General features: G+C 75.6%; 51 protein-coding genes (2 of these 51 running past the window's edge). 28 read left to right on the top strand and 23 right to left on the bottom strand.

The annotated features are described in order from the left end of the window. Together AB0G14_RS12470 and dxs are read left to right on the top strand one after the other, a co-directional pair. Positions 1 to 866 carry the 3' portion of an anhydro-N-acetylmuramic acid kinase gene (locus AB0G14_RS12470; protein WP_357696562.1) on the top strand. Its footprint begins 304 nt before the window's first position, so 866 of the gene's 1,170 nt are visible here — the last part of the coding sequence; its start codon lies beyond the left edge, outside the window; its stop codon occupies positions 864 to 866. Between the two features lie 146 nt (positions 867 to 1,012). Continuing rightward, entirely contained in the window at positions 1,013 to 2,962 is a 1,950-nt protein-coding gene (gene dxs / locus AB0G14_RS12465) for a 1-deoxy-D-xylulose-5-phosphate synthase (RefSeq protein ID WP_357696560.1), read from the top strand. Between the two features lie 91 nt (positions 2,963 to 3,053). On the opposite strand, the gene AB0G14_RS12460 is transcribed toward dxs, so the two are convergent. Further along, entirely contained in the window at positions 3,054 to 4,247 is a 1,194-nt protein-coding gene (locus AB0G14_RS12460) for a hypothetical protein (protein WP_357696558.1), read from the bottom strand. 198 nt (positions 4,248 to 4,445) lie between these two features. Between AB0G14_RS12460 and AB0G14_RS12455 the strand changes: the two genes are divergently transcribed. After that, the gene (locus tag AB0G14_RS12455) at positions 4,446 to 6,482 is read left to right on the top strand and encodes a hypothetical protein (protein WP_357696556.1); all 2,037 of its coding nucleotides are present in this window, start codon (positions 4,446 to 4,448) and stop codon (positions 6,480 to 6,482) included. Beyond that, the gene (locus AB0G14_RS12450; RefSeq protein ID WP_357696554.1) at positions 6,482 to 8,272 is read left to right on the top strand and encodes a hypothetical protein; all 1,791 of its coding nucleotides are present in this window, start codon (positions 6,482 to 6,484) and stop codon (positions 8,270 to 8,272) included. The genes AB0G14_RS12455 and AB0G14_RS12450 overlap by 1 nt, the downstream gene beginning before the upstream one ends. Positions 8,273 to 8,276: 4 nt before the next feature. On the opposite strand, the gene AB0G14_RS12445 is transcribed toward AB0G14_RS12450, so the two are convergent. Next, positions 8,277 to 10,118, bottom strand: a complete 1,842-nt coding sequence (locus AB0G14_RS12445; RefSeq protein WP_357696584.1) for a hypothetical protein — start codon at positions 10,116 to 10,118, stop codon at positions 8,277 to 8,279. Between the two features lie 114 nt (positions 10,119 to 10,232). Between AB0G14_RS12445 and AB0G14_RS12440 the strand changes: the two genes are divergently transcribed. Next, a complete protein-coding gene (locus AB0G14_RS12440) occupies positions 10,233 to 11,519 on the top strand; it encodes a PQQ-binding-like beta-propeller repeat protein (RefSeq protein WP_357696552.1) in 1,287 nt (428 codons plus the stop codon). 19 nt (positions 11,520 to 11,538) lie between these two features. Continuing rightward, on the top strand, positions 11,539 to 12,822 hold the full coding sequence (locus AB0G14_RS12435; RefSeq protein WP_357696550.1) for a PQQ-binding-like beta-propeller repeat protein: 1,284 nt from the start codon (positions 11,539 to 11,541) through the stop codon (positions 12,820 to 12,822). 70 nt (positions 12,823 to 12,892) lie between these two features. On the opposite strand, the gene AB0G14_RS12430 is transcribed toward AB0G14_RS12435, so the two are convergent. After that, complete coding sequence (locus AB0G14_RS12430) at positions 12,893 to 14,221, bottom strand: peptidase C39 family protein (RefSeq protein WP_357696548.1); 1,329 nt, start codon at positions 14,219 to 14,221, stop codon at positions 12,893 to 12,895. A gap of 149 nt (positions 14,222 to 14,370) precedes the next feature. On the opposite strand from AB0G14_RS12430, the gene AB0G14_RS12425 reads away from it, so the two are divergent. From AB0G14_RS12425 to AB0G14_RS12410, 4 genes are all read left to right on the top strand, one after another. Further along, on the top strand, positions 14,371 to 15,039 hold the full coding sequence (locus AB0G14_RS12425) for a response regulator transcription factor (RefSeq protein ID WP_357696546.1): 669 nt from the start codon (positions 14,371 to 14,373) through the stop codon (positions 15,037 to 15,039). A 233-nt stretch (positions 15,040 to 15,272) separates the two neighbouring features. Beyond that, a complete protein-coding gene (locus tag AB0G14_RS12420) occupies positions 15,273 to 16,454 on the top strand; it encodes a HAMP domain-containing sensor histidine kinase (RefSeq protein ID WP_357696544.1) in 1,182 nt (393 codons plus the stop codon). Between the two features lie 167 nt (positions 16,455 to 16,621). Beyond that, complete coding sequence (locus tag AB0G14_RS12415) at positions 16,622 to 17,032, top strand: VOC family protein (RefSeq protein ID WP_357696542.1); 411 nt, start codon at positions 16,622 to 16,624, stop codon at positions 17,030 to 17,032. Further along, positions 17,029 to 17,415, top strand: coding sequence for a VOC family protein (locus tag AB0G14_RS12410; protein ID WP_357696540.1), 387 nt, complete (start codon positions 17,029 to 17,031; stop codon positions 17,413 to 17,415). Before AB0G14_RS12415 ends, AB0G14_RS12410 begins: the two co-directional genes overlap by 4 nt. 63 nt (positions 17,416 to 17,478) lie before the next feature. Here the strand turns inward: AB0G14_RS12410 and AB0G14_RS12405 are convergent, their stop codons facing one another. From AB0G14_RS12405 to AB0G14_RS12390, 4 genes are all read right to left on the bottom strand, one after another. Beyond that, positions 17,479 to 18,447: a hypothetical protein gene (locus AB0G14_RS12405; protein ID WP_357696538.1), complete on the bottom strand. Its 969-nt coding sequence runs from the start codon at positions 18,445 to 18,447 to the stop codon at positions 17,479 to 17,481. 162 nt (positions 18,448 to 18,609) lie between these two features. Further along, entirely contained in the window at positions 18,610 to 20,676 is a 2,067-nt protein-coding gene (locus tag AB0G14_RS12400; RefSeq protein WP_357696536.1) for a 3-hydroxyacyl-CoA dehydrogenase NAD-binding domain-containing protein, read from the bottom strand. Beyond that, complete coding sequence (locus AB0G14_RS12395; RefSeq protein ID WP_357696534.1) at positions 20,673 to 21,869, bottom strand: thiolase family protein; 1,197 nt, start codon at positions 21,867 to 21,869, stop codon at positions 20,673 to 20,675. The genes AB0G14_RS12400 and AB0G14_RS12395 overlap by 4 nt, the downstream gene beginning before the upstream one ends. Positions 21,870 to 22,135: 266 nt before the next feature. Continuing rightward, positions 22,136 to 23,464 carry an HRDC domain-containing protein gene (locus AB0G14_RS12390; protein WP_357696532.1) on the bottom strand — a complete coding sequence of 443 codons (1,329 nt, stop codon included), beginning with the start codon at positions 23,462 to 23,464 and terminating at the stop codon, positions 22,136 to 22,138. Between the two features lie 207 nt (positions 23,465 to 23,671). On the opposite strand from AB0G14_RS12390, the gene AB0G14_RS12385 reads away from it, so the two are divergent. Both AB0G14_RS12385 and AB0G14_RS12380 read left to right on the top strand, forming a co-directional pair. Then, a complete protein-coding gene (locus AB0G14_RS12385) occupies positions 23,672 to 24,892 on the top strand; it encodes a trypsin-like peptidase domain-containing protein (protein WP_357696530.1) in 1,221 nt (406 codons plus the stop codon). 79 nt (positions 24,893 to 24,971) lie between these two features. Then, positions 24,972 to 25,880 (top strand): hypothetical protein, encoded by a 909-nt coding sequence (locus AB0G14_RS12380; protein WP_357696528.1) that lies wholly within the window; start codon positions 24,972 to 24,974, stop codon positions 25,878 to 25,880. A 17-nt stretch (positions 25,881 to 25,897) separates the two neighbouring features. Here AB0G14_RS12380 and AB0G14_RS12375 read toward each other — a convergent pair whose 3' ends face one another. Continuing rightward, positions 25,898 to 26,470, bottom strand: a complete 573-nt coding sequence (locus AB0G14_RS12375) for a DUF3000 domain-containing protein (RefSeq protein ID WP_357696526.1) — start codon at positions 26,468 to 26,470, stop codon at positions 25,898 to 25,900. A gap of 187 nt (positions 26,471 to 26,657) precedes the next feature. On the opposite strand from AB0G14_RS12375, the gene hemE reads away from it, so the two are divergent. The 3 genes from hemE to hemQ are packed head-to-tail and all read left to right on the top strand — an operon-like array spanning position 26,658 to position 29,877. Continuing rightward, positions 26,658 to 27,764, top strand: a complete 1,107-nt coding sequence (gene hemE / locus AB0G14_RS12370; RefSeq protein ID WP_357696524.1) for a uroporphyrinogen decarboxylase — start codon at positions 26,658 to 26,660, stop codon at positions 27,762 to 27,764. 5 nt (positions 27,765 to 27,769) lie between these two features. Then, positions 27,770 to 29,179, top strand: a complete 1,410-nt coding sequence (hemG, locus tag AB0G14_RS12365) for a protoporphyrinogen oxidase (RefSeq protein WP_357696522.1) — start codon at positions 27,770 to 27,772, stop codon at positions 29,177 to 29,179. Then, on the top strand, positions 29,176 to 29,877 hold the full coding sequence (gene hemQ, locus AB0G14_RS12360; protein WP_357696520.1) for a hydrogen peroxide-dependent heme synthase: 702 nt from the start codon (positions 29,176 to 29,178) through the stop codon (positions 29,875 to 29,877). The genes hemG and hemQ overlap by 4 nt, the downstream gene beginning before the upstream one ends. Positions 29,878 to 30,021: 144 nt before the next feature. Here the strand turns inward: hemQ and AB0G14_RS12355 are convergent, their stop codons facing one another. Both AB0G14_RS12355 and AB0G14_RS12350 read right to left on the bottom strand, forming a co-directional pair. After that, complete coding sequence (locus AB0G14_RS12355; RefSeq protein ID WP_357696518.1) at positions 30,022 to 30,483, bottom strand: GNAT family N-acetyltransferase; 462 nt, start codon at positions 30,481 to 30,483, stop codon at positions 30,022 to 30,024. Positions 30,484 to 30,503: 20 nt separating this feature from the next. Further along, positions 30,504 to 31,004, bottom strand: coding sequence for a MarR family transcriptional regulator (locus AB0G14_RS12350; RefSeq protein ID WP_357696516.1), 501 nt, complete (start codon positions 31,002 to 31,004; stop codon positions 30,504 to 30,506). An 89-nt stretch (positions 31,005 to 31,093) separates the two neighbouring features. Between AB0G14_RS12350 and AB0G14_RS12345 the strand changes: the two genes are divergently transcribed. Continuing rightward, positions 31,094 to 31,996, top strand: coding sequence for an EamA family transporter (locus AB0G14_RS12345; RefSeq protein WP_357696514.1), 903 nt, complete (start codon positions 31,094 to 31,096; stop codon positions 31,994 to 31,996). Between the two features lie 8 nt (positions 31,997 to 32,004). On the opposite strand, the gene AB0G14_RS12340 is transcribed toward AB0G14_RS12345, so the two are convergent. After that, on the bottom strand, positions 32,005 to 32,265 hold the full coding sequence (locus AB0G14_RS12340) for a Prokaryotic metallothionein (RefSeq protein WP_357696512.1): 261 nt from the start codon (positions 32,263 to 32,265) through the stop codon (positions 32,005 to 32,007). 158 nt (positions 32,266 to 32,423) lie between these two features. Here AB0G14_RS12340 and AB0G14_RS12335 point away from each other — a divergent pair, with 158 nt between their 5' ends. The 3 genes from AB0G14_RS12335 (at position 32,424) to AB0G14_RS12325 (ending at position 34,195) form a co-directional block, all read left to right on the top strand. Next, complete coding sequence (locus AB0G14_RS12335) at positions 32,424 to 32,699, top strand: isoamylase early set domain-containing protein (RefSeq protein ID WP_357453885.1); 276 nt, start codon at positions 32,424 to 32,426, stop codon at positions 32,697 to 32,699. A 117-nt stretch (positions 32,700 to 32,816) separates the two neighbouring features. Continuing rightward, a complete protein-coding gene (locus tag AB0G14_RS12330) occupies positions 32,817 to 33,557 on the top strand; it encodes a lytic polysaccharide monooxygenase (protein ID WP_357696510.1) in 741 nt (246 codons plus the stop codon). 65 nt (positions 33,558 to 33,622) lie between these two features. Further along, positions 33,623 to 34,195, top strand: a complete 573-nt coding sequence (locus tag AB0G14_RS12325; protein WP_357696508.1) for a DUF305 domain-containing protein — start codon at positions 33,623 to 33,625, stop codon at positions 34,193 to 34,195. Positions 34,196 to 34,252: 57 nt separating this feature from the next. Here the strand turns inward: AB0G14_RS12325 and msrB are convergent, their stop codons facing one another. After that, entirely contained in the window at positions 34,253 to 34,666 is a 414-nt protein-coding gene (gene msrB, locus AB0G14_RS12320; protein ID WP_357696506.1) for a peptide-methionine (R)-S-oxide reductase MsrB, read from the bottom strand. 47 nt (positions 34,667 to 34,713) lie between these two features. On the opposite strand from msrB, the gene ligD reads away from it, so the two are divergent. Beyond that, positions 34,714 to 35,739 (top strand): non-homologous end-joining DNA ligase, encoded by a 1,026-nt coding sequence (gene ligD, locus AB0G14_RS12315; protein ID WP_357696504.1) that lies wholly within the window; start codon positions 34,714 to 34,716, stop codon positions 35,737 to 35,739. Between the two features lie 46 nt (positions 35,740 to 35,785). Here ligD and AB0G14_RS12310 read toward each other — a convergent pair whose 3' ends face one another. Then, positions 35,786 to 36,079, bottom strand: a complete 294-nt coding sequence (locus tag AB0G14_RS12310) for a hypothetical protein (protein ID WP_357696502.1) — start codon at positions 36,077 to 36,079, stop codon at positions 35,786 to 35,788. Positions 36,080 to 36,239: 160 nt separating this feature from the next. Here AB0G14_RS12310 and AB0G14_RS12305 point away from each other — a divergent pair, with 160 nt between their 5' ends. The 4 genes from AB0G14_RS12305 to AB0G14_RS12290 all read left to right on the top strand — a co-directional run bounded on the left by AB0G14_RS12305 (position 36,240) and on the right by AB0G14_RS12290 (position 44,093). Continuing rightward, on the top strand, positions 36,240 to 39,434 hold the full coding sequence (locus AB0G14_RS12305) for an FtsX-like permease family protein (protein ID WP_357696500.1): 3,195 nt from the start codon (positions 36,240 to 36,242) through the stop codon (positions 39,432 to 39,434). 4 nt (positions 39,435 to 39,438) lie between these two features. Then, on the top strand, positions 39,439 to 42,180 hold the full coding sequence (locus tag AB0G14_RS12300) for an FtsX-like permease family protein (RefSeq protein ID WP_357696498.1): 2,742 nt from the start codon (positions 39,439 to 39,441) through the stop codon (positions 42,178 to 42,180). 1 nt (position 42,181) lies between these two features. Continuing rightward, on the top strand, positions 42,182 to 43,180 hold the full coding sequence (locus AB0G14_RS12295; RefSeq protein ID WP_357696496.1) for an ABC transporter ATP-binding protein: 999 nt from the start codon (positions 42,182 to 42,184) through the stop codon (positions 43,178 to 43,180). 70 nt (positions 43,181 to 43,250) lie between these two features. After that, positions 43,251 to 44,093, top strand: coding sequence for an ABC transporter ATP-binding protein (locus tag AB0G14_RS12290; protein WP_357696494.1), 843 nt, complete (start codon positions 43,251 to 43,253; stop codon positions 44,091 to 44,093). Between the two features lie 91 nt (positions 44,094 to 44,184). Here the strand turns inward: AB0G14_RS12290 and AB0G14_RS12285 are convergent, their stop codons facing one another. Together AB0G14_RS12285 and AB0G14_RS12280 are read right to left on the bottom strand one after the other, a co-directional pair. Further along, positions 44,185 to 44,721 (bottom strand): hypothetical protein, encoded by a 537-nt coding sequence (locus AB0G14_RS12285; protein ID WP_357696492.1) that lies wholly within the window; start codon positions 44,719 to 44,721, stop codon positions 44,185 to 44,187. Positions 44,722 to 44,930: 209 nt separating this feature from the next. Next, positions 44,931 to 45,383 carry a GNAT family N-acetyltransferase gene (locus AB0G14_RS12280; RefSeq protein WP_357696490.1) on the bottom strand — a complete coding sequence of 151 codons (453 nt, stop codon included), beginning with the start codon at positions 45,381 to 45,383 and terminating at the stop codon, positions 44,931 to 44,933. A gap of 73 nt (positions 45,384 to 45,456) precedes the next feature. Between AB0G14_RS12280 and AB0G14_RS12275 the strand changes: the two genes are divergently transcribed. Continuing rightward, entirely contained in the window at positions 45,457 to 45,969 is a 513-nt protein-coding gene (locus AB0G14_RS12275; RefSeq protein WP_357696488.1) for a potassium channel family protein, read from the top strand. On the opposite strand, the gene AB0G14_RS12270 is transcribed toward AB0G14_RS12275, so the two are convergent. Together AB0G14_RS12270 and AB0G14_RS12265 are read right to left on the bottom strand one after the other, a co-directional pair. Further along, positions 45,896 to 47,458 carry an alpha/beta hydrolase gene (locus AB0G14_RS12270; protein WP_357696582.1) on the bottom strand — a complete coding sequence of 521 codons (1,563 nt, stop codon included), beginning with the start codon at positions 47,456 to 47,458 and terminating at the stop codon, positions 45,896 to 45,898. The two genes, AB0G14_RS12275 and AB0G14_RS12270, sit on opposite strands and share 74 nt — an antisense overlap. Before the next feature lie 54 nt (positions 47,459 to 47,512). Continuing rightward, positions 47,513 to 48,625, bottom strand: a complete 1,113-nt coding sequence (locus tag AB0G14_RS12265; RefSeq protein ID WP_357696485.1) for an ATP-dependent DNA ligase — start codon at positions 48,623 to 48,625, stop codon at positions 47,513 to 47,515. Between the two features lie 136 nt (positions 48,626 to 48,761). On the opposite strand from AB0G14_RS12265, the gene AB0G14_RS12260 reads away from it, so the two are divergent. Then, positions 48,762 to 48,974: a hypothetical protein gene (locus tag AB0G14_RS12260; RefSeq protein ID WP_357453842.1), complete on the top strand. Its 213-nt coding sequence runs from the start codon at positions 48,762 to 48,764 to the stop codon at positions 48,972 to 48,974. A 141-nt stretch (positions 48,975 to 49,115) separates the two neighbouring features. Beyond that, a complete protein-coding gene (locus AB0G14_RS12255) occupies positions 49,116 to 49,538 on the top strand; it encodes an SRPBCC family protein (RefSeq protein ID WP_357696483.1) in 423 nt (140 codons plus the stop codon). Here the strand turns inward: AB0G14_RS12255 and AB0G14_RS12250 are convergent. Then, positions 49,513 to 50,004 (bottom strand): GNAT family N-acetyltransferase, encoded by a 492-nt coding sequence (locus tag AB0G14_RS12250; RefSeq protein ID WP_357696481.1) that lies wholly within the window; start codon positions 50,002 to 50,004, stop codon positions 49,513 to 49,515. The two genes, AB0G14_RS12255 and AB0G14_RS12250, sit on opposite strands and share 26 nt — an antisense overlap. Positions 50,005 to 50,081: 77 nt before the next feature. On the opposite strand from AB0G14_RS12250, the gene AB0G14_RS12245 reads away from it, so the two are divergent. Next, complete coding sequence (locus AB0G14_RS12245; RefSeq protein WP_357696479.1) at positions 50,082 to 50,585, top strand: DUF1990 domain-containing protein; 504 nt, start codon at positions 50,082 to 50,084, stop codon at positions 50,583 to 50,585. An 80-nt stretch (positions 50,586 to 50,665) separates the two neighbouring features. On the opposite strand, the gene AB0G14_RS12240 is transcribed toward AB0G14_RS12245, so the two are convergent. From AB0G14_RS12240 to AB0G14_RS12220, 5 genes are all read right to left on the bottom strand, one after another. After that, positions 50,666 to 51,586: a DNA-3-methyladenine glycosylase 2 family protein gene (locus AB0G14_RS12240; protein ID WP_357696477.1), complete on the bottom strand. Its 921-nt coding sequence runs from the start codon at positions 51,584 to 51,586 to the stop codon at positions 50,666 to 50,668. Between the two features lie 108 nt (positions 51,587 to 51,694). After that, entirely contained in the window at positions 51,695 to 52,552 is an 858-nt protein-coding gene (locus tag AB0G14_RS12235; RefSeq protein WP_357696475.1) for a fused MFS/spermidine synthase, read from the bottom strand. Continuing rightward, complete coding sequence (locus tag AB0G14_RS12230) at positions 52,552 to 53,511, bottom strand: hypothetical protein (RefSeq protein ID WP_357696473.1); 960 nt, start codon at positions 53,509 to 53,511, stop codon at positions 52,552 to 52,554. The genes AB0G14_RS12235 and AB0G14_RS12230 overlap by 1 nt, the downstream gene beginning before the upstream one ends. A 49-nt stretch (positions 53,512 to 53,560) precedes the next feature. Beyond that, entirely contained in the window at positions 53,561 to 56,035 is a 2,475-nt protein-coding gene (locus AB0G14_RS12225; protein WP_357696471.1) for an SMC family ATPase, read from the bottom strand. Then, a protein-coding gene (locus AB0G14_RS12220; RefSeq protein ID WP_350711643.1) for an exonuclease SbcCD subunit D crosses the window boundary here: on the bottom strand, positions 56,035 to 56,088 show its end. The gene runs 1,095 nt beyond the window's last position; 54 of the gene's 1,149 nt are visible here — the last part of the coding sequence; the start codon falls outside the window, past its right edge; it ends in the stop codon at positions 56,035 to 56,037. Before AB0G14_RS12220 ends, AB0G14_RS12225 begins: the two co-directional genes overlap by 1 nt.

Raw genomic sequence — 56,088 nt, 5'->3', positions numbered from 1 at the left:
GGGTCGACGGCGGGCGGGCCCGGGGCACCCTGCAACTGGGCACGGTGGCGCGGGTGGCCGCCCGGGTCGGCGTACCCGTGCTGAGTGACCTGCGCTCGGCGGACGTCGCCGCCGGCGGGCAGGGTGCGCCCCTGGTCCCGGCGTTCGACGCGCTGCTGCTCGACCCGGCCGACGGCGCGGCCCCGCGCGCCGCGCTCAACCTGGGCGGCATCGCCAACCTCACCGTGGTCGCGCCGGGCGCGCCGGTGCTCGGGTACGACGTCGGGCCCGCCAACGCGCTGCTCGACGCGGCGGCCCGGCGCCTCCTGGGCCGGCCCTGCGACCTCGACGGCGCCCGGGCGGCGGCCGGCCGGGTGCACCCCGGCCTGCTCGACGCGCTGCTCGCCGAGCCGTACTACGCGGCACCGCCGCCCAAGTCGACCGGCAAGGAGCTGTTCCACGCCAGCTACCTGGACGCGCGGCTGGCCGCTCTCGGCGAGTCGGTGCCCGCCGACGACGTGCTGGCCACCCTGACCGAGCTGACCGCCCGGGTGGTGGCCGCCGAGTGCGACCGGCACGGCGTCACGGAGGTGGTGGCGGCCGGCGGCGGGGTGCGCAATTCCACCCTGACCGCCCGGCTGGCCGCGCTCGGGGCCGGCCGGTGGCGGCTGCGCACCACCGACGAGTTGGGCGTCCCGGTGCAGGCCAAGGAGGCGTACGCCTTCGCGCTGCTGGGCTGGCTCTCCTGGCACGGGCTGCCCGGCGCGCTGCCCTCGGTGACCGGCGCCACCCGGGCAGCCGTGCTTGGCTCCTGGACCCCGTCCGGGCCGGCGGGCCGGCACGCGCCGGCCGCCGCCGCGCCCCGCCGGCTGCGGATCCGCCCCTGACGACGGCGGGCGAACCGGGGGCGTCGCCCGGCCGGGTGGAGCGGGCCGGGCGAATCCGCGGCTGACCGGGCGCTCAGCACCCCGGCCGGGCGGCGATGATCCCGGCCAGGCTGCGGACTGTGCGGCGGCCGATAGACTCTTCCGTCATGAGTGTTGAAGAGGGCACGGTTCACCACGCCGGGCTGCTGGCCACCGTCCGGGGTCCGCAGGACGTCAAGCGGATGTCCGCCGAGGAACTGGACATCCTCGCCGCCGAGATCCGTGACTTCCTGATCGCCAAGGTCTCCCGCACCGGCGGGCACGTCGGCCCCAACCTGGGCGTGGTCGAGCTGACGCTGGCCATGCACCGCGTCTTCGACTCGCCGCGCGACCGGCTCCTGTTCGACACCGGCCACCAGGCGTACGTGCACAAGATCCTCACCGGGCGGCAGGTCGGCTTCGACAAGCTGCGCCAGCGCGGCGGCCTCTCCGGCTACCCGAGCCAGGCCGAGAGCGAGCACGACCTGGTCGAGAACTCGCACGCCTCCACCGCCCTGTCCTACGCCGACGGGCTGGCCAAGGCGTACGCCCTGCGGGGCGAGCAGCGCAGCGTCGTCGCGGTGGTCGGCGACGGCGCGCTCACCGGCGGCATGTGCTGGGAGGCGCTGAACAACATCGCGACCGCCGGCAACCCGCTCGTCATCGTGGTCAACGACAACGGTCGGTCGTACGCGCCGACCATCGGCGGGCTCGCCGACCACCTCTCCTCGCTGCGGCTCAACCCCGGCTACGAGAAGGTCCTCGACACCGTCAAGGACGCGCTCGGCTCGACGCCGCTGGTCGGCAGGCCGATGTACGAGGTGCTGCACGCGGTCAAGAAGGGCATCAAGGACGCGGTCGCCCCGCAGGCGATGTTCGAGGACCTCGGCATCAAGTACGTCGGCCCGGTCGACGGGCACGACGTGACCGCGGTCGAGTCGGCGCTGCGCGCGGCGAAGCACTTCGGCGGCCCGGTGATCGTGCACGCCGTCACCCGCAAGGGCTACGGCTACCGCCCGGCCGAGGAGGACGAGGCGGACTGCCTGCACGGCCCGGGTGCTTTCGACGCCGAGACCGGCAAGTCGCTCGCCGGGCCCTCGGTGAAGTGGACCCACGTCTTCGCCGACGAGCTGGTCGCGATCGCCGACGAGCGGCCCGACGTGGTGGGCATCACGGCGGCGATGGCCGAGCCGACCGGCATCGCCAAGCTGGCCCGCAAGCACCCGAACCGGGTGTACGACGTGGGCATCGCCGAGCAGCACGCGGCCACCTCGGCCGCCGGCCTGGCGCTCGGCGGGCTGCACCCGGTGGTGGCGGTCTACGCGACCTTCCTCAACCGCGCCTTCGACCAGGTGCTGCTGGACGTGGCGATGCACAAGCTGCCGGTGACCTTCGTGCTGGACCGGGCCGGGATCACCGGCCCCGACGGGCCGAGCCACTACGGCATGTGGGACATGTCCGTCTTCGGGGTCGTGCCGGGCCTGCGGATCGCCGCGCCGCGCGACGCCGCCACCCTGCGCGAGGAACTGCGCGAGGCGGTGGCCGTCGACGACGGCCCGACCATCGTCCGGTTCCCGACCGGCACCGTCGCCGCCGACCTGCCGGCCGTGCGCCGGGTCGGCACCGTCGACGTGCTGGCCGAGTCGGCGCGTACGGACGTGCTGCTGGTCGCGGTCGGCTCCTTCGGGCACCTCGGCATGGAGGTGGCCGCCCGCGTCGCCGAGCAGGGCTACGGCGTCACCGTGGTCGACCCGCGCTGGGTCCGGCCGGTCCCGGCCGAACTGGTCGAGCTGGCCGCCGGGCACCGCCTCGTGGTCACCGTCGAGGACGGCGTGCGGGTCGGCGGCGTCGGCGACGCCCTCGCCCAGGCGATGCGGGACGCCGACGTCCGGGTGCCGCTGCGCGACCTCGGCGTGCCGGCGGACTGGCACCCGCACGGCACCCGCGCGCAGATCCTCGCCGACCTCGGCCTGACCGCCCAGGACGTGGCCCGCGACGTCACCGGCTGGATCTCCCGGCTGGACGTCGAGCCGGTCGAGCCGGTCATCACCACCGACGGCGCGACCGCGCAGAACTGACGCACCGAACGCAGGCGGCGGGCGGCCCTCCCGGGCCACCCGCCGCCGTCGGTCGTCACCCCCCGCGCCAGCAGGGCAGGGGCAGGGTGGGTCAGCGCCCGCCGAGGGAGCGGTAGTGGGTCTTCTCGGTGGCGGCCAGGCTGAACGTCTCCGAGCGGGCCGGCATCGGCACGACGACCAGGCCGGGCCGGTCCACCAGGCGCGGGGTCTCCGGCGGCGTCGACAGGGAGCTGTCCCGGGTGGCCCGCCAGCTCAGCACCGCCAGCGGCTGCCCCGGCACCGGCAGCACGTACGCCTGCAGCGGGCTGGACCGGTCGGCGGGGGAGACCACCGGCGGGCCCCCGTCGGACGGGCGGTAGACCACGGCGGTCATCGTCCCGTCCGCGGTCTCCCAGCTGAGCTGCTCCAGCTCCGCCGGCTCGCCGCCGCCGAGGGCGACCTCGCCCAGGGTACGGACCGCCAGCTTGGACATCGGCCAGGACGACGGCGTGGAGCGCGGCGCGTCCCGGTCGCCGATGCGGCGGGGGACGCTGCCGAACGGGCCCTCCTCGCCGGCGAGCACGCAGGTGTCGAGGCCCTTGAGGGCCCGCTTGCCGGAGCCGCTCTCGTCCCGCACGAGCGGATAGCGCGGGTCGGTGGTGCCGGTGCCCAGGTCGAGCATCCGGTCGGCGGACCGGCCCCGGGGCAGCGACTCGGTCGCCTTCAGCGTGGCGGTCACCCCGACGGCCCGGCAGGCCGGCACGTCCACCGGCTCGGTGAGCCCGTCGACGTTGCGCAGCGCGCGGCCGTCCGGCCCGAGCAGCCGTTCGACCCGGCTCGACATCAGGTAGCGCCGGCCGGCGACGGTGTGCACGGGAAGCACGTCGGAGTAGACGAGGTAGCCGGGGTCGGTGTACTCGGCGGCGCGGGTGACCGCGTACCGGCCACCGTCGGCGGTGACCTGGAGCAGCCAGGACGCGCTCTCGCCGGGCACGTCGGCGGCCACCAGCACCAGCGGCGCGCCGTCCACCTCGCCGGACCAGAGGATCCCGGACGTGGGCAGGTGCACCCGGTCCTCGGCCGGCGACCGCCAGTCGCGGACCGCCCCGGTCACCGCCGCGGTCACGGTGGCGTCGCCCGCGAGCGCCCCGCGTGGCGGCCACACCGCCAGGTCGCCGTCGCGGCTGTCGTACCCGACCCGCAGGTCGCCCGGCTGCCGGTCGGCGACCGGACCGCAGGCTGTCGCGGTGAGCAGCAGGGTCAGCAGTGCGGTGGCCGTGATGCCGCGCCGGCGGACTGGAGCCACCTGTACGCCCCCTCGATCGCCTCAGCCGTGGTCTACGGAAAGCGCCATAGTACGAGATGTCCGATCACCCGGACGCGGCACCTCGTCCGCCGACCGGCCGCAGATCACGCGCAGGTCAGACAGCCGGCCGACACGCGCCACAGAGGACGCTGACGTGGTTTCAGGGCGAATGTCCCGCTCGGGTAGACTCCGCCGACTGTGACGCCTGCCGAGACCCGCGCCGAATCCTCGCCGGAATCCGACGCCGCCGCGGCCTCCGCGTCCGACCCCGCCGCCCGGCCCGACGGCGGCGACGCCGGTGACCGTACGTCGAACGGCGGCGCACCCGTCCCCGCCACCCGGGCCCCGGCCGAGGCCACCGGGCCGTCGGGCGCCGCTGCCGAGGTCGGCGCCGCCGCCGGAACGCCGTCGAAGCCCGTCGCCCGCACCTCGCCGGCGGCGGACGGCGGGGCCGGGGCGCCGGCGGCGGACGGCGGGGCGGCCCCCGCCCGGCCGCGGCGCTGGGCCCGACGCCGGCAGGACCTCGTGGTCTTCGGCCTGTTCCTGCTCGCCGCGGTCTGGGTGACCAGTCAGATCTGGGTGGACCCGGCCGGCCGGGTGGCGTCGCTCTACAGCAGCGACCCGGCCCAGGTGCAGTTCTTCCTCGCCCACTCGGTACGCGTGGTGCTGCACGGCGAGTTCCCGTTCTTCACCGAGCAGTTCAACTATCCCGACGGGGTCAACCTGATGGCCAACACGGCCATCCTCGCGCTGGGCATCCCGATGGTGCCGGTGACCCTGCTCTTCGGCCCGGCCGTGACGTTCGTGGTGCTGGTCACCCTCGCCCTCGCCGGCACCGCCTCGGCCTGGTACTTCGTGCTCTCCCGGCACGTCGTGCGCAGCCCGCTGGCGGCAGCGGTCGGCGGCTGGTTCTGCGGGTTCTCGCCGGCGATGCTGTCGCACGCCAACTGGCACCCCAACATCATCTCCCAGTTCCTGCTGCCGTTCATCGTCTGGCGGGTGCTGGTCATCACCCGGTCCCGGCGGCCGTGGCGCGACGGTCTGCTGCTCGCCCTGCTGGTCACCGTCCAGGCGTTCATCAACGAGGAGATCCTGCTCTTCACGGCGATGGCCTGCGGCGTGTTCCTGCTCGCCGTGCTCGCCCAGCGTCCGGCGCTCTGGTCGGCGGCGTGGCGGCCCCTGGCGAAGGCCCTGGCGACCTGCACCGTCGTCGCCGGGGCGCTGCTGGCGTACCCGCTCTACGTCCAGTTCGCGGGGCCGATGGCGTACCACGGGCTGAGTGACGCGGTCCGCGACTACGGCAACGACATCGCCGCCTTCTTCGCCCCCGGCTCGCCGACGCTCGGCGGCAACGAGCGCGCGAACATCAACCTCGCCCCGAACTACTCGGAGGAGAACGCCTTCTTCGGCTGGAGCCTCTCCCTGATCGCCGTCGGCATCGTGGCCTGGCTGCGGCGGGAGCTGCTGGTCCGGGCGCTCGCCGTGACCGGGGTCTTCTTCGCCGTGCTCTCCCTCGGCGAGCGGGTGTCCTGGTGGGACCGCGAGCTGGTCACCGGGCCGTGGGAGTGGCTGGTCCGGCTGCCGCTGCTCGACGCGGTGGTGCCGACCCGGTTCGGCCTCATCACCGGCGTGGTGATCGGCATCCTGCTGGCGCTGGCCGTCGAGCGCTCCCGGACGCTGCCGGTCGAGCCGCGGACGCTGCGTACGCTCACGGTCGCCGGGCTCGTCCTCGCGCTGCTGCCGATCGCGCCGATGCCGCTGAAGGTCAGCTCGCGCCCGCCCGTGCCGGACTTCATCACCGCCGACCGGTGGCGCGGCTACGTCGGGCCGGACCAGACCCTGGTGCCGATCCCGGTGCCGAACATGGGCCACACCCACGGGATGCGCTGGGCCGCGTCCACCAACCTCGATTTCAAGATCCCCGGCGGCTACTTCCTGGCCCCGCGCAACGGCAACACCGGCGACCCCGGCCGCTTCGGTGGCCGGCCCAGCGGCGTGGGGCAGTTGCTGGAGGAGGTCGCGTCGACCGGCCGTACGCCCGAACTGGACGACCGGCAGCGCCGCCGGTCGCTCGACGAGCTGCGGCACTGGCGGGCGGCCATCCTGGTGCTCCCGGTCGACCAGCACCACGCCGAGCCGCTGCGGCGCACCGTCGAGCAGCTGGTCGGCCCCGGCCGCCGGGAGCTGGACGTCTGGGTGTGGGACGTCCGGGCGCTGACCGACCAGCCGGCCTGATGGCCGTCCCGACGGCGACCGGCACCGTCGACGCGGCACCAGCCCGGCGCCCGCGCCGGCTGCCGGCCCGCGCCGCCGACGCGCTGGTCGTCGCCGGCTACCTCGCCCTGGCGGTGCTGCTGACCGTCGGCCAGTGGGGGCGGCCGGGGCGGCTGTTCCACCAGGCGGGGGACCAGATCCTCTTCGAGTGGATGCTGGCCCGCGCGGCCCGGGCCGTGACGGGCCTGGAGAACCCGCTGTACAGCTCGGCGCTGAACGCGCCGGACGGCGTGAACCTGATGGCCAACACCTCGGTGCTCGGCCTGGGCGTGCCGCTGACCCCGGTCACCCTGCTGTTCGGCACGCAGGCGGCGTTCCTGGTGGCGGTGGTCGGCTGCCTCGCCGGCACCGCGACCGCCTGGTACGTGCTGCTGCGCCGCCGGCTGGTCGACTCCCGGGTGGCCGCGGCCGTCGGCGGCCTGTTCTGCGGCTTCGCCCCGGGCATGGTCGCGCAGGCCGGGGCGCACCTGCACATGGCCGCGCAGTTCCTGGTGCCGGCGATCCTGGCGCTGGTGTTCCACCCCGACCCGCGCCGGGCGGTGCGGCACGGGGCGCTGCTGGGGCTGCTGGTGGCGTACCAGGTCTTCCTCGGCGAGGAGGTGCTGGTCTTCCTGGTGCTGGCGGCCGGGACGTTCGCGCTCGCGTACGCGGCGGCCGACCGGTCGGCCGCCCGCCGGCAGGCGCCCGCGCTGCTCGTGCGGCTGGGGATCGGCGTGGCGGTCTCGCTGCCGCTGCTGGCGTACCCGCTGTGGTTCCAGTTCTTCGGCCCGGGCCACTACCGGGGGATGCCCTTCCACGCGTACGGCTACCAGCTCGACGCCGCGTCGTTCACCGCCTCCGCCCGGCAGACCGTGTTCGGCGACGACCACCTGCCGGGCCTGCTCGCGCCGAACCCGACCGAGGAGAACTCCTTCTTCGGGCCGGGGCTGCTGGTGCTCGCCGTGGTGATCGTGATCTGGCTGTGGCGCCGGCCGTCGGTCCGCGCGCTGGCCGTCTGCGGGATGCTGTTCGCGCTGCTCTCCCTCGGCGCGCAGGTGCGCCTGGACGGCACGGCCACCGGCATCCCCGGCCCGTACCGGCTGGTCGCGGAGCTGCCGCTGCTCGACCTCGCGGTGCCGGCGCGCTTCCCGCTGGTCTGCATCCCGGTGCTGGGCATCCTGCTCGCCCTCTCCCTGGACCGCCTCCGCGCCGCCGCAGGGACCGAACCACGGGCGGGCGGGGTGCCGGTGCGGCTGCTCTGGGGCGGGGCGGTGGCCGCCGCGCTGCTGCCGCTGTTCCCCACCCCGATCCGGACCGTGCCGGCCTGGCCGGTGCCGGCCTTCGTGGCCGAGGGCGGCTGGCGCGCGTACGTCCCGCCGGGTCGGACCGTGGTGCCGGTGCCGCCGGTGACCGGCGCCGGGGTCAGCCCGGCGATGCTCTGGTCGGCCCGCACCGGGCTGGCCTTCCCGTCGCCGGGCGGCTACTTCATCGGCCCCCGGGCCGCCGACGACCCGGCCGCCCGCTGGGGCGCGCCGGATCGTCCCACGGCCGTGCTGCTGCGCCGGGCGGCGGAGACCGGCGAGGTGCCGGCGGTCACCGACGCCGACCGCCGGCGCGCGGTGGAGGACCTGCGCCACTGGCGCGCCGCCGTGGTGGTCCAGGGTGGACTGCGCCACGGCGACCCGGTCCGGCGTACGGTCGAGGCGCTGCTCGGCCCCGGCCGCGAGGTCGCGGGCGCCTACGTCTGGGACGTGCGCCCGCTGGTGGGGTGACGGGTCAGCCGACCAGGGGACGGACGTCCCAGAGCCAGACGTCGTCGACGCGCTGCGGCGGGCCGATCAGCGCGGTCATCAGCTCCCGGAGGACCGCCTCGCGCGGGTGCGCGCCGAGGACGACCACGGACGCCTTCCAGAAGCGCAGGTCCTCGACCGCCTGGCGCCGGTTCTCGTCGGTGAGCGGGGGCACCTCGCCGGAGTCCATCGTGGTGTAGACCAGGGTGCTGGTCGGCCGGTTCGGCGCGCCGAAGACGCCCTCGCCCAGCTCGTTCGGCCCGATGAAGTAGCCGCCGGGGATGGGGAACGCGTGCTGCGTCAGGGCGCTCCAGCGCAGCGTGGGCAGGCCGTGCACGTTGCTCGGGATCGGCACGGGCACCAGGGTCCGGCCCGCCGGCACGTACGGGCGCCAGCCGCCGGCGGTGATGAAGTGCGGCGGGGGCTCGACGGGCTGCGCCGGCAGCGGGCGGGGGACGAGCGGCAGGACGGCGAGCGCGACGGCCGCGTACCCGACCGGCCGGAGCCAACGGCGGCGCGGCCCGGAGGCACCGGCGGTGTCGTCGCCGGAGCGCGGGGCCGGGACCGGCGAACGGCCGGCGCCGGCCACCGCGTCCCAGGCCAGGGCGAGCAGCACGCCGACGGCCGCCCCCACCACCAGGGCCAGCCGGGTCGGCATCATCATCTCGACCAGCGGCAGGTCGTCGGGAATGTAGGACCACGGGCCGTCCGTCTCGGTCTCCACCCCGTTCAGGCGCACCTTCGGGCCGATCGAGGCCACGGTGAAGACCACCACCAGCACCGCCACGATCCGGGCCGCGAGCGAGCGGCGGACCAGCAGCACCAGCGCCACCAGCGACAGCAGCACCAGCGGCCAGCCGAACCAGGTGTTCTGCTCGGTCAGCCCGATGGTCTGCTCCACCGCCTCGTCCCCGGCGACGGTGTCCCGGGCGAAGGTGACGAAGGCCGCCAGGTCCTCGCCCCAGTTGTGGAACACCCCGCCCTGCAGGCCCCGGTAGGACTGCGGGCCGTTGAACTGGAACCAGATCGGGTAGGCGGTCAGCAGCAGGGCCAACCCGCCGCCCACGCCGAGCGCGGCGGCGAAGGTGCCGGCCACCGCCCGCGTCCGCGCCGGCCGCATGACCGCGTACGCGACCACGGCGACCAGGCAGGCCAGCGCGGTCAGCAGCAGCATCTCCTCGTTGATGAAGATCTGGTACGCCACCAGCAGGCCGAGCACGACACCGTTGCGCCGCCACCGGCCGCGCTCGCCCAGTCGGAACACCCGCAGCACGATCAGCGGCAGCAGGAAGTTCGAGACGAAGTTGGGCTGACCGTTGGCGTGGTGCACGATGCCGGGCGCGAAGCCGAGGAACGCGCCGCCGACGAAGGCCGCCGCCCGGGAGCGCACCAGGTGCCGCGACAGCACCCAGTACGACGTGCCGGCCGTCGCGGCCAGCGCGGCGCCCAGGTAGAGCGCGTACATGACCTGTGGGCCGAGGAGCATGGTCAGCGGCGCCAGCGGCAGCGTCACCCCGAGCAGCGAGGTGTTCGCCATCATGTTCACCCCGTCCGGGGCGTTCTGGCGGGCGGTGAACAGCGGGTTCTCCAGGTGCCGCATCGAGTACGCGCCGTGCGAGAAGAGCCACTCGAACCAACTGTGGTCGGTGGGCAGGTGCGACGACACCCGGTTCTGCACGTCCACCCAGTAGTTCAGGCACACGAGAACGCCGAGCAGGACATAGGCTCCGATGGCCAGTACGTCGGCGCGGGCCGGCCGCCGTCGGGGCCGCCGCGACGGCTCGGCCGCGACGGGCGCGGAGACGGAGTTCAGCGAGGGGTCTACCACCGGCACAGCCACGACGCGCCATCGTACAGGCGCGGATGCGTCGCTTTTGCCGGGCCGGTGCCTCCCCGGCCGGTTTGCCGGTCCGTGGCGGGGGTGTGACGGGGAGGACAGCGCGTGACGGTCATCGACCTCGGCGAGCGGCGGGACGTCCCGCCGCCGGTCGACCCCGGGCCGGGTCGCACCGTCCGCCGCTGGGTGCCCGCCCTCGTCGCCCTGCTCTGCCTGGCCGTGCTGACCGCCGCCGCGCCACGGCCCGCGCCGCCGCCCGGCGCCGTCATCCCGGCCCGTCCGGACGCCGACGTCGCCGTCGCGGGCGACCTGCTGCTGGTGGTCGACCGGACCGGGCCCGACGCGGCGAGCGGCCCGGGCCCGGCGCCCCGGGTGGCCGCTTACCAACTGCCCTCGGGCCGTCCACTGTGGCAGCTGCCGCTGACCGGGCCGGTGAGCCCCGTCCCCGTCGTGCGCGTCGGCGACGTGGTGGTGCTCGTCATGCCCGAGGAGCCGGCGGGGCCGCAGGTCGTCGGGCTCGCCGCCGCCGACGGCGCGGTGCGCTGGCGCGTCGACGGGCAGCTGTACGGCGCCACGCCGGCCGGAAACCTGCTCGTGTGGGGGGTCGCCGGCGCCGGGCCGGGCACGCCCGCGCTGCGGTCGGTCGAGGCCGCCACCGGTACGGTCCGCTGGGCGCTGCGGCTGTCCCCGGAGGCCCTGCACTGGTCGGCCCGGGACGGCCGGGTGACGCTGCTGACGGTGCTCGACGGCAGGCGGCTGGAGCTGCGCGACCCGGACTCGGGCGCCCTCCGGCACGCGGCGGCCCTGCCCGCCACGGCCGAGCCGCCCGAGGTGCTCGGGGTCACCGACGACCTGGTCCTGGTGTCCGAGGGGCCCGGTGTGCTCTCCGCCTACGACACCGCCGCCCTGCGCCGGCGGTGGAGCGTGCCGCGCGGCCCGTCCGCCCGGGCGTACGCCTTCGGGTGCGGCGTGGTGATCTGTGTCGAGGACGGCGGGCGCGGCATGCGGCTGCTCGACCCCGCCACCGGCAGCGCCCGCTGGCGCGCCGACGACTGGCCGCTGCTGACTCCCCTGGGTGATCGGCTGCTGGCTGCTGGCTATCCGCGCGGCGGTGTGGCGGAACACGTGCTGCTCGACGCGGCGACCGGTCGCCCGGTGCGGGAGCTGGGCCGCTGGCAGTTGGGTGACCTGGCGCCCTGGAAGGACCGCGCGATCCTGCACCGCCGGCAGCGGGACGGGCGCGTCCTGATCGCCCGGCTCGACGGGCGGGGGGACGGCGTCCGGGTGCTGGCGGCCCTGCACGGCGTGGTCGGGGCGTGCGGCGCGTACGGGTCGTTCGTCCTCTGCCGCCGGGAGGGCGGCGCGTACGGGGTCTGGGAGCTGCCCGGATGACCGGCGGGAAGGGGCGGGCATGACGCTGATCGACCTCGGCGAGCTGCGCGACGAGCCGGACGGCGAGACCCGGCTGCCCCGCCCGCCCCTGGCCGTCGGCCGGCCGCTGCGGATCACGCTGGTGCTCGCGCTGCTCGTGGCCACCCTGGCGGGCGCCGCGCCGGCACCGGAGCGGTTCTCGTTCGTCGTGCCGGCCCGCCTCGGGTCCGAGGCGTTCCTCGACGGCGGCTGGCTCTACGTGGTCGAGCGGGCCGAGGACGAGCCCGGGGGGACCGTCGACGTGCGCGCCTACGCCCTGCCCGCGCGGACCCCCGCCGACGGCCGGGCGCCGGCTCCCCTGTGGCGCGCCCGCGTCCCGGCAGCGGGGCGGTTCTGGCAGGTGCAGTCCGTGCCCGGGGTGGTGCTCTTCTCGGTCACCAGGGAGCAGACCCTCGGCGAGACGGTCGCCCTGGATCCCGCCACCGGCCGGGAACGCTGGCGGCAACCCGGCCACCCCTGGCCGGACCTGGCCGGAACGCTGCTGGTGCAGACCGCCGACTCCGTCCGGTCGGTGGACCCGGTCTCCGGACGGGCGCTCTGGTCGGTGCGGACGCCGCCGGAGGGGGCGCACTTCGGCGTCCGCGACGGGCTGATCGCGCGGATCGTGCTACTCATGGCCGACGGGAGGGCGGAGGTGCGCGACCCCCGCTCGGGCGACCTGCTGCACGCGGCGGACCTGCGCCCCGACCGGCAGCCCGCGTTCGGTCAGACGGTCGTCACCGACGACCTGTTGCTGGTCGTCCAGCCGCAGGCCGGCGTGGTGACCGCGTACGGGCTGGACGGGCTGCGGCCGCGGTGGGAGACGCGCGTGCCGCTGGTCGAGCACGTCATCGACTGCGGCGAGCTGCTCTGCGCCGCCGGGCAGACCGGGGAGCTCCGCGCGCTCGACCCGGCCACCGGCGCGGTCCGCTGGACCGCCGAGGGGCGGATGGGGGTGCTGTCCGGGCGCGAGGGGCGGCTCCTGGCACTCGCGCCGGGGTCGACCGGGGAGCGGTTCAGCGTGCTCGACGCGGCGACCGGTCGGCAGGTCGCCGACCTGGGCACGTGGCAGCTGATGCCGTGGCAGGACGCCGACCGGCTCCTCGCCGTGCGGCCGGCCGCATTCGGCGGCGGACTGGTGGTCGGCGAGCTGGACGTCGTGGCCGGCCGGTCCCGGGTGGTCGACGTGCTCAGGGACGCCTCCGGGGACTGCCGGGGCGGCACGGGCACGGTGCTGTGCCGGCTGCGCACCGGCGAGTACGGCGTCTGGCGGTTCCGCGGCTGAGCCTCGGCGCGCCGCGTGGCCGTCCGGCCCGCGTCGCCGGGTCACCCGTCGGGCTGGCCCGGGTGCCGGGTCACCAGTTGGGCTGGACAGGTGCCGGGGGCAGCGGCACGCCGGGCGGCCGGAGCACGTACGCCACCCCGCCGCTGCCGGCCTGCCAGGCGGCCTCGAACCGGTCCCGGTCGACGGTCCGGCGCACCCCGTCGTCGTCCGGGGCGTACGGGTCGTTGAGCACGGGCGCGCCGGTGTCGGTGAAGCCCACCAGCACCAACAGGTGCCCGGCGGTGTCGTAGTCCAGACCCGGCACCTGGCCGGCGGTGAACGCGGCAGAGACGATCAGCGGGATGCCGGCCGCCACGAACGCCTCCGCCTCGGCCAGCGAGCGCAGCCGGGTGACGAACGCGTCCACCCCGTGCAGCCCGGCGTACGCGGTGTTGAACGGCCAGTTGCCGGCCCCGGCGTAGGCGTGGTCGTAGCAGTGCCGGGCGGCGTGCACCACCACCGGGCGGGGGCCGGCCGGGGTCACCCAGGCGTACCGGTCCGGGGCGGGGGCGGCGTCCCAGAAGGCGAGCACCATCGACGTGCAGGTGGGGCTGCACCAGGAGTCCCCGCCGCCGCCCCACTGCGGGTGCGCGCCGGCGTGCAGCCGCTGCGAGTATCGCGGCACGTCCAGCACGCTGCCCCAGGCGGCCGGCGTTCGTGCGGCGACCTCGGCCGGGGCGGCCGGGGCGACTCCGGCGGGCCGGGCGTCCGCGTCGGGCGGGGCCGCCACGGACGGTGGACCCTCGGCCGCCGGCCGGGTCGGCGCGGCTGCGGCGCGCGGTGCGGGGGTGACCGCCCCGACCGCGGCTTCGGCGCGCGGTGCGGAGGCGACGGCCCCGACCGTGCGCAGCACCGGCATGCCGCCGGCGTCGGCGTCCGCCGGCCGGAGCAGGGTCACCCGGGCCTGCCAGCCGGTGACCGTCGCGCCCGTGACCAGCAGGGTGTCCGTGTCCACCCGGGCGTCGGCGTCGCGCTGGCCGGGCACGGAGGTGCGGCGGAACGCCTCGTCGTCGGCGGCCCAGTCGGCGAGGACGTACCAGCCGGTGGCCGGGGCGTCGTCGTGCCAGCCGCGCAGCTCCACCCGCAGCCAGCAGCCGCCCGGGGTCTGCCCGGTCCACGAGGGCACCACGTCGCGGACGGCGAAGCCGGCCGGCACGGGCGGCGAGGTCCAGCTGCCCGCGGCGTACCGGCGGGTGCGGCCGTCGGCGTCGGTGTGGCCGAGCCGGTCGACCGGGTCGGCCAGTTCGAGCCCCCAGGGGACGGCGCGCAGCCCGGCCAGGACGCCCCGGTCCGCGTCGTCCGGCAGACGGAAGCCCCGGTAAACGACGTCCCGCCCGGCCGCCGGCGCCGCGTCGGTCATGCGTCTCCCCGTCCGTCGCGAAGGTTGATGCCGAAAGCATCGCGTACGACGAAGGTTTTCTGCAACGGTGGCCGGCCCGGACGGCGGGTGCGGCCCGGGTTGGCGGCCCGCACTAGGTTGTCGGGTGGTCAGGGCGCGAGGAGGCCGGGATGCGGGTACTGGTGGTCGAGGACGAGCGCAACCTCGCCGACGCGATCGTGCGGGGGCTGCGTAAGCGGGGCATGGCGGTGGACGTCGCCTACGACGGTGACAGCGGCCACGAGATGGCGTTCGTCACCCGTTACGACGTGGTGGTGCTGGACCGGGACCTGCCCGGCGTGCACGGCGACCAGATCTGCGCGGACCTGGCGGCCTCCGGCGCGCTCACCCGCGTGTTGATGCTGACCGCCAGCGGCACCGTCGCCGACCGCGTCGAGGGGTTGCAGCTCGGCGCCGACGACTACCTGCCCAAGCCGTTCGCCTTCGACGAGTTGGTCGCCCGGGTGCAGGCGCTCGGCCGGCGGGCCACCCCGGCCGCGCCGCCGGTGCTGGAACTCGCCGATCTGGTGCTCGACCCGGCCCGCCGGGTCGCGACCCGGGGCGGGCAGCCGGTCGACCTGACCAACAAGGAGTTCGGCGTGCTCTGCGAGCTGCTCAAGGCGCGCGGCGCGGTGGTCTCCAGCGAGGAGCTGCTGGAGCGGGTCTGGGACGCCAACACCGACCCGTTCACCACCATCGTCCGGGTCACCGTGATGACGCTGCGCAAGAAGCTGGGCGACCCCCCGCTGATCGAGACGGTGGTCGGCGCCGGCTACCGCACGGCGGAGGGGGCCCGGTGAGCGCGAGGAGTGAGCCGGTTCTGCGAGCCCCGCAGTCGCGAACGGAGGTGGCCCGGTGAGCGCGAGGAGTGAGCCGGTTCTGCGAGCCCCGCAGTCGCGAACGAAGGTGGCACGGTGAGCGCGAGGAGTGAGCCGGGTTTGCGAGCCCCGCAGTCGCGATCGGAGGTGGCCCGGTGAGCGCGAGGAGTGAGCCGGTTCTGCGGGCCCCGCAGTCCAAACCGAAGGACCCGGCCGTGCGGAGGCGTCTGCGGCCCACCCTGCGGCTGCGGCTGACCCTGCTCAACGGCGTGCTGCTGGTCGGCGCCGGGGCGATCCTGGTGCTGCTGGCCTGGCTGCTGGTCCGCGACGCGCTGCGCCCGACCGACGAGTTGCTCCCCGGCACGACCGTGGTGCTGGCCGACGGGCAGTCGCTGGACGCCGCGCAGTGGCAGCGGCAACTGGTCGACGCCGCCAGCACGGAGCTGCTGGTCAAGGGCCTGGTGGCGCTGCTGGCGATCAGCGTCGTCGGGGTGGCCGGGGCGTACGCGGTGGCCGGGCGGGCGCTGCGCCCGCTGCACCAGGTCACCGCCACCGCCCGGCGGCTCGGCGAGACCACCCTGGACCAGCGGATCGGCTACTCCGGCGCCGACGACGAGGTGGCCGAGCTGGCGAAGACGTTCGACGCGATGCTGGACCGGATCGCCGCCGCGTTCGAGGCGCAGAAGCGCTTCGTCGCCAACGCCTCGCACGAGCTGCGCACCCCCCTCGCCGTGATGCGTACCGAGATCGACGTGACGCTCAGCGACGACGAGGCGGACACCGCCGAGTACCGCCGGATGGCCACCGTCGTGCGGGACGCCTCCGAGCGGGCCAACAGTCTGGTCGACGCCCTGCTGGTGCTGGCCCGCAGCGAGGCCCAGGCGGGCCGCCGGCTCGGCCGCCGCACCGAGAGCGACCTCGCCGCCGGCACCGCCAACGCCCTGTCGGCCGTACGACGGGAGGTGGAGCGGATCGGGTTGCGGGTGCAGACGTCGCTGGAGTCCGCGCCGGTGGTCGGCGATCCCGGGCTGCTGGACCGGTTGGCCGGCAACCTGATCGAGAACGCGGTGCGGTACAACCACCTGCACGGCCGGCTCTGGGTGCGTACGGGCTCGGACGGGTGCCGGTCCTGGCTGGTGGTGGGCAACACCGGCTTCGAGGTGGACCAGGCCGACGTGCCGGGCCTGTTCGAGCCGTTCCGGCGCGGCGGCCGGGAGCGCACCGGCGCGCGCGGCTCGGGCCTCGGGCTCTCCATCGTCCGGGCGGTCTGCGACGCGCACGGCGGCACGGTCAGGGTGATCGCCCAGCCCGGCGGCGGGCTGGAGGTCACGGTGACCCTGCCGGCGGCGGAGGCCGCCCCGGCGGTGACCGCCGAGGAACCGGCCGCCGGGCGGTGACGCGGCACCGGGGGTTGCGAGGCGGGCCGGCCCGATGAAAGGATCATGGTGTCAGCCCGACATCCGGAGGGGGGTGCGTCGAATGTTCACCGTCATGATCTCCGCGCCCCGTCTCGCCGGCTGACCCTCACGCACGCGGGGCGCCTCCATCCGTAGCGGAGGAACCCGTGTATCCACGGATCCACAACGTCAGTTTCGATTGTCACGACACCTACGCCCTGTCCGGCTTCTGGTCGGCGGTGCTCGGCTACGCCCGGCACGCCGACGACGCACCGGGCGACCCGGAGGCGGTCCTGCTGCCGCCGGGCGGTGACACCACCCCGAGCGTGTTCTTCCAGCAGGTGCCCGAGGCCAAGACGGTCAAGAACCGGGTGCACGTCTGCCTGCAACCGGCCGGTCGGACCCGCGACCAGGAGGTCGAGCGGGTGCTCGGGCTCGGCGCGGTCCTGGTGGACGACCAGCGGCGCGCCGACGGTACGGGCTGGGTGGTGCTCGCCGACCCGGAGGGCAACGAGTTCTGCGTCCTGCGCGGCGCGGCGGAGCGGGCGGGTGCGTCGACAGAGGAGGAACACCAGTGAGCGCGACCATCCACAACATCGGCATCGACTGCCGCGACACGTACGCCCTGGCCGGCTTCTGGGCGCAGGTCTTCGACTGCCCCAGGCAGCCGGACGACTTCCCCGGCGACCCGGAGGCCATGCTGCTGCCCCCGGGGGGCCCGGAGGTGCTCTTCCTGGCCGTGCCCGAGGGCAAGACGGTGAAGAACCGCCTGCACCTCGACCTGGAACCCGCCGACCGGACCCGGGACGAGGAGGTGGCTCGGCTGCTGGGCATCGGCGCCACCCACGTCTCCGACAACATCCGCCCGGACGGTTCGGGCTGGGTGGTGCTCGCCGACCCGGAGGGCAACGAGTTCTGCGTGCTGCGCAGCGCCGCCGAGCGGGCGGCCGCGGCGGGCTGACGCGGCAAGCTGACGCGACAGGGGCCCGTCACCGGTGGTGACGGGCCCCTGGCTGCCAGACGGTCAGTACTTCTGCTCGATCTGGCCGCGGATGGCGACGAACTCCGCCGCCGCGGCGGCCGAGGACGAGAAGAACATCACGATGATCCCGACGCTGCCGTGGTCGGCCCACGCGCAGACGCCCAGCGGCACGTCGGCGGACTCGCCGTCGCCGCACCTGGCCTCGCCGCCGTTCGGGCCCGGGGCGATGTTCGTCAGCCTCTTGACCTTCAGCTCGCTGGAGATTCCCTTGACCGCGTCGTCGAGCTCACGCTCGGGGTTGAGCACGAAGGTGGAGGCCGCGACCACCATGACCATGTCGCGCTCGTCGGCGCTGCCGTAGAAGGCGCCGGCCACGCCCGTCGCCTGGGGCACCGAGGTCTTCAGTTCCCGCACCATGTCGTCGGCCAGCTTCTTCAGCGTCGGCTCGGTGCTCTGCGGGCGGCCCGCGAGGGTCTCCGGCGTGACGACCCGGATCCGGGGGGTGGAACTGGTCTCCGGGGACGGGGCGGCCTCCGACGACGGCGCGGCGCTCGGCGTGGCGCTCGACGCCGGGGTCGCCGTCGGCGTCGGGTTCACGACCGGGGTGTCGTTGTCGGAGAGGGCGACGTAGCCCACGGCGCCCCCGCCGAGGCAGAGCACCAGCAGCCCGACGATGCCCAGGGTCAGGACCAGGTTGAGGTGCGACCGCGCGGGCCCGCCACCCGGCTGGGGCGCGCCGGCGTACTGCGGCGGGTAGCCGGCGTACGGGGCGGGTGGGAAGCCCTCCTGCGGCGTGACGGGATATCCGCCGTACGGCTGGGTGGGGTACGGGGCCGCGGGGGAGCCGGAGGCCGGCGCGGCGGACCAGCCGCCGTGGTGCGGCGGCTGCCCGCCCGCCGGCGGCCAGCCCTCCGCCGGCGGCACGGGGTAGCTGTCCGGCTGCGGCGGGTGGAAGTAGTGGGTGTCGTGCTCATGCTGCCCGGACCAGGGATCGACCGGCGGTGAGGACATGGATCAGCTCCAGGCGACGTTGCGAACGCGTGATCGTAGCCAGCCACCGCTGCGTCCCGCTATCCCCTTCCCGACCAGGCGGGCCGCGACGACGGTCGCGGTGGCCGCCACCATCCAAGCTGGACGGGGCGACCACCGCGAACGCGGGGGAGCGGGGTGGACTCAGGCGGGCAGGCTGGCGACCCCGCGCGGCAGGAACCGCTGGCCGGTGACCCGCTCCGAGGTGCCGGTCCGGTCCAGGTACGGCGTGACGCCGCCCAGGTGGAACGGCCAGCCGGCGCCGAGGATCATGCACAGGTCGATGTCCTGCGCCTCGGCGACGACGCCCTCGTCGAGCATGAGCCGGATCTCCTGGGCCAGCGCGTCGAGCGCGTTCTGGCGCACCTGCTCGGCGGTGAGCGGCTGGTCGCCGACCACCAGCAGCTTCGCCACCTCGTCGTTGACTTGGTCGTCGACGACGATCGGCTGACCGGAGTCGGCGATCCGCTTGAGGTTCTCGCTGACCCCGAACCGGTCCGGGAATGCGGCGTGCAGGGTGCCGCCCACGTGGTACGCGACGGCCGGCCCGACGAGCTGGAGCAGGGCGAGCGGGCGCATCGGCAGGCCCAGCGGGTCCAGCGCGCTGTTCGCCACGTCCAGCGGGGTGCCGGCGTCGACGGCCGCGAAGACGGTGCCCAGGAAGCGGGTGAGCAGCCGGTTGACCACGAACGCCGGCGCGTCCTTCACCAGCACCGAGGACTTCTTGAGCTGCTTGCCGACCGCGAAGGCGGTGGCGAGGGTGGCGTCGTCCGTCCGCTCGCCCCGGACGATCTCCAGCAGCGGCATCATGGCGACCGGGTTGAAGAAGTGGAAGCCGACCACCCGCTCCGGGTGCTCCAGCTCGGCCGCCATCGCGGTGACCGACAGCGACGAGGTGTTCGTCGCCAGTACGGCCTCCGGCTTGACGATCTTCTCCAGCTCGGCCCAGACCTGCTTCTTGACGTTCAGGTCCTCGAAGACCGCCTCGATGACGAAGTCGGCGTCCGCGAAGACGCCCTTGTCGACCGAGCCGCTGACCAGGCCGTACAGCTTGGCGGCGGTGCCCTTGTCCATCCGGCCCTTGCTGACGGCCTTCTCGATCTGGGTGTGCACGTAGCCGACGCCCTTGTCCACCCGGGCCTGGTCCAGGTCGGTCAGCACCACCGGCACCTGGAGGCGGCGGGCGAAGAGCAGGGCGAGCTGGCTGGCCATCAGGCCGGCGCCGACGATGCCGACCTTGGTGACCGGGCGGGCCAGGCCCTTGTCCGGCGCGCCGGCCGGCCGCTTGGCCCGCCGCTGCACCAGGTCGAAGGCGTACAGGCCGCTGCGCAGCTCCTCGGAGAAGACCAGGTCCGCCAGGGCCTCGTCCTCGGCGGCGGTGCCGGTCGCGAAGTCGGCGTCCTTCGCCGTCTCCAGCAGGTCCAGCGCCTTGTACGCGGCCGGCACCGCGCCGTGCAGCCGCTGGTCCAGGGTCGACCGGGCGAAGTAGAGCACGCCCGCCCACATGTCCTTGTCGATCTCGGGGCGGGTCACGGTGACCTCGCCGCGGACCACGCCGGCGGCCCACTCCAGGGACCGCTCCAGGAAGTCCGCCGGCTCCAGCAGCACGTCCGCGATGCCCATCTCGGCGGCCTGCTTCGGCTTGAGCATCTTGTTCTGCATCAGCGGGTTCTGGATGACCACCTGGGTCGCCGCCGGGATGCCGATCAGGTTCGGCAGCAGCTGGGTGCCGCCCCAGCCGGGGACCAGGCCGAGGGAGACCTCGGGCAGGGCCAGCGCCGCGGCGCCGCCGGAGAGCGTCCGGTAGTGGCAGTGCAGGGCCAGCTCCAGGCCGCCGCCCATCGCCGCGCCGTTGACGAAGGCGAAGGTCGGGATCTCGCTGTCCCGGAGCCGGGCGAAGACCCGGTGGCCGAGCCGGCCGATCTCCAGGGCCTGCTCGCGGTCGGCGAGCTGCGGGAGGCTGGTGAGGTCCGCGCCCACGCAGAAGACGTACGGCTTGCCGGTGACCGCGATGAACGCCGGGTTCGCCGCCACGGCGGCGGTGATCGCCTCGTCCAGGCTGGTCAGGCCGCCCGGGCCGAAGCTGTTCGGCTTGGTGTGGTCGAAGCCGTTGTCCAGGGTGATCAGGGCGGCCGGCCGGTCCAGCCCCGGTACGTTCACCGAGCGCAGCAGCGCCTTGGTGACAACCTCGTTCGGTGCGGCGAGGCTCACTTGTCTCCACCCTCCCAGTGCGGGTTCTCCCAGATCACGGTGCCGCCCATGCCGATGCCGATGCACATGGCGGTGAGGCCGTAGCGGACCTCCGGGTGCTCGGCGAACTGCCGGGCGAGCTGCGTCATCAGCCGCACGCCCGAGGAGGCGAGCGGGTGACCGATGGCGATCGCGCCGCCCCACGGGTTGACCCGGGGGTCGTCGTCGGCGATGCCGAAGTGGTCGAGGAAGGCGAGCACCTGCACGGCGAACGCCTCGTTCAGCTCGAACAGGCCGATGTCGTCGATGGTCAGACCGGCGAGGCGCAGCGCCTTCTCGGTCGACGGGATCGGGCCGACGCCCATCACCTCGGGCTCGACGCCGACGAAGCCGAACGAGACCAGCCGCATGGCGACCGGCAGGCCCAGCTCGCGGGCGACGTCCTCGGAGGCGAGCAGGCTGGCGGTGGCGCCGTCGTTCAGGCCGGCCGCGTTGCCCGCGGTGACCTTGCCGTGCGGGCGGAACGGGGTCTTCAGGGTGGCGAGCTTCTCCAGCGAGGTGTCCCGGGGCGCCTCGTCCACCGTGGCCAGGCCCCAGCCGCCGTCGGCGTCGCGGATCGCCATCGGCACCAGGTCGTCCTGGAGCTTGCCGTTGGCGTACGCCTTGGCGGTCTTCTGCTGCGAGGCGAGCGCGAAGGCGTCGGTGCGCTCCTTGGTGATGTGCGGGACGCGGTCGTGCAGGTTCTCCGCGGTCGCGCCCATGACCAGCGCGGACGGGTCGACCAGCTTCTCGGCGACGATCCGCGGGTTGGGGTCGACGCCCTCGCCCATCGGGTGGCGGCCCATGTGCTCGACGCCCCCGGCGATGGCGACGTCGTACGCGCCCATGGCGATGCCGCTGGCGACGGTGGTCACCGCGGTCATCGCGCCGGCACACATCCGGTCGATCGCGAAACCGGGGACGGTCTTGGGCAGGCCGGCCAGCAGGGCGGCCGTCCGACCGATGGTCAAGCCCTGGTCGCCGATCTGGGTGGTGGCGGCGATGGCGACCTCCTCGACCCGCTCCGGCGGCAGCTGCGGGTTGCGGCGCAGCAGTTCGCGGATGCAGCGGATCACCAGGTCGTCGGCGCGGGTGTTGGCGTACATGCCACCCGCCTTGCCGAAGGGGGTGCGGACGCCGTCGACGAAGACGACATCCCGGACTTCACGGGGCACTGGAGCCTCCTTTTCGACCATGATTCGGCCTCCGCGCCGCCAGGCGGCACGACGGACCGAACGAAGGTCGCCGGCACGGGCGTGTTCCTCCGGATGCTACTCGTCAGTAACCACCGCCGGCACCCACCCCCATGTGGCCAACCCCACACCCACCCCACCCCACCCCACCCGGTGCCCGGTGCGCGCGTTGATCATGAGGTTGTTGTCTCGACACGCCGGGGGGCGGCGATAACAACTTCATGATCAACGGTGCGGGGGCGGGGTGGTTAGGGGGACGGGGGTGGGTCGGTGAGGGCCTCGGTGAGGTCGGGGAGGAGGAGGTTGATCTGCCACTCGCGGGCGTTGAAGCCGCGCAGCGTCTCCGCCACGGTCTCCTCGGTGACCTCCTCCGGAGGGACCCAGGCCAGGCGGCGGATCGAGTCGGGGGTGATCAGGTTCTCCGGGGGCAGGCGGTGCGCCCCGGCGATCCGGACCACCACCTCCCGGCACCGGGCCAGCCGGGCCGCCGCCACCGGGTCCCGCTCGGCCCAGCGGTGCGGCGGCGGGGGACCCTCGACCGTCGGGGCGACCGGCAGCGCGTCCTCCGGCAGTTGCCGGGCGTCGTCCAGCGCCGCCAGCCAGGTGCGGGCCAGCCGCCGCACCGAGCGGCCGCCGAATCCGGGCAGGGTGAGCAGGGTCTTCTCGTCCTTCGGGTCCAGCTCGGCCGCCGCGACGATGGCCGAGTCCGGCAGCACCCGCCCCGGGGCGGCGTCCCGTCGGGCCGCGATCTGGTCCCGGGCGTACCAGAGGGAGCGCACGCGCGCCTGCGCGCGCGCCCCGCGCACCCGGTGGATGCCGGAGGTGCGGCGCCACGGCTCGGCGCGGACCCGGGGCGGCCGGGCGCCGGTGCGCACCAGCGCGGCGAACTCCTCCGCCGCCCAGGCGGACTTGCCCTGCCGGGTCAGCTCCTCGTCGAGCGCGTCGCGCAGGTCGACCAGCATCTCCACGTCCAGCGCCGCGTAGGTGAGCCAGGACTCCGGGAGTGGGCGGCTCGACCAGTCGGCTGCCGAATGGTGCTTCTCCAGGCTGTAGCCGAGTAGCTGCTCGGTCAGCGCGGCCAGGCCGACCCGCTCGAACCCGGCCAGCCGGGCGGCCAGTTCGGTGTCGAAGAGCCGGCGCGGGCGCAGCCCCACCTCGTCCAGGCAGGGCAGGTCCTGGCTGGCCGCGTGGAGCACCCACTCGGCCTCGCCGATCACCTCGTCGAGGGCGCTCAGGTCGGGCAGCGGCAGCGGGTCGATCAACGCCGTGCCGGAGCCGGCCCGGCGCAGCTGCACGAGGTATGCCCGCTGGCTGTAGCGGTAGCCCGAGGCCCGCTCGGCGTCCAGGGCGACCGGGCCGGTGCCGGCGGCGAAGCGGGCCACGACCTCGGCGAGCTCGGCCGGCGTGGCCGCCGGCTGGGGTGTGCCCTCGCGCGGGGCGGTCAGCGGAACGGGCCCGTCGGCGTTCGGTTCGGTTCCCGCGTCCTCCGGCTCCGGCCGGGCCGACGGCGGGTGGTGCGCTTCGTTTCCCGTACGGCTTTCGGCGGCCCGACGGCGCAGGGGTGGTTCGTCGGTCACCTGACAACCCTAGTGCGCGACGCGATCCGGCGGGTGCAGCCGGTCCGGTGCGTGTCGATCGGACGGTCGGCCGGGTCCTGCCCCAGCCGGACATCGGGGAAGACAAACCCCTTTCGCGCAGGTACGGTCCATCGAGCCGTTTGCGCCGGTACGGCATCATCAGGCCCCGGGACACCGCGGGGCGGCTACGGGGAGGGCAAGGCGATCATGACTGCTGGCTACGGGTCGGCGGACACGGGTCCGGCGGGGCCGGGCGACGGGAGCTACCGGCCGGGGCCGCTGCCGCCCCGGATCGAGCCGCCCGCGCCGGCGTACCCGCAGAACGTCCCGGGGCAGGCCCCCGCCGCGCCGCCGCGGACGACCTGGTCACCGCCGCAGCAACAGGGCCAGTGGGGTGCCGCCCCGGTCGCCCCCGCCGGCTGGGGGCAGGGTGGCGCGCCGTCCGCCGCCCCGACGGCCCCCGGCGGCCCGACGTCCGCCGGAGCCGCCCCGGGCGCCGGCTGGCCTCGCGCCGCCGGGCAGGCGTCCCCGGGCGCCCCCGGGCAGCCGCCGGCCGCCGGGCAGCCGCCCGTGCCCGGCCAACCGCCGGCCGCCGGGCCGGCCCAGCCGTACCCCGCCGGTCCCGTCCAGGCGGGCGTCGCGCCGGCCTCCCGGGGCCGCTGGCTGACCGTCACCGCGCTCGTGCTCGCCAGCCTGCTGGCCGTGGTGACGGGCGTGCAGGCGTACCAGATCCACCGACTCTCGGACCGGCTCGGCGACACCGACCGCCGGCTGGACGCGGCGCAGGCGGGCGACGGGACCCGGCTCGACGGGCTGGAGGGCCGGGCCGAGGCGCTGGAGAAGCAGGCGGGCGCCGCGTTCAACCCGGAGGCCGTCGCCAGCGCGGTGCTGCCCAGCGTGTTCCGGGTCCGGGCCGGCAACTCCACCGGCACGGCGTTCGCCATCGGCAAGCCGGCTGCCGGCGGGGGCACCAACCTGTTCACGAACTACCACGTGGTGGAGTCGGTCTGGGAGGCCGGCGAGCGGGAGGTCTTCCTGGAGCGCACCGACCAGCGCTTCCCGGCGACCATCGTCAGGGTCGACGAGGCGAACGACGTCGCCCACCTGCGGACCACCGGCAAGTTCACCGGCCTGGTCGCCGCGCCGGCCGCCGTGAAGTCCGGGCAGCAGATCGTCGTCGTCGGCGCGCCGCTCGGCCTGGAGGACAGCGTCACCACCGGCGTGGTGAGCGCCTTCCGCGAGGCGGGCGGCGGCCAGGGTCCCGTCATCCAGTTCGACGCCCCGATCAACCCCGGCAACTCCGGCGGCCCGGTGATCAACGGCAGCAAGCAGGTGGTCGGCATCGCCACCGCCAAGGCCCGCGACGCCGAGGGGATCGGCCTCGCCGTGCCGATCAAGGTCGCCTGCGACGGTTTCAAGATCTGCTGACCCGGTCAGCACCCGACCCGTACCCACCCGGCCCGGCGGACCATGCTCCCCGGACCAGCTCACGTGGAGGAAGAACGACATGTCCCAGCCACCGACCGGGCCGGGCGGCTACCCGCCGTACCCGCCGCAGCCGCCGGCCGCGCCCGGTCAGCCGCCGTCGGGCGGCGCCCCGCACGGCACCACCTACGGCACCCCCCGCCAGCACAACCCCGAGCAGGCCGTGCCGCAGCAGTACGGCGCCCAGCCCGCCGGGCCCGCCGGTTACCCGCAGTCCGCGCCGCCGGCCGGGCCCGCCGGTTACCCGCAGTCCGCGCCGCCGGCCGGGTCCGCCGGTTACCCGCAGTCCGCGCCGCCTGCCGGGCCCTCCGGTTACCCGCAGTCCGCTCCGCCGGCCGGGTCCGGCTACGCCCCGGCGGGCACGCCGGCTGCCGCGCCCCAGGCCGGCCAGGTCTCCGTCCCGCCCGCCTTCGGGCAGCCGATGTCCGTGCCCCCCGCGTCCGGGCCGGCGTACGGGCAGCCGATGTCCGGCCCGCCCGGGGCCACCCCGCCCTTCGGCGCCCCCGCGCCGGGTGCCGGCAAGAGCCGCAAGGTGCTGGTCCTGGCCGTGGTGGCCGGGCTGCTCTTCGTCCTGGGCGGGGTGATGACCGGCCTGTTCGTCAGCACGAGCAGCGAGCTGGACCGCACCGAGAAGAAGATGGCCAGCGAGGTCAGCCAGCGCGACGGCACCATCGCGGCCAACGGCAAGGAGATCGAGAAGCTCAAGGCCGACCTGCAGACGGTGAAGGACAAGCTGGACGACACCGAGCAGGACCTCACCGGCACCCGCAACGACCGGGACGAGCAGGCCCGGCAGAAGAAGGTCATCGCCAACTGCCTCGACAAGCTCACCACCGCGCTCGGGGCGGCGGCGGCCGGCAACAAGGCGGCCTACGACAAGGCCGTCCAGGGCATGGACAAGATCTGCAACGAGGCCGAGAAGTATCTGTGAGGTGACCCGTCGCGGGGTCAGGCCGCGCCGGCGGGGCGACGCTCCGGCAGCGCGGTCACCCCGGGCGGGGGCAGCCCGGCGGTCGAGGCCAGCAGCGCGCACCAGGCGAGCAGATGCGGGGCGAGGTCGTCGTCGACCGGCGTCCAGGAGGCGCGGATCTCGATGTCGCCGGCCGCGGGCGGCCCGGCCAGGTCGCCGAACCGGGTCGACATGGTCTGGGTGATCGTGCCGCCGATCGCGGTGTGACCGGCGTCCTGCGCGTCCAGGGCGTCGGTCAGCCACGTCCAGCCCACTCCGGGCAGCAGCGGGTCGGCGGCCAGGTCGACCTCCAGCTCCGCCGTCACGTAGGTGACCAGCCGCAGGGTGCCCCGCCAGGCCTCGTGCCCGGCCGGGTCGTGCAGCAGGATGAGCCGCCCGGAGGCCACCTCGTCGCCGTCGCGCACGACGGTGGCGGAGAGCGCGAAGGCGTACGGGGCGAGGCGCTGCGGCGCGCCGACCTCCTCCAGCACGATCTCCGACCGGGGTGCCGCGGACCGCAGCCCGGCGACCGCGCGGGCGAAGGTCTCCGGGAGCGCGATCGGGGGGGCCATGCCGGCAGCCTATGCCCGGCAACCCGCCGCCGCCGGAAACGGCACGCCGGGAGCGGCCCTCCCGCGGCCCGCGTGCGACGGCCCGGCGGGCCGGGGAAGCCCCGCCGGAGGCGCCTCCGTCGCGGCAAGCTGACGGGGGTCACAAAAGGCGGCGCTGCCCGCTGCCGCGAGCGTGCCGCGTGGCACGATGGCCGCGATGACCACCACCACGACGGGCGACGACGCCCGAGACGAAGACACCCGCTCCGGCGGACCGGTTGACTCGCCCTTCGTCCGGGCCTGCCGGCGTCGGCCCGTCCCGCACACCCCGGTCTGGTTCATGCGGCAGGCCGGCCGGTCGCTGCCGGAGTACCGCGAGATCCGGGCCAACGTGGCGATGCTGGAGTCCTGCCGCCGCCCCGAGCTGGTCACCGAGATCACCCTCCAGCCGGTACGCCGGCACGGGGTGGACGCCGCGATCCTGTTCAGCGACATCGTCGTGCCGGTCGCCGCCGCCGGGGTGGACCTGGACATCGTGCCCGGCACCGGCCCCGTGGTGGCCGAGCCGGTGCGCACCCTGCCCGACGTGGAACGGATCCGGCCGATCACCCGCGACGACGTCTCCTACGTGGACGAGGCGGTCCGGCTGCTGGTCGCCGAGCTGGGCGACACCCCGCTGATCGGTTTCGCCGGCGCGCCGTTCACCCTGGCCAGCTACCTGGTCGAGGGCGGCCCGTCGCGCACCCACGCGAAGACCAAGGCCCTCATGTACGGCCAGCCGGAGCTGTGGCACGCGCTCTGCCGCCGGCTGGCCGAGGTGACGCTGGAGTTCCTGCGGGTCCAGGTGGCCGCCGGGGTCTCCGTGGTGCAGCTCTTCGACTCGTGGGCCGGCGCGCTGTCCGAGGCCGACTACCGCCGCTTCGTGCTGCCGCACTCCGCCGCGGTGCTCGCGGGGCTGGCCGACGCGGGCGTGCCCCGGATCCACTTCGGGGTGGGCACCGGCGAGCTGCTCGGCGCGATGGGCGAGGCCGGCGCCGACGTGGTCGGCGTCGACTGGCGTACGCCGCTGGACGTGGCGACCCGCCGGATCGGCCCGGACAAGGCCGTGCAGGGCAACCTCGACCCGTGCGTGCTGCTCGCGCCGTGGCCGGTCGTCGAGGGCGAGGTGCGGCGGATCCTGGAGCAGGGCAGGGCCGCGCCCGGGCACGTGTTCAACCTGGGGCACGGCGTGCTGCCGGAGACCGACCCCGACGTGCTGACCCGGGTGGTGGCCCTGGTGCACGAGCTGTCCGCCCAGCCAACGGACCGGGGCTGAGCGGCATGCGGGCGTCGTGGCGGGTGGCGGTGGTCGGCGGCGGGATCGCCGGGCTGGCCGCCGCGGTCCGGTTGCGTGACCGCGCCCCCGCCGACACCGAGATCACCGTGTACGAGCAGTCCGGCGCGCTCGGCGGCAAGCTGCGCACCGGCGAGCTGGCCGGTTCGGTGGTGGAGTTCGGGGCGGAGTCGTTCCTGATGCGCGACCCGGCCGGGGGCGAGTCCGCCGCCGTGGCCCTGGTCCGCCGGCTCGGCCTGGGCGAACAGATCGTGCACCCCACGGTCGGGCAGGCCGCGCTGGTGGTCGACGGCGCGCTGCGCCCGATCCCGGGCGGCACGCTGGTGGGCGTACCGGGGGATCTGGAGCGGGTGACCACGGTCGCGCGCCCGGCGGCGGACGCCGACGTCGACGCCGGCCGGCCGCTGCTCGGCGCGGACGACGACGTCTCGGTCGGCGCGCTGGTCCGGGCCCGGTTCGGCGACGAGGTGGCCGACCGGCTGGTCGACCCGATGCTCGGTGGCGTCTACGCCGGCCGGGCCGACGACCTGTCCCTGGTGGCGACCATGCCGGCGCTGGCCCGGGCCGCCCGGGTGGAGCACACCCTGGTGGGGGCGGTGCGCGCCGCGCAGGCCGCCGCTCCCCGGGCGCCGGGTACGCCGGTCTTCGGCACCCTGGCCGGTGGGCTCAGCACGCTGGTCCGGGCCGCGGCGGCGGCGAGCGGGGCGACGATCCGGCGGGACGCGGCCGTGCGCGGGCTGACCCCGACCGGGGCGGGGTGGCGGCTGACGGTCGGCCCGACCCGCGACCCGGAGCTGGTCGACGTCGACGCCGTGGTGCTGGCCGTGCCGGCCCGGCCGGCGGCGCGGCTGCTCGGCGGTCCGGCGCCGGCGGCGGCCGAGCGCGTCGGCGAACTGGACTACGCCAGCGTCGCGCTGGTCACCCTCGTGCTGCCCGAGCCGGAACTGCCCGAGCTGTCCGGCTTCCTGGTGCCCAACACCGAGGGGCTGCTGATCAAGGCGTCGACCTTCTTCACCACGAAGTGGGGGCACCTGCGCCGGGCGGACGGGCTGGCGCTGGTCCGCGCCTCCGTCGGCCGGTACGGCGAGGAGCGGCAGGTGCAGCGCACCGACGAGGACCTGGTCGCCACCGTGCACCGGGAGTTGTCGGCGGTGCTCGGCGTGCCGCTGCCCACCCCGGTCGCCGGGCACGTGCAGCGCTGGGGCGGGTCGCTGCCGCAGTACACCCCGGGTCACGCCGACCGGGTGGCCGCCGCGCGGGCGGTCCTGCGGGCGCACCACCCGACGCTCGTCCTGGCCGGCGCCGGGTACGACGGCGTCGGTATCCCGGTCTGCGTCCGCTCCGGCGAGACGGCGGCCGAAGAGATCATCACAGCACTGGGAGGATCGGGGACATGACCGAGCAGACCAACGCGGCCCGGCTGCGGGAGCTCAACGCCAGCATCCGCTACACCATGTGGTCGGTGTACCGGGCCAGCAGCCCGCTCCCGTCGCTGCGCGAGAACGTCACCGGCGAGGTCGAGACCCTCTTCGAGGAACTGGCCGGCAAGGACGTGGTCGTCCGCGGCACGTACGACGTCTCGGGCCTGCGCGCCGACGCGGACCTGCTGATCTGGTGGCACGCCGCCTCCAGCGACGCCCTCCAGGACGCGTACCTGCGGTTCCGTCGCACCACCCTGGGGCGGGCGCTCACCCCGGTCTGGTCCCAGATGGCCCTGCACCGGCCGGCGGAGTTCAACAAGAGCCACATCCCGGCGTTCCTCGCCGGCGAGGAGGCCCGCTCGTACGTGTGCGTCTACCCGTTCGTCCGCTCCTACGAGTGGTACCTGCTGCCGGACGCCGAGCGGCGCGAGCTGCTCGCGGAGCACGGCAAGTTGGCCCGCGGCTACCCCGACGTGCGGGCCAACACGGTGGCCTCGTTCGCGCTCGGCGACTACGAGTGGATGCTGGCGTTCGAGGCCGACGAGCTGCACCGGATCGTCGACCTGATGCGCGACCTGCGGGCAGCCGGCGCCCGCCGGCACGTGCGGGAGGAGATCCCCTTCTACACCGGCCGCCGCCGCTCGGTCGCCGACATCGTCAACGGCCTCGTCTGACGTAGGGCCCGAGACCCGCCCGCACCGCACTGTCGAGCTGCCCCGCCGGGTGGGGCGGGTGGGTCGCTGCCCGCGCTCCGCCCGGAGCGACCCTGACGGAGCGTGGGTGCGGCCGGCGGTGAGTCGTGGGCGGCTGCCATATCTCTATCGTTCCCAGTCGATGCCTTCCCGGCGCATCGGGGTGTGCGGGATGCCGTCCTCGACGTAGCCGGGGCCGCTGACGGCGAAGCCGTGCCGGGCGTAGAAGTCGACCAGGTGGGACTGGGCCTCCAGCACGCACGGGCGGTCGCCGACGACCTCCAGTGCCGCCGTCATCAGCCGGCCGGCGTGCCCGCCGCCGCGCGCCCGCGGCGTGACCACCACCCGCCCGATCCGCGCCACGCCGCCCGGGTCGGCGAGGATCCGCAGGTACGCTGCCGGCGCGCCGTCGTCGTCGAGCCACAGGTGTCGGGTGCCGGGCTCGACGTCCCGCCCGTCGAGTTCCGGGTACGGGCACGCCTGCTCGACCACGAACACGTCGATCCGGAGCCGGAGCAGGTCGTGGAAGGTGCGGGCATCCAGGTCGGCGAACGTGGCGACCCGGACCGGAAGGTTCTGCTGCGGCATGCAGGCGATGGTAGATCGACTCACGGCGTGCGCGTGTCGCCGAGTGACTCCAGCAGGGTCCGCAGGGTGTCCGCGAGGGTGTCGCGCTGCGCCGTGGTGAGCGCGGCGAGCAGCCGGTCCTCGGTGGCGACGTGGTCGGGCAGGACCCGGTCGATGAGCGCCAGCCCCTCGTCGGTGAGGCCGACCTGCACCGCGCGGCCGTCGGTGTCGCTGCGGGTGCGGGTCACCAGGTTGCGCGCCTCTAGCCGGTCGAGCCGCTGGGTGACGGCGCCGGAGGTGACCATCGACGAGTGCATCAGCTGGGTCGGGGTCAGCCGGTGGGGCGGGTCGCTGCGGCGCAGCGTGGCGAGCACGTCGAAGGACGCGGAGTCGAGGCCGTGTGCACTGAACGTGCGGTGCAGTTCCGCCCCGGCGAGCCGGGAGAGTCGGGACAGGCGACCGAACACCCCCATCGGGGAGGCGTCCAGATCCGGTCGTTGGGCGGCCCATTGCTCCAGTACCCGGTCGACGTGATCGGCCATCCGCCCACCCTAGCAGCGGTGCCTTAGTGGTGAGGTAGTTCACGGCGGACGTCGCGGGAATTACCTTAGCGCTCAGCTAAATTATCTCAGTGCTAAAGAACCGGACGCTCGTCCTCGGCGTGACCGCGCTGGCCCCGGCGATCTGGGGGACCACCTATCTCGTCACCACCGAGCTGCTGCCCCCGCAGCGCCCGCTGCTGGCCGCGGTGGTGCGTGCCCTTCCCGCCGGTCTCCTCCTGGTCGCGGTCACCCGGCAACTGCCCAGGGGTGCGTGGTGGTGGCGGGCGGCGGTGCTCGGCGCCCTGAACATCGGCTTCTTCTTCGCGCTGTTGTTCGTCGCCGCGTACCGGCTTCCGGGCGGGGTCGCCGCGACCGTCGGTGCGGTGCAGCCGCTCCTGGTCGCCGCGCTCTCCGCCGGCGTGCTCGGCGACCGGCTGACCCCGCGTACCGTCCTCGCCGGGGCCGCGGGGGTTGCCGGGGTCGGGCTGCTGGTGCTGCGGGCGGACGCCCGCCTCGACGGCGTCGGCGTCGCCGCCGCGCTCGGCGGCGCGGTCGTGATGGCCGGCGGCGTGGTGCTCAGCAAGCGGTGGTCGTCGCCCGCGCCGCTGCTGGCCACCACGGGTTGGCAGCTCGCCGCCGGCGGCCTGCTGCTCCTTCCGGTCGCCGTGCTGGTCGAGGGTCCCCCGCCGGCGGTGCTGACAGCCGGGAACCTGATCGGGTACGGCTACCTCACGCTCGTCGGCTCCGCCCTCGCCTACGCCCTCTGGTTCCGTGGCATCCGCGCCCTCACGCCCACCACCATCACCTTCCTCGGCCTGCTCAGCCCGCTCGTGGCGACGGCGTTGGGCTGGCTCGTGCTCGCCCAGGAGCTCACCCCGGCGCAGCTCTCGGGCGGGCTGGTCGTCCTCGCCGCCATCGTCGTGCAGTCCCGGGCGTCCCGCCCGGCCCGATCCCCGCGTCGCATCACCCCGTCGGCGGCGGCCCCCCGGTGAGACTCGCGTCAGGAGGGACGGGCGCCCACCGCGTCGCGGATCTCGGCGCCCTGGGCGCCCTCCTCGGCGCGCGCGCAGTGCGCGCAGCAGAAGAACCGACCGGACACCTCCACCCCGTGCCCGACGATCTTGATCTGGCAGTGCTCGCAGATCGGCGCCATCTTGTGCACGGCGCACTCGAAGCAGTCGAAGGTGTGCACGTCGCCGCTGACGGTTCGCACCTCGAACGCCATCCAGTAGTCGTTACCGCAGACCTCGCAGGTTGCCACGACATAACCCCCCGAAACAGGACACGTTTTCCCAAGCCTGCGGTACGGGCGCGGGCCCGGTGGCCGAAACGGTCGAGCTGGTCGGGTTCGGCGGCGTGTCGCCCCCGGCGTGTCGGCCGTTGTACGGGGTGACCGCGCACGACCGGAGGAACGACGAAATGATCAAGCGGAACAAGCTCTTCGGCAACCAGACCCGGGTCACGTTCAGCCTGCCCCGCGACACCCCGCCCGGCGCCGTCAGCGTGGTCGGCTGCTTCAACGGCTGGGAGCCGGGGCGGCACGAACTGGTCCCGCGCCGCGACGGCACCCGTACGGTCACCGTGCGGCTCGGCCCGGGCGAGTACCGCTTCCGCTATCTCGCCAGCGGTGGCGTGTGGCTGGACGACGACTCCGCCGACCGGATCGACGAGCGGGGCGGCCTGCTGTTGCTGTGAGGGGCGGGGAGCTGAAGGTCATCGATGTTTTTATCGACAGGAGTCTTTACTGTTAAGAAGGTTTAATTTATGTTGGGTGGCACCTCACCAGCCCCGAAGTCCGAAGGAGCTGCCACCATGCGCCGAAGAATCACGGTCCCGCTCGTGGCGACGGGCGCCGTCGTCTCCACCCTGGCCGTCGCGGCGCCAGCCCAGGCCCACGGCTACGTGTCGGGGCCGCCGAGCCGCCAGGCGCTCTGCGCCCAGGGCCGGGTCCCGGACTGCGGACAGATCAAGTACGAGCCGCAGAGCGTGGAGGGCCCGAAGGGGCTGCGCAGCTGCCACGCCGGGATCGCCCACTTCGCCGTCCTGAACGACGACAGCCGGGGCTGGCCCGCCACCGCGGTCGGCTCCTCGGTGACCTTCACCTGGACCAACACCGCCCGGCACGCCACCAGCAACTGGGAGTACTTCGTCGGTGACACCCGGGTGGCGGTCTTCGACGGCGGTGGGCGGCAGCCCGGGGCCACCGTCTCGCACACCGTCAACCTGAGCGGCTGGTCCGGACGGCAGAAGGTGCTCGCCGTGTGGAACATCGCGGACACCGCCAACGCGTTCTACTCCTGCGTCGACCTCCAGGTCGGCGGCGGTCCGTCGCCCACGCCGAGCCCGACGCCGCCGGCCCCGTCGCCCACCCCGACCCCCACCGCCTCCCCGACCACCCCTCCCGCCCCGGGCGGCAGCTGGACGGCGGGCCGGGCGTACCAGGCCGGCGACCAGGTCACCTACGGCGGGCTGACGTACCGCTGCCGGCAGGCACACACCGCGATCCCCGGCTGGGAACCGCCCCACGTGCCGGCGCTCTGGACCCAGGTCTGACCGTACGGGTGCGGCCCGCCCCCGGCGCCCGCCGCACCCGTCACCACCCCGGATCGGAGTACGCCATGCGACGGCTGCGCACGGTCGCCCTGCTCGCCGCCCTGCTGCTGGCATCCGGCTGCGGCGCGGGGACACCCCCGACGCCGCCCGCGCCCGCAACGACCGCGACGACCGCGGCCACCGGGAGCGCGCTGAGCGGGCTGGACGTGGTCTTCCTGACCACCATGGCGGCGCACACCGAGCAGACGCTGGAGATGGTGCGGCTCGGCCGGGACCGGGTGACCGACCGGAAGCTGCGCACCCTGGTCGCCGCCATCGAGGTCACCGAGTCCGACGAGCTTGCCACGATGCGCGGCTGGCTGCGGGAGGCCGGGCCCGCCGGGACGGCCCACCGGCACGACCACGACCACGGGACCACCGTAGGAGACCTGGCACGCCTGCGGGCCGCCCCGGACGGCGAGGTCGACCACGTCCTGCTCGACGTGCTCGGCGCACACCAGGGCGCGGCGGCCGACCTGGCCCGGGCGCACCTGGCGGTCGGCAGCGACCCGAGGGTGCGCGACCTCGCCGGACGCGTCGAGCGCTCGCGTACGGCCGAGGTCTCGCTCCTGGCCGGGCTGGCGGCGGCCCGGCGCTGACCCGGCGGCCCGGGGTCGGGGTCGCCCGGCCGCGCGACCCAGCGGTGCGCCCCCGCCTCAGGCGTCGGTGCGCGGCTCCAGTCGGATGGAGACCGAGTTGACGCAGTGCCGGGTGTCCCTGGGGGTGAAGCCCTCACCCCGGAACACGTGACCGAGGTGGCTGTCGCACCGGGCACAGCGGATCTCGGTGCGGCTCATCCCCAGGCTGCGGTCCTCGATCTCCTTGACCGCGCCGGGGATGGCGTCGTCGAAGCTGGGCCACCCGCAGTGCGAGTCGAACTTCGTGTCGCTCGGGAAGAGTTCCGCGCCGCAGGCCCGGCAGCGATAGATCCCCGGCGTCTTCGTGTCGACGTACTCGCCGGTCCACGGGCGCTCGGTGCCGGCCTCCCGCAGCACCCGGAACTCCTCGGGGCTGAGCCGGACCCGCCACTCTTCCTCGGTGCGGGGCAGTTCGCTCTCGTGAAGACTCACCCGCCAACGGTACGCCGGACGTCGGGGGTGTGGCATATGGTCGCGCAATGGGTGGCACGAAGGCCGCGGCCGAAGAGATCGAGGTGGCCGGGCACACCGTACGGCTGACCAGCCCGGAGCGGGTCGTCTTCCCGCAGCGCGGCTTCACCAAGGCCGACGTCTTCCACTACTACGTCGCCGTGGGCGACGGCATCATGCGCGCACTGCGCGACCGTCCCACCACGTTGCAGCGCTTCCCCGAGGGCGTCGAGGGGGAGATGTTCTTCCAGAAGCGGGTGCCGACCCGGGGCGTGCCGCCGTGGGTGCGCACGGCCACCATCAGCTTCCCGAGCGGCCGCAGCGCGGCCGAGCTCTGCCCGGCCGACCTGGCCCACGTGGCCTGGGCCGCCCAGATGGGCACGATCGTGTTCCACCCGTGGCCGGTCCGCGCCGCCGACGTCGACCGCCCCGACGAGCTGCGCGTCGACCTCGACCCGCAGCCGGGCACCGACTTCGCCGACGCGGTCGCCGCCGCCGGCGAGCTGCGCGGGCTCCTCGACGAGCTGGGCGTCCCCGGCTGGCCGAAGACCTCGGGCGGTCGCGGCGTGCACGTCTACCTGCGGATCGCGCCACGCTGGACGTTCACCGAGGTGCGCCGGGCCACCATCGCGCTCGCCCGCGAGCTGGAGCGGCGCCGGCCGGAGCTGGTCACCACCGCCTGGTGGAAGGAGCAGCGGGGCACCCGCGTCTTCGTCGACTACAACCAGATGGCCCGGGACCGCACGATCGCCTGCGCGTACTCGCTGCGGGCCAACGCCCGGGCCACCGTCTCCACCCCCGTCACCTGGGACGAGCTGCCCGACGTCGACCCGGACGACTTCGACCTGCGCAGCGTCCCGGCCCGGCTGGCCGAACGCGGCGACCCGCACGCCGGCATCGACGACGCGGCGTGGGACATCACCCCGCTGCTGGAGTGGGCCGATCGGGACGCCGCCGCCGGCCAGGGCGACATGCCGTACCCGCCGGACCACCCCAAGATGCCCGGCGAGCCGAAGCGGGTGCAGCCCTCCAAGGACCGCGACCGCCCCCGCTGACCGGCCCGCGCCGGCTCTCGTGCTGCCGCCCGGGCGGCGTTGGCCGTCACCGCCGGTCGGCATACGCCTCCACGGCCTCCTTGGCCGAGCGCAGGTCCGCGCCGGTCGCCTTCCGGTACGCGGCGATCGCCTTGATCTTGTCGCCCCGGGCCAGGTGTTCGCGGACCCCCGGCGGCACGGGCGCGGCGTCCACCACGCCCAGGTGGTCCATCACCAGCGTGAGCCGGCGCTCGATCTCGGCGAGCCGGTACGCGGTCCGCGCCTGCTCGGCCCTGCCCGGCACCTGGGCGGCGAGCAGCGCGACGACGGCGACCACGAGCACGGTGAGGACGATCTCCATCCGGCGATCGAAGCACAGCGCCGCCATCCCGTCCGCCCCGCGCCCCGACGATGGACCGCCGCCGATCGGGTAACGATCAAGTAACGGGCGCGAACCTTTCCCGGACCGTCACCCCTCTCCCTGATCGTCGGCCCGACACCGGGCCAGGGGAGGGCATCGGATGAAGCTGGTGTGGAGGCGGGCCCACGAGGCGCGCGGGCTGCTGCTCGCGGCGGTGGTCGCGGCCCTGGTGGCGGTCGCGTTGGTCACCGGCCTCTCCGACTACAACCGCCGGGCCGTCGAGGCCGGCCAGCGCACCCTGCTCACCGGGGCGTCCTTCGAGGAGCGCAGCATCCTGGTCAGCGGTGCGGCCGGCCGGGACGCGACCGAGTTCGCCACCCGGGACCGGGCGGTCCGCGACGGCTTCGCCGCCGGTCTCGGCGGTGCGCCGATCACCGTCGACGCCGCCCGCTACGGCGGTGGCCGTGAGCTGACCGGCGACCTCGGCCCGGTGGTCCGGGAGGACGACGACCCGGTCTTCGCCAGCCTCGCGACCCTCGACGACCTGCCCCGCCACGCGGAGTTGGTCGGCGGCGCGTGGCCCGTCCCCGGGGCGTCCCCCGTGCAGGTGACGTTGCCGGAGAAGGTCGCCAGCGCGCTCGGGATGGCCATCGGCGACCGGGTGCCGATGCTGGACCGCAGGTCCGAGCGGACCAGCGAGGTGGTGCTCGTCGGGACGTGGCGCCCGCGCGACGCGGCCGACCCGTACTGGCTGCTGGCCCCCGGGGTGGGCGCCGGCAGCGCGGCGGACTCCGGCACCTCGTACGGGCCCTTCGTGCTGGACCGGGCCGACTTCGTCGCGACCTACCCGGGCGCGGTGTCGGCGTCCTGGGTGGTCGAGCCGGACCTCGCGGCCGTGGCCCGCGCCGGCCGGCTGCTCGACGTGCGGGCGGCGCTGAGCGCTGCCGTCGCCGAGGTGCCCGAGGCGGCCGGGCTGGGCTCCTCGGCCCAGACCGTCACGGCGATCGACCGGCTGCTCGACCGCGTCGCCCGGGCCGACCTGGTCGGGCGTTCCTCGCTGGCCACCCCGCTGCTGCTGATCGTGGTCCTCGGCGGGTACGCGCTGGTGCTGGTCGCCGCCCTGCTGCACGAGGACCGGCGGGGCCAGACCGCCCTGCTCCGGGCCCGCGGCGCCGCCCGGCGGCAACTGGCCGGCCTGGCGGCCCGGGAGGCGGCGCTGGTCGTCCTGCCCGCCGGCGTGCTGGGGCCCCTGATCGCCGGCGAGGCGCTGCGGCACGTGGGCACCGACGGCGCCGCCCCGTTGGCGCTCTCCCCCGAGAACACCACGCTGGTCTGGGCCGCCGCGGCCGCCACCGCCGCCGGCTGCCTGGTCGCGATGGTCGTCCCGACGCTGCGGGGGGCCGGCACGTACGTCGCCGACATGGCGGCCCGGTCCCGTCCCACCCGCGCCGCGACCGTCCAACGGGCCAGCCTCGACCTGGTGCTGGTCGGCTTCGCGGTGCTGGCCTGGACGCAGCTGCGCCAGTACTCCTCGCCGGTCACCGGGGCCGGCGGGCGGCTCGGGGTCGACCCGCTGCTGGTCGCCGCGCCGACGCTGGGCGTGCTCGCCGGCGCGGTCGTGGCGCTGCGGCTGCTGCCGCCAGCGACCCGGTTCGCCGAGCGGTTCGTCGACCGCCGGCCGTGGACGGCGACGATGTTCGGCATGTGGCAGGCCGGCCGGCGCCCGCACGCCGGCCCGGTGCTGCTGCTCGCCCTCGCCGTCGGCGGCAGCACCCTGGCCTGGTCGCTGGTGACGACGGGGGAGCGGTCGCAGGCCGACCAGGCCGAGCACACCGTCGGCGCCGACCTGCGGGTCGTCGAGCGCACCGGCGCGGCGCCCGACGACCGGGCCGGTCAGGTCGGCGCGCTGCCCGGCGTTGACGGGGTGCTGCCGGCCTGGCGGGACGAGATCCGCCTCGGCCGCGACGACCTGCCGACGACGGTGGTGAGCCTGGACGCCGCGGGCGCGGCCGGCGTGCTGCGGCTCAACGAGCGACTGGCCGACGAGCCGGTGCCGGCGCTGCTGGACCGGCTGACCCGGGCGCGCGGCGCGCCGGCCGGCATGGACCTGCCCGCGGGCACCCGCTCCCTCACCGGCACGGTGCGTACGCCCGTGCGGGGCGCCGTCACGCCGCACCAGATCGGTCTCTGGGTGCTGCTGACCCGGGCGGACGGGCTGGCCTTCCGGCTTCCGGCGGGCAGCAGCGGCAGCGACGGCCGGCCGGTGCCGTTCACCGTCGCCGTCCCCGACGGGGCGGGCACCCTGCGGCTGTCCGGATTCGAGATCGACGCGGGGGACGCGCGCGGGCGGGCGTACCGCCTGGAGGTGTCGGACCTGCGGCTGGTCGGCGCCGACGGCGCGGCCCGACCGGCGTCGCTGGCCGGCGGGTGGGTGGCCGTCGACGGCCAGGGCAAGCCGGCCGGCGCGGCGGTCGAGGCCACCGGCCTGGTCGCCGAGCGGGAGGTCGAATACCTGGCGGGCGGCCGGTACGCGTTCCAGCCGTCGAGCCGCTTCGCGGTCGTGCCGGCCGGCGAGAACCGGCCGGTGCCCGCGCTGATGACCCCGGCGGTACGCGACGCGCTGAGCCTGAAGACCGGGGACACGGTCAACCTCGTGCTGTCCGGCGCGACGCTGCCGGTCACGCTGGTCGGCGAGCTGGACGCGGTGCCGTCCACGGCCGGCGAGGGCGTGCTGCTGGACCTGTCGGCGGCGACGGACTGGCTGATCCGGGACCGGGGCGCCATCCGGCCGGTCGCGGAGTGGTGGCTGGGCACCGACGGCGACGGCCACGTCGAGGCGGCCCGTGGGGCGGCCGAACTGGCCGGCACCACGCTGCTCGACCGGCGGGAGGTGGCCGAGCGGGCCGCCGGCGACCCGTACTGGCAGGGGGCCCGCACCGGGCTGCTCGCCGCCGCGCTCGGCTCGGTGCTGCTGGCGCTGGTCGGCCTGGTCGTCGACGTCTGGGCGACCGCCCGGCACCGGCTGGGGGAGTTCGCCGTGCTGCACACGCTCGGCGCCAGCCCCCGGCTGCTGGCCCGGGCGCTGCTGGCCGAGCAGACCTTCCTGGCCGGCATCGGGGTCGGGGTCGGCCTGCTGCTGGGCGCCGCGGTCGGCGCGACCATGGCCCCGCTGGTCATCCTCACGCCGTCCGCAGGTCGGCCGGTGCCGGAGGCCGCCTTCGTGGTGCCCTGGCTGCCCATCGGCCTGACCGCGCTCGGCCTGCTGCTGGCGGCACTCGCCTTCAGCGCGTTCATCGCCCTCGGCATCCGGCAGCGGGTGGCCGTGGCGCAGTTGCGGATCGGGGGAGACCGGTGACCGGGTGGAGCGTAGGGACGACCAGGAGCGGAGACGGGGCGTGGTGAGCATCGGGGCGGTCGCCCGACGCGTGCGGGCGTACGGCGGACAGTTCCTGCTCCTCGCGGCGCTGACGCTGGTCGCCACACTGGTGATCAGCGGCGTGCCCCGGGTCGTCAACGCGCACGCCGAGCAGGGACTACGGGCCCACCTGGGCGCAGTGCCGGCGCAGCAGCGGGACGTGACGTACTCGACGGGGCCGCTCCTCGCGAAGAGCGACGGCTATTCCCCGGTGGCCGCGCGTCAGCGCGACCTGGCGACGCTGGAGGCCGGGATGCCGCCGGTCGTGCGGGGGCTGGTCGAACAGCGGTGGTTCGCCGCGGAGACCCCGGCCAGCCGGGTGCGGGGCCCGGACCTGGCGGCGAAGAACCTCCTGGTCCACCTCGGCCTGCGCGCCGTGTCAGGGATCGAGACGGCCGGCACGCTGGTCGAGGGGCGCTGGCCGGCCGACGCGCCGGAGGACCAGCCGGTGCAGGTGGCGCTTGCCGCCGACGTCGCCGGCAAGCTGAACCTGCGGCTCGGCAGCCGGCTCACCATCGCCCCACCGGAGATGCCCGAACCCCTGCCCCCGGTCCGGGTCGCCGTGGTCGGTCTCTTCCAGCCCCGCGAGGCCGCCGACGGGTTCTGGGACGGACTGCCGCCGCTGCTGCGGGCCGTCGAACCGGTGGGCGACGGCGAACCTTTCATCGCCGTCGGGGTCGTCGACGGCGCCGTGCTGAACCGCCAGGCCGCCGACGGCTGGCTGATGTCGTTCAGTTGGCGCTACCGGCTGGGCGCCGACGGGATGGACGTCCGAGAGCTGGACCAGGTGATCGACGGACTTCAGCAGATGACCCGGGAGGCGGCCGGCCGCAACTTCGTCCAGGGGGTGGACATTCCGCTGCGAGAGTTCGCCGCCGAGGTGGACAGCGCCCGGACGGTGCTCGGGGTGATCGCCGCGGGCGTGCTGGCCACGCTGGCGGGGCTCGTCGTGCTGGCCGCCGGGCTGCTGGTGCGCCGACGCCGGGCGGAGTTCGTGCTGCTGCGCGCCCGGGGCGGGTCGGCCACCGCGAACGCGGGCCGTAGCCTGGCCGAGTCGCTGCTGGCGGTGCCGCCCGCCGCCGTACTCGGTTGGCTGCTCGGCGGCCTCGCCCCCGGAGCGCCCGGGCAGACCTGGTGGCTCGCGCTCGCCGCGACCGTCCTGGTGGTGTCGGCGCTGCCGGTGGCCACCCTCGCCGTCTCCACCGGCGGCACCGGGCGGCGCGACCTGGTCCGGTCGCGCCCCACCGCGCGTCGGCTCACGGTGGAGGCGGGCCTGCTGGTCCTCGCGGGTCTCGCGGTCGTGCTGCTGCGCCGCCGTGGCCTCACTCCCGGCGAGGTCGACCCGCTGCTGGTCTCGGTCCCGGTGCTGCTGGCCGTCGCCGCGGCGGTGGTCGCGATGCGGTTGTACCCGTGGCCGCTGCGGCTGGTCAGCCGGCTCGCCGCCCGCGCCCGGGGCAGCGTCGCCTTCCTCGGTACCGCCCGGGCCGGCCGGTCGGTCGTCGCCGTGCCGCTGGTGGTCGTCGTGCTGGCCATCGCGACGGCGGCGTTCTGCGCGGTGACGGCCGCCGGGATCGAGGCGAGCCGGGACCGGGCCGCCAGTCGGGCGGTCCCCGCCGACGCCCTGATCCTGGGGGAGCGGATCGCCCCGGACACGGGCGCCGAGTTGGAGCGGCTGCCGGGGGTGCGCGCCGCGAGCCCCGTGCTGCACGAGGCGGGCCAGCGCCTGACGAAGGACGCGGTCGGCACCGACACCAGGCTCGGCAGCGTCACCGTGCTCATGGTCGACGGCCCCGCCCTGGCCCGGATGGTCAGCCAGGCCGACGTCGACGTGACGGTACCCGCGGCGCTGCTCACCCCCGGCGGGGGAACCGGCCCGCTGCCCGCGGTGGTCTCCCCGACGGTCGCCGCCGAGTTGGCCGACGCCGGACTGGACGGCTCTGCCTTCGTCAGCGCCCAGGGCCAGCGGTACGAGTTCCGGGTCGCCGAGCGGGCGGAGAGCTTCCCGCTGCTGCGCGCGGGCAACAGCCGGTTCGTCATCCTGCCCTGGCAGTCGTTGCCCCGCCGGGACTACGCCGCCGTGCCGACGGGCTTCCTGGTCGTCGGCGACGGGCTGGACGCCGAGGCGCTGCGCCGGGTCGGCGACGCCGGGCAGTCCCGCTTCCAGACGGGCGGGACGATCACCGGCGGCGAGCGCCCGCGCGGCGTGGAGGTGCTGACCTTCGCGGACACCCGTCGGCAGGTGGGCGAGGGCGGCGCGAACGGGGTGCTCGCCTTCGGCTTCCTCGCCGGCGCGGCCGGCGGGACGGCGCTCGGCCTGCTCGCGATCGCCTTCACGGTGCTCGCCGGCGCCCGGGAGCGCGGCCAGGTGCTGTCCCGGCTGCGCACCCTCGGCCTGTCCCGGCGCCAGTGGCGCGGGCTGCTGGTGGTGGAACTGGCCCCGCTGGTGGGCGTCTCGGTGGTGACCGGCGCGCTGGTCGGCACGGTGTTGCCGCTGCTGCTCACCCCGGTGCTCGGCCTGTCCGCCTTCACCGACGGCGTGGAGGTCCAGGTGGCGTTCGAGCCCGGCCTGGCGGCGGGGGTCGTCGCGTTGGGGGCGGTCGCCCTCGGCTTCGCGGTCGCCGTCGAGGCCCTGAACAACCGCCGGATGCGCCTCGGCGAGGTGCTCCGGCTCGGAGAGGAGAGCTGACATGACCGCTACCGCGGAGACCACCGCCGTGCCGGACCTGGCCGCCCTGCAACAGCGGGCCGCCGAGCGTGCGGCGGAGCGGGCCGGTGGCCGGGACCTGTTGCGCGGGCACATCGTCTGCGACGGGCTGGTCCGGATCTTCAAGACCGAGGGGGTGGAGGTGGTCGCGCTGCAGGGGCTCGACCTGGTCATCGACCGGGGCGAGCTGGTGGCGATCGTGGGCGCCTCCGGTTCCGGCAAGTCGACCCTGCTGAACATCCTCTCCGGGCTGGACACCCCCACCGCCGGCATCGCCCGCGTGGGCGACTACGACCTGCTCAACCTCTCCGCACGGCGGAGACTGAGCTACCGGCGTGACATGGTGGGGTTCGTGTGGCAGCAGACCGGCCGCAACCTGCTGCCGTACCTGACCGCGCTGGAGAACGTCGAGCTGCCGATGCGGCTGGCCGGTCGGCGGGGCGGCCGGCAGGCCCACCGCGAGCGGGCCCGGGAACTGCTCGACCTGGTCGGCGTGGGCCACTGCGCCGACCGGCGGCCGGGGCAGCTCAGCGGCGGCGAGCAGCAGCGCTGCGCGGTGGCGGTGGCGGTGGCCAACGACCCCGAGGTGCTCTTCGCCGACGAGCCGACCGGTGAGCTGGACGAGGCGACCGGCGCCGAGGTGTTCGGGGCGCTGCGCACCATCAACGCCGAACTCGGCGTCACCATCGTGGTGGTCACCCACGACCACGCCGTGGCCACCCAGGTCCGCCGGACCGTCGCGATCCGCGACGGCCGGACCGCCTCCGAGGTACGCCGGACCGCGCGGATCGGCGCGGACGGCAGCACCGAGCTGGTCAGCGAGGAGTACGCCGTGCTCGACCGCACCGGCCGGATGCAGCTGCCGGCGTCGTTCGTCGACGCCCTGTCGCTGCGGGACCGGGTGCGGCTCAACCTGGAGCCGGACCACGTGGAGGTGCGGCCGGGCGACCGGGCGCGGGACGAGCGGGAGGCGACGCAGTGAGCGGGCCAGGAATCAGTCGGTACCGCGTGGCCGAGCCGGTCGGCCGCGCCGAGCGCAGCGGGGCGGGATCATGAGCGAGCGGGACGTGATGGCGGACGGCCGGTACGACGGGGCGACGGTCGACGGGCGCTCCGGCGGGACGGCGACGGACGGGCGGCCCGGACACGTCGCGCACGGGCGCTCCGGGGCCGTCGCGGACGGGCGGCCCGGCGGAAGCGTGGCGGGCGTCGCGGTCACCGACGAGGTGGTCCGGGTGGCGGAGGTCAGCCGCACGTTCGGCCGCGGTGAGCACGCGGTGCACGCCGTGCGGGAGGTGTCCTTCTCCGCCGGGCGGGGCGAGCTGGTCGCCGTACGGGGCCGCTCCGGGGCGGGCAAGACCACCCTGCTGAACCTGGTCGGCGGGCTGGACCGGCCCGACTCGGGCCGGGTGGTGGTGGCGGGGCACGACGTGACCGGGGCCGGCGAGCGGGAGCTGCTGGAGCTGCGCCGGGGCATCGTCGGTTTCGTGTTCCAGACCTTCGGGCTGGTGCCGATCCTCTCCGCCGCCGAGAACGTCGGCGTGCCGCTGCGGCTGGCGCGGGTGCCGGCGGCCGAGCGGGAGGAGCGGGTGGCGGTGCTGCTGGAGCTGGTCGGCCTGGGCGGGCACGCCGCGCAGCGGCCGTACGAGCTGTCGGGCGGGCAGCAGCAGCGGGTGGCGGTGGCCCGGGCCCTGGCCAACGAGCCCGACCTGCTGATCGCCGACGAGCCCACCGGCCAGCTCGACTCGGAGACCGGCCGCTCGATCATGGACCTGATCCGGGCGGTCGTGCACGCGCGGGGCATGACCGCGCTGGTCGCCACCCACGACCCGGCCCTGATCGACCTCGCCGACCGCGTCCTCACCCTCCGCGACGGCCGCCTGGTCGACGGCTGACCGGGGCGGGTCCGCACCGACGTGCGGTGCGGACCCCGGGTGCCGGCGATCAGGGCGAACGAGGCGACCGGGCGCCGAGCGCGTTGCGCACTCAGTCCCGGCAACGGCGCCGGTGGTAGGCCGCGGTGAGCGCGAGCAGCAGCGGACCCCAGAGCAGCAGCGGGGCGTAGCAGGCCACCAGCAGCGCCAACCCGCCCGGGGAGAAGCCAAACTCGCCGCCACGCAGGAGCACGCCGGTCGCGGCGTACCCCCAGATCAGGATGAGCGCGACGCCGCCCGCGGTGGCCGCGGTGACGGCGAACGACGGCGGCACCCGCCGGCCGCCGACCAGCGGCAGCCAGCGCGGGAAGGTCTCGCCCCACGGCCGGACCAGTCCGAGCGAGAGCAGCGCCAGCGCCTCCTGGACCACGCTCAGCGACAGGATGTAGACGACCTCCCAACCGCCGAGCCGGACCGGCTCGCCGTTCACGAGCACGCCGATCGGGACGCCGGCCACCAGCGCGACGCGCCACAGCCCCGACGGGAGGGTGACCAGGGGAATCAGCCGGGCGGTCCGCACCGCCCACCGCGGTGCCGGTCGTCCGTCCCGGACGTGACCTGACGGGGCGGGGGCGATGGCGGTGCTCATGACGGACTCCGTTCCTCGGCGGCTGCCGCTCCAGCCTCGCCGGCCGAGGACCGTCCGCCACCCCGCCAGTGGGTGAACCGACTCCCCGACGCGGGGGAGCGTTCCCGCGGTCCCGGGTCACCGTGCGGATAGCGGAAGGCGGGGGAGCGTCCCGGTCCGGGTCACCGTGCGGATCGCGGAAGGCGGGGGCCGGCGGGCCGGGCCCGAGGTCAGAGCGGAAGCTTCATGCCCTCGTGGCTGGCCACGAAGCCGAGGCCGAGGTAGAAGCGGTGGGCGTCGTGGCGGGTCTTGTCGGTGGTGAGCTGCACCAGGGCGCAGCCGCGCTGCTTCGCCTGGTCGACGGCCCAGGTCATCATCTGCCGGCCGAAGCCCCGCCCGCGCCGGTCCGAGCGGACGCGGACGGCCTCGACGAGCTGCCGCTCCGCGCCGTGCCGGCCGAGCCCGGGAATGTAGGTGAGCTGCATGCAGCCGACCACCTCACCGTCCGCGTCGGCCACGATGAGCTGGTTGCGCGGATCGGCGGCGATGTCGGCGAACGCCCTCTCGTACGCGTCGTCGACCTCCGTGAAGTCCCGGGACTTCCCGAGCACGTCGTCGGCGAGCAGGGCCAGCACGGCGGGCAGGTCGGCCCGGACCGCCTCCCGGAAGATCACGTCGCTCATGCCGCCAGCGTGACACAACGATGTGCGGCGATGCGGGGGCGGCGCTTGCCGGCACCGGGCAGCATGATGGCTCATGGACGTCCTGCTGCTGCCGTTCCGGTGGATCTACCGGGCACTGGTCTGGTTCGCCAACTCGCCCCGGACGTTGATCATCTCCTACCTGCTGATGATCGTGGTGGCCGGCGTCATCTACGGCCAGGTGGAGAACCGAACGGCGGCGGACGCGGTCTGGTGGGCGGTGGTGACCGCGTCCACCGTCGGGTACGGCGACATCTCACCGGTCAGCTGGCAGGGCCGGGCCCTCGCCGCGCTGCTCATCTCGACCATGGTGCTGCTGGTCATCCCGTTGATCACCGCGCACTTCGCCAGCCAGCTGATCGTCGACGACGACGCCTTCGAGCACGACGAGCAGGAGGAACTCAAGGCCGACGTTCGGCGGATGCGGGCGCTGCTGGAGGAGATCGCCGCGCGGCAGGGCATCGAGCTGCCCGACCTGCCGCCGGAGCGGCCGGTCAGCGGGCCGGGCAGCGCAGCCCCTCCCTGGGCACGGTCAGGTCGATCAGGTAGGCGTCGACCGCCTCGGTGATGCAGGAGGTCTGCGGGTAGGCGGTGTGCCCCTCACCCTCCCAGGTGAGCACCCGGCCGACGCCGAGCATCTCGGCCAGCTTGCCGGTCTGCTCGTAGGGCGTCGCCGGGTCGCCGGTGGTGCCCACCACCAGGATCGGCGGCGCCCCGTCGGCCCGGCCCGTCGGGTACGGGTCGCGGCCGCCCGGCCACTCGGTGCAGGAGAGCATGCCGACGGCCAGCGACGGGCCGAACAGCGGGTACTTCGCCCGCCACTGCGACTGGAACTGGCGGATCCGCTCCCGGCTCGGCTTCTCCTCCTCGTCCGCGCAGTTGACGGCCAGGTTGGCGTCGAACAGGTTCGAGTAGTGCCCGTCGGAGTCCCGGTCGGCGTACGCGTCGGCGAGGCGGAACACGTCCGTCGGGTCGCCGCCCGCCAGCTCGTCGATGGCGCGGGCCAGCTCCTGCCACCCCTGCTCGGTGTAGAGCGAGGAGATGATCGCGTAGAAGACCCAGCCGGGGGTGGCCTCCCGGCCGTCGTCGCCGCGCACCGGGGACACCCGCGCCTTGTCGATCGCCGAGGTGACCGTGGCGCGGGCGTCCGGGGCGATCGGGCAGCGGCCGGCGTTGGCGGCGCACCACCGGGTGAAGTTGTCGAAGGCCCGCTCGAAGCCCTTGGCCTGGCTCTCCGAGCCGGCGACCAGACCCTGCTTCGGGTCGATCGCGCCGTCGAGCACCATCGCCCGGACGTGCTGCGGGTAGAGCTGCGCATAGGTGGCGCCGAGCAGGGTGCCGTAGGAGTAGCCGAGGTAGGTCAGCTTGTCGTCGCCGACGGCCGCGCGGACCGCGTCCATGTCCCGAGCGGCCTGCTCGGTGCCGTAGAGCGGCAACTGGTCGCCGTAGCGGTCGCCGCAGCCGCGCCCGATCCGCTGGTTGAGCGCCACGAACCCGTCGAAGGACTCCTGGCTGCGCGGGTCGGGGTCGTAGCCGAAGCTCGCGTCCAGGTCGGCATCCGGAATGCACTTCACCGGGCTGGAGCGGGACACCCCGCGCGGGTCGAAGCCGACGATGTCGAACCGGTCGGTGACCGAGGCGGGCAGGCCGCCGAACGCCGGCCCGTAGGAGAGGTAGACCGCCGTGTCCACCCCGGAGCCGCCCGGCCCGCCCGGGTTGACGACCAGCGAGCCGATCCGCTCGCGCTGCTTCGTCGACCGGGCGCGCAGCAGCGCGATCTCGAAGGTCTGCCCGGCGCCCGGGCCGGTGCCGGCCGCGCCGCCCGTGCCCCAGTCACGCGGCACCTTGATCCGCGCGCACTCGTAGCGCATGTTCGGCGCGCTCCGCCCGACCAGCTCCTCGGCCACCTCGGGGCAGGGCCGCCAGGTCGGCGCGGCGCCCGGCGCGGCGGCCTCGCCCTCGACGTCCGTCCGGGGGGCGAACGCCGGGAGGGTGCAGCCGGCGGCGAGCAGCGCGGCGGCGGCCAGGCCGGCCAGGGTGAGCCGGAACCGGCGGATCCGGGCGGAAGTGCGGGTCACGAGCGGGCCTCCGTGATCGATTCGACGGCCAGGCTACGCCGGGCCCGCGGCGGAGCCCACCGTCACCGTCGGGTCGCCGCGGAGCACCTGGTCCACATCGAACCGGACCGGCCGGTCGAGCTGGTCGTAGCGGCAGGAGCCGGGCTCGCGGTCGGGCCGCCACCGGACGAACCGGGCGGTGTGCCGGAACCGGTCGCCCTCCATCGCGTCGTAGCCGACCTCTACCACCAGCTCGGGGCGCAGCGGCTCCCACTCGAGGTTGCGGGTGCCGGTCCAGCGGCTGACCCCGCCGGGCAGGCGCTGGCCGCGCTCGTGGTCGCCGTGCACCCACGGGTGGTCGGCGCCGGCGTCCCGGTAGGGCTCCAGCTCCTCCAGCAGCTCGGCGCGGCGGGCCATGGTGAACGAGGCGCTCACCCCGACGTGGTGCAGCACGCCCGCGTCGTCGTAGAGCCCGAGCAGGAGCGAGCCGACCACCGGGCCCGACTTGTGCCACCGGAACCCGGCCACCACCACGTCGGCGGTGCGGGCGTGCTTGACCTTGAACATGAGCCGCTTGCCCGGCTCGTAGGGCAGGTCGGCCGGCTTGGCGATCAGGCCATCCAGGCCGGCGCCCTCGAAGACGTCGAACCAGCGGTGGGCGGTGTCGACGTCGGTGGTGACCTGGGTGACGTGCACCGGCGGGCGCACCCCGGCCAGGGCCGCCTCCAGCAGGGCCCGCCGCTGCGGATAGGGCTGGTCGAGCAGCGTCTCGTCGTCGAGGAGGAGCAGGTCGAAGGCGACGAAGTCGGCCGGCGTCGTCTCGGCCAGCAGCCGCACCCGGGAGGCGGCCGGGTGGACGCGCTGGGCCAGCAGCTCGAAGTCGAGTCGGGGCTGCCCGCCCGGGCCGTCCCGCCGGATCACGATCAGCTCGCCGTCGACCGCGCACCGCTCGGGCAGCTGACGGCGGGCCTGCTCGACCACCTCCGGGAAGTAGCGGGTCATCGACTTGCCGCCCCGGCTGGACAGCTCCACCTCGTCGCCGTCGCGGAACACGATGCACCGGAAGCCGTCCCACTTCGGCTCGTACGTCATCCCGGACGCGGTGGGGATCCGCGGGACGCTCTTGGCCAGCATCGGCTCGACCGGTGGACTGATCGGCAACTTCACGGCGACAAGTCAACCAGACGGCACCGACAGTCGTGAGGCAGATCACGGCCGGGCGGCAGGCGGCGTGTCCCCCCACGCGCCCCTCGTCCTCGCCCGGGCGAATCGGAAAACCCCAGCTCAGAGCTACTTTCGCGGGGTGTCGGAGTGGGTCTGCGGATGCTGCGGTCGGTGGCGGGTGAGCGTCGAGCTGATCCGGGGCCGCCACCGCTACCGGCTCGTGCGCCGCTACCCCGCCCGGTTCGGCGGGGGCAAGGACGTGCTCGGCGAGGTCGGCTCGGTGGCGGAACTGGAGGAGCTGCTGCGCCGGCGTACCCCCCTGGGGCTGGCCGACCTGCGCGAGGCCGCCTGACCCCCGGGGCGCCCGCAGCCGGCGGTGGCCGGCCGGACCGGCGGCGACCGACCGGTCGGCGGATGCCGCTGTCACGATCCGCCGGGCAGCGTCGTCACCGGTGGGCGCGGCGCGCGGGGCGCCGCCCGGGAGGGGGGCGCGATGCGGTTCGAGGCCGGTACGGAGGTGGCCGCCGAGCCCGGACGGGTCTGGGCGGTGCTGGTCGACGTCGAGCGGTGGCCGGAGTGGACGCCCTCGGTGCGCCGGGCCTGGCGGGGGGAGCCGGGGCCGCTCGCGGTGGGCGCCACCGTCAGGCTGGAGCAGCCGAAGCTGCGGCCGGCCGTCTGGCGGGTCACCGAGCTGACCGAGGGGCACTCCTTCGCCTGGGTGTCGCGCAGCCCCGGCGTGCGCACCCTGGCCGAACACCGGGTGCTGCCGCTGGCCGACGGGCGCAGCCGGGTCGAGCTGGTGCTCGCACAGTCCGGGCCGCTGGCCGGTCCGGTCGGCTGGCTCTACGGCGACCTGACGCGCCGCTACCTGCGGATGGAGGCCGACGGGCTCAGGCGTCGCTGCGAGCGGGACTGACCACGGCCTTCTCCAGCAGGGCCAGCCGGTGGCCGTTCGGGTCCGGCCGGTGCCCGACCACGCGGTAGCCGTGCCGGTGGTACAGCCGCAGGTTCTGCTCGCTGTCGGCCCCGGTGAAGAGCGCGAAGCGGCGCACGCGGGCGGCGCAGGCCGCCTCGACCGCCCGTAGCAGCCGCCCGCCGACGCCCCGGCCCTGCTGGTCGGGGGCGACGGCGAGGCGGCCGACGTGCGCGGTGTCGCCGTCGACGTGCGCCCGCACCGAGCCGACCAGCCGGTGGCCGAGCCGGGCGGTGAGCACCGTCGCCGGTCCCGCCAGCGCGGCCCGCACCTCCTCCAGGGTCTCGGTCAGCGGCGGCAGGAACGGGTCGGCGTAGCGCTGGGCCTCCACGAGGTACGCGGCGCGCTGCACCGTGAGGATCTCGCCGGCGTCCGGTACGTCGGCGGGGGCGATGCGCGGCTCGATCACGCCGACAGCCAACCACACGGCCCCGCCGCGCCGCCCGTACGCTGGCGGTGATCCGTCGAGCCCCGGGGGTGCGCGCCGTGCCGGCACTGACCTATCCGCACGTCGGCGCCACCCGCACCGGGGACCTGCCGCCCGGCTGGCGACACGTGCGGCACCGGGTGCGGCTGCCCGACTCCTGCTTCGCCGCCGCCGGCGCGGCGGTGCTCGGCTGGCGCCTGCACCGGGCGGCCGGCATCCGGATGGACGCGGCGGCCGACCGCGCCGCGCCCGGGGTGCGGGTGGTCTCCCGGCTGGGCGTCGGCCCGCTGCGGCTGGCCGCGCCCTGCGAGGTGGTCTGGGCCGTCGACGACGACCGGCGGGCCGGCTTCGGGTACGGCACGCTGCCCGGGCACCCGGCCAGCGGCGAGGAGGCCTTCGTGGTCAGCCGCGACGCCGCCGGCCGCGTCTGGTTCGAGGTGGTCGCGTTCAGCCGCCCGGACCGCTGGGTCATGCGGGTGGCCGGGCCGGCCGGCCGGGCCTTCCAGCACGCGTACGCCTGGTGGCTCGGCCGCACCCTGCGCCGCCTCTGCGCCCGGTCCTGACCGCGCACCCCGTCCACGACACCGTGCCGCGGCCGCCGGGCGGCATCCGGCGGCCAGAACAGCGCCGCGGCGGCGGTCGGTCAGTACCGGGCGAAGGAGCGGATCGGCATCCGGGGGCCGTACTTCGGGGCCTGGACGCCCCCGGCCTCCAGCAGCACGCAGACCCGGCCCCGGTGCCCCCGGAACGGCTCCAGCAGCGCCAGCATCCGGGCGTCGTCGCCGCGCGGCTCGCCCGCGAGCGCCCAGGACACCGTGTTCGGCACGTGGAAGTCGCCGACGCTGACCGCGTCCGGGTCCCCGTACGCGATCCGCACCACCTCGGCGGCGGTCCACGGCCCGATGCCGGCGATGGCGGTGAGCCGGCGGGTGGCTTCGGCGGAGTCCGCGCAGCGCTCCAACCGGTCCGCGACGGCGGCGGCGCGGCGCAGCGTGTCGGCCCGGCGCTGCTCCACCCCGAACGGGTGGAACACCCAGTACGGGGTGGCGGCCACCGCCGCCGGCTCCGGCGGCAGCAGCAGCGGCTGCATCGGCCCGGGCGCCGCCTCGCGGAAGTGCCGCACCGTCGCGGCGTACGCGCGGTACGCCTCCTTGCCGGTCACCTTCTGCTCGAAGACCGCCCGGAGCAGCCGGGGGAAGACCTGACCGGTGGCCGGCATCCGCAGCCCCCGGTGCTGGGCCGCCAGCCGCGCCACCACGGGGTGGCCGGCGGCGAGTTCCGCGAACCCGCCGAGGTCGTCGCGCAGCCCCGCGACCGCGTCCGCCCGCTCCACCACCCAGTCGGCGCCCGGGCCGTAGCCCTCGGCGAGCAGGCCGCCGCCGGCCGGCCGCAGGGCGAGGGTGGCCGGCCCGTCGGGGGTGCGGGTGGCCCACCAGAAGGTGCCCGCCGCGACGCGCGCACAGGGGTCGTACGCGCTGAAGGTCAGCGCCCGGACCGACGCGGCCAGCCGGTAGCCGGCCGGCGGGCGCAGCTCCCGGCGGGCGGAGGGTTCGGTCCCGGTCACCCGCCCATGCTGTCACGCCCCGGTCCCGTGACCGGCGGCACCGCCGGTACGCCGGTCGTCCCCGCTCGGCACGGCCGCCGGTGGGGTACGCAGGGCCCCGCGAACGGATCAACGGCGCACGGAGAAGATTCCGGGCGGCGGCGGGGTCGAGTCGGTGGCGTCGGCGTCGCGGACCACCGGGGCTCCGCCGGCGAACCGGTCCAGCTCCTCGCCGGCCAGCACCCGGCCGGGGAACCAGTCCCCGGCGGCGCGCCGGGTCAGCTCCGGCACCGGCGGCTCGACCCGGCTCGCCACGAGCACCAGGTTGCCGTAGCGGCGCCCGCGCAGCACGGCGGCGTCCCCGACCAGGCAGGCCCGGGGCAGCACCGACCGGACCGTGGCGACCTGCGCCCGCGCGTGACGCAGCGGCGGGCCGTCGGCGACGTTGGCCAGGTAGCAGCCGTCGGGGCGCAGCACCCGGGCCACCTCGGCGGCGTACTCCACCGAGGTGAGGTGGGCCGGGGTGCGCGCGCCGGCGAACACGTCGGCGACCACCACGTCGTAGCCGGCGTCCCGGCTGGCGGCGAGCACCTCGCGGGCGTCGGCCACCCGCACCTTGAGCCGGAAGTCCGCCGGCCACGGCAGGGCGCGGCGGACCAGCTCCACCAGCGCACCGTCCACCTCGACCACCCGCTGGGTGGAGCCGGGCCGGGTGGCGGCCACGTAGCGGGGCAGGGTCAGCGCCCCGCCGCCGAGGTGCAGCACCCGCAGCGGCGCACCGGCCGGGGCCACCAGGTCGATCGCGGCGGCCAGCCGCCGGACGTACTCGAACTCCAGGTGCGTGGGGTCGGCCAGGTCCACGTGCGACTGCGGCGCGTCGTCCAGCAGCAGGGTCCACGACCCCGGCCGGTCCGGATCCGGCACCAGCTCGGCCAGCCCGGTGTCCACCCCCGCGGCCACCGTCTCGGCGCCCCGCCTGCGCCCCATCAGCGGCGGGCCCGGGCGGCGGCGGTGAGCACCCGGTGCAGCAGCCGCGCGTCGCCGAGCAGCGCCCGCAGGCGGCGCTCCAGGCCCGCGATCGGGATGAGGTTCTGCGGTGCCCGCGGGTCCTTGTACGGGGTGGAGGCGAACCGGGGCAGCGTCACCAGCGACAGGTCGGCCAGCTCCACCGCCTCGTCGACGCCCAGTTCGGCGGAGCACTCCATCCGGACGATGCCCGCCCACGGCGCGCCGAGGGCCACCGGCAGCCGCAGATACCACGACCAGCCGCCCCAGGCCGTGCCGAGCTTGAACACGGGGGACCGCTCGCCGGCCGCCAGCCCGGTGACCACCGCCGTCAGCCGGGCGTCCAGGTACTGGCTGTGCTGCGTCTTGATGTAGCCCAGCGTGCGCGGCAGCTGCCGCCGGTTGCGCAGCGGGCCGTCCACCACCAGCAGGTCGCCGTCGGTGCGGGCCGCCCCGGAGACCTCCACCTCCAGCGCGGTCAGCGGCCCCTGCACGGCGGCAGGGAGTTTGCTCAGCTCGCCCGTGCCGCTGACCCGGTGCACCGGGTAGCGGACGCTGCCGGCGACCACGTCCACCGCCGACGGGCTGGCGGTGAACAGGCCCCGGCCGACCTTCGCGCCGGCGAGCCGCGCCGCGCCGCGCTCCAGGTCGCACCGGACCACCCCGGCGGCGTACGAGGCGGCCAGGCCGGGAAAGGAGGCGCCGTCGTCCTCCGCCGTCCAGACGCTCGCGTCGATCCGGCGCACCCCGTCGACCAGCAGCACCACGTCGGGGGCGCGCACCCCGGGGCGGGGCCCGATGGCCCGCCAGTCCACCGCGGGCAGCTCGGCGTCCGCGTCGACCTGGGCGCTGCTCGGCGCGGCGGGACCGCCGCCGGACGCCTCGAACGAGGCCCCGTACGCCGGATCCCAGGCGTCGACGAAGAACCGGGGATCGGTCACCGGGGCGAGCCTCCCGTCGTGGCCCGGGGGACGCCGCGGCGGCCCCCGTTCACCGGCCGGTCCGCTCGACGCGGGCCGACCGGGCGTCCTTGCTGACCTCGTAGCGGACCGGGATGCGCTCGGCCAGCGCCGGCACGTGGGTGACCACCCCGACCATCCGGTCGCCCCGCGCGGCCAGGCTCTCCAGGGTGGCGGCCACCGTGTCCAGGGTGGCCGCGTCCAGCGTGCCGAAGCCCTCGTCGAGCACGATCGACTCCAGGCTCGCCGCGGTGGTGGACATGCCGGCGAGCTGCTCGGACAACGCGAGCGCCAGCGCCAGCGACGCCTGGAAGGTCTCGCCGCCGGACAGGGTGCGCACGCCCCGGCGCAGCCCGGCGTCGTGGTGGTCGACGACGAAGAACTCGCCCTTGTCGTGCACCAGGTCGTACTGCCCGCCGGACAGCTCCCGCAGGATGCCCGACGCGCCCTCGACCAGCAGGTCCAACGCCTCGGCCAGCAGCCACCGCTCGAAGTTGTTGGCCCGCAGGTGCCCCGCGAGGGCTCGGGCCACCTGCGCCTCGTGCTCGTACCCGGCCCGCTGCTCGCGCAGCCCGCCGGCCTGCTCGCGGCGGCGCTCCAGCTCGCGCAGGTCGCCCTCGGCCCGCTCCAGGGCGCGGTCGGCGGCGCGTACCGGATCGTCGGTGGCCGGCAGCCCGGCGGCGGCGAAGAAGCCCGCGATGCGCTCGCCGACGCCGGCCGCCACCGCCTCGGCCTCCGCCACCGCGGCGGCCCGCCCCGCCCGCTCGGTGCGGCGGCGCTCCGCCTCCGCGTCGGCCCACCCGGTGAGGGCCGCCCACGCCGCGCCGAGGTCGTCGCGGTCGGCCGCCGGCGGCCCGAACCGGGCCAGCCCGTCGCGGGCGGCGTCGAACGCCCGCCAGGTCGCGCGCAGTCGCTCCTCGGCGGCGTCCACCGCCGCCCGGGCCCGGCGGGCCGCCTCCCGGCCGGCCCGCACCGCCGCCGCCGACTCGTCCAGCGCCCGGCGCAGCCGCGCGTGGTCGTCCAGCTCGCGGCGCAGCACCGCCGGCTCCGCCGCCCCGGCCAGTTGCCCGTCCAGCTCGGCCAGCCGGGCGTCCAGCTGGTCCTGCCGGGCCCGCGCCCGCACCAGCACCCGCTCCAGCTCGCGGGCCGCGGCGTCGCGCTCCGCCACCACCGCCTGCGCGGCCTTCGTGGCGGCCCGCGCCGCCCGGCCCGCCGCCGTGGCGGCGGCGACCGCCGAGTCCGCCGGCACCGCCGGCACCCTCGCCACCGTCTGCTCGCAGACCGGGCAGGTCGCCCCGTCGTGCAGGTGCGCCCGCAGCGCCACCGCCTGGTCGGTCGCCTTGGCCTCCTCGTGGGCCCGGAAGGCGGCCTCCAACTCGGCCTCGGCCCGCTCGGCCGCCGCCCGCGCCTGCGTCAGCGCGGTCACCGCCGCCGCGTGCTCGCCCCGCGCCGTGTCCACCGCCGCGCGGACCGTCTCCGCCTCGCCGGCCAGCTTCTCCCGGTCGGTGTACGCCCGCAGCAGCAGCCGCAGCGCGCTCTCGTCGCCCGCCGCGGCCAGCTCGCCGCGGAGCTTCTCCTCCCGCTCCTCGGCCAGCGACACCGCCGTCGCCGCCTCGTCCGCGCCCGCCCGCGCCGACGCCACCGCCCGGGCCACCTCCGCCACCCCGTCCGGCGCGCGCACGGCGGACAGCACCGCCAGGTCGGCGTCGAGCGCGGCCAGCGCCGCACCCGCCTCGCGCGCCGCCTCCCGGGCCGTCGCCAGCTCCGGTACGGCCGCCGCCACCGCCCCGACCAGCTCCCGCATCCGGTCGACCTGCCCGGTCGCCGCCGCCAGCGCGGCGTCGTCGACGTCGGCGAGCCCGGCCAGCGCCTGGTCGACCGCCTCCAGCTTCGCCTCGGCCTGCGCGGCCCGCGCGGTCGCCTTCTTCTGCACCTCCTCGTAGACCCCGAGACCGAGCAGGTTCACCAGGATCTGCTGCCGGGTGGCCGGCTTGGCGTGCAGGAAGTCCGCGAACTGCCCCTGCGGCAGCACCACGCAGCTGGTGAACTGCTCGTACGGCAGCCCGACCGCCTCCAGCACCGCCTGCTCCATCTCGGCGGGGGTGCCGGCCACCACCTCGCCGAGGTCGTCGGGGCTCAGCCCGGTGTCGAGCTTGGTCACGTCGAAGCCGGCCGGCATGAGCTGCAACCCGGCGTTGGCCGTCTTGACGTTGCCCCGCCCGTCCCGGCGCACCACCCGGGTCGCCACGTAGCGGGACCCGCCGGACTCGAAGACCAGTCGCACTCGCGCCTCGGTGGCCGACGGCGCGAGGGCGTTGGCCAGCCCCCGGGTGCCGCCCCAGCGGGGCACCGTGCCGTAGAGGACGAAGCAGATCGCGTCCAGCACCGTCGACTTGCCCGAGCCGGTCGGCCCCACCAGGGCGAAGAAGTCGGCGTCGGTGAAGTCGATCGTCGTCTCGTCCCGGAAGACGGTGAAGCCCGCCATGTCCAGCCGCATCGGCCGCATCAGTGGTCGACCTCCTCGAACAGTTCGTCGAAGAGCTCCCGCACCCCGTCGTC

The organism is Micromonospora sp. NPDC023814, from assembly GCF_040639595.1.
Lineage (GTDB): Bacteria > Actinomycetota > Actinomycetes > Mycobacteriales > Micromonosporaceae > Micromonospora.
The sequence above is the reverse complement of the archived record's forward strand: the minus strand, read 5'-3'. Positions and strand labels throughout refer to the sequence as shown.

Excerpts from the sequence above, each read along its gene's own strand:
- AB0G14_RS12380 (WP_357696528.1), top strand. The coding sequence starts at position 24,972 with ATGTCCCAGCCACCGACCGGGCCGGGCGGCTACCCGCCGTACCCGCCG.
- AB0G14_RS12280 (WP_357696490.1), bottom strand. The coding sequence starts at position 45,383 with ATGAGCGACGTGATCTTCCGGGAGGCGGTCCGGGCCGACCTGCCCGCC.
- AB0G14_RS12225 (WP_357696471.1), bottom strand. The coding sequence starts at position 56,035 with ATGCGGCCGATGCGGCTGGACATGGCGGGCTTCACCGTCTTCCGGGAC.
- AB0G14_RS12295 (WP_357696496.1), top strand. The coding sequence starts at position 42,182 with ATGACCGCTACCGCGGAGACCACCGCCGTGCCGGACCTGGCCGCCCTG.
- AB0G14_RS12235 (WP_357696475.1), bottom strand. The coding sequence starts at position 52,552 with ATGGGGCGCAGGCGGGGCGCCGAGACGGTGGCCGCGGGGGTGGACACC.
- AB0G14_RS12305 (WP_357696500.1), top strand. The coding sequence starts at position 36,240 with ATGAAGCTGGTGTGGAGGCGGGCCCACGAGGCGCGCGGGCTGCTGCTC.
- AB0G14_RS12330 (WP_357696510.1), top strand. The coding sequence starts at position 32,817 with ATGCGCCGAAGAATCACGGTCCCGCTCGTGGCGACGGGCGCCGTCGTC.
- AB0G14_RS12325 (WP_357696508.1), top strand. The coding sequence starts at position 33,623 with ATGCGACGGCTGCGCACGGTCGCCCTGCTCGCCGCCCTGCTGCTGGCA.
- AB0G14_RS12350 (WP_357696516.1), bottom strand. The coding sequence starts at position 31,004 with ATGGCCGATCACGTCGACCGGGTACTGGAGCAATGGGCCGCCCAACGA.
- ligD (WP_357696504.1), top strand. The coding sequence starts at position 34,714 with ATGGGTGGCACGAAGGCCGCGGCCGAAGAGATCGAGGTGGCCGGGCAC.
- AB0G14_RS12425 (WP_357696546.1), top strand. The coding sequence starts at position 14,371 with ATGCGGGTACTGGTGGTCGAGGACGAGCGCAACCTCGCCGACGCGATC.
- AB0G14_RS12310 (WP_357696502.1), bottom strand. The coding sequence starts at position 36,079 with ATGGAGATCGTCCTCACCGTGCTCGTGGTCGCCGTCGTCGCGCTGCTC.
- AB0G14_RS12275 (WP_357696488.1), top strand. The coding sequence starts at position 45,457 with ATGGACGTCCTGCTGCTGCCGTTCCGGTGGATCTACCGGGCACTGGTC.
- AB0G14_RS12405 (WP_357696538.1), bottom strand. The coding sequence starts at position 18,447 with ATGTCCTCACCGCCGGTCGATCCCTGGTCCGGGCAGCATGAGCACGAC.
- hemE (WP_357696524.1), top strand. The coding sequence starts at position 26,658 with ATGGCCGCGATGACCACCACCACGACGGGCGACGACGCCCGAGACGAA.
- AB0G14_RS12335 (WP_357453885.1), top strand. The coding sequence starts at position 32,424 with ATGATCAAGCGGAACAAGCTCTTCGGCAACCAGACCCGGGTCACGTTC.
- AB0G14_RS12355 (WP_357696518.1), bottom strand. The coding sequence starts at position 30,483 with ATGCCGCAGCAGAACCTTCCGGTCCGGGTCGCCACGTTCGCCGACCTG.
- AB0G14_RS12290 (WP_357696494.1), top strand. The coding sequence starts at position 43,251 with ATGAGCGAGCGGGACGTGATGGCGGACGGCCGGTACGACGGGGCGACG.
- hemQ (WP_357696520.1), top strand. The coding sequence starts at position 29,176 with ATGACCGAGCAGACCAACGCGGCCCGGCTGCGGGAGCTCAACGCCAGC.
- AB0G14_RS12435 (WP_357696550.1), top strand. The coding sequence starts at position 11,539 with ATGACGCTGATCGACCTCGGCGAGCTGCGCGACGAGCCGGACGGCGAG.
- AB0G14_RS12255 (WP_357696483.1), top strand. The coding sequence starts at position 49,116 with ATGCGGTTCGAGGCCGGTACGGAGGTGGCCGCCGAGCCCGGACGGGTC.
- AB0G14_RS12285 (WP_357696492.1), bottom strand. The coding sequence starts at position 44,721 with ATGAGCACCGCCATCGCCCCCGCCCCGTCAGGTCACGTCCGGGACGGA.
- hemG (WP_357696522.1), top strand. The coding sequence starts at position 27,770 with ATGCGGGCGTCGTGGCGGGTGGCGGTGGTCGGCGGCGGGATCGCCGGG.
- AB0G14_RS12385 (WP_357696530.1), top strand. The coding sequence starts at position 23,672 with ATGACTGCTGGCTACGGGTCGGCGGACACGGGTCCGGCGGGGCCGGGC.
- dxs (WP_357696560.1), top strand. The coding sequence starts at position 1,013 with ATGAGTGTTGAAGAGGGCACGGTTCACCACGCCGGGCTGCTGGCCACC.
- AB0G14_RS12375 (WP_357696526.1), bottom strand. The coding sequence starts at position 26,470 with ATGGCCCCCCCGATCGCGCTCCCGGAGACCTTCGCCCGCGCGGTCGCC.
- AB0G14_RS12450 (WP_357696554.1), top strand. The coding sequence starts at position 6,482 with ATGGCCGTCCCGACGGCGACCGGCACCGTCGACGCGGCACCAGCCCGG.
- AB0G14_RS12430 (WP_357696548.1), bottom strand. The coding sequence starts at position 14,221 with ATGACCGACGCGGCGCCGGCGGCCGGGCGGGACGTCGTTTACCGGGGC.